We start from the raw sequence: 57,671 nt of genomic DNA on the forward strand, positions 1-57,671 counted from the left end.
GAACGTTGAAAAAGTTAGATTTAAATAACAATGGATTAACAAGTTTACCTAGTACAATAAATAATTTAACGAAATTAGAAAGTTTAGAGATACAATATAATGAGATAAATAGCGGTTTAGATTTAAGTAATCTTGAGCTTTTAAAAGTTTTAACAATACAGTATAATAATATTTATGAACTAAAATTAAATCTATCACCAACGGCATTTAGAGGAAGTAATAACAATTATAGTATACAACTAAGAAGAAATGCAATTGGTTGTATAGAAGTACCAAGTGATGAGTTAGTAGCTTGGCAGTTAGCAGAAATTAATGAAGAGAGAGGGTATATAGACAACGGAGTTATCTATTCAGACAATTGTAGTGCAGTAACAACTAACTCTATACCAGATATAGAAAGAGAGGCTTTAATAGCTATTTATAATAGTACTAAAGGTACAGATTGGAAAAACGATTTGTCATCTTCATATAACGGAGTACCTTGGGTAGCCGATGCAACTCAAAAAAGAAATGTAGGAGCTTGGTTTGGTGTTACTACAGCTATTATTAACGGACAAAAACATGTTACAAAAATTGAGTTAAATAGTAATTTACTAGAAGGTGCTTTGCCAGAAGAAATAAAAAATTTAACCGAATTAGTAAGTCTAAAAATTAATTCTAATGCTGTAAATGAATTAGCGAAAGAAATTGGAGAGTTGCCAAAGTTAGAAGTTTTAGAATTTAATAGTCAACGTAATTCATCAAATTCTGAGTACGTGTTAAAAGAAATTCCTTCAGAAATTAATAACATAACTACACTTAAACGTTTAGGATTAAATGGTAACCAATTAGAAGGAAATTTAGATTTTTCTAATTTAACAAATCTAACTTCTTTAGATGTTAATTCTAATCAAATAACTGGATTAAAAATTGGAGTTTCTCCAAATGTTTTTGATGGGCAAAGTAATGGTTCTTTAAATTTTTCTAATACGTTTAGCTTTTCTTCAAACCAATACCTGTATTGTATTGCAGTATCACAAAATACTATTGCAGATTGGGAAGGTAGTAGTTATGCGAGTTCTTATCCTAATATAGTTTGGGGGCAAGATTGTAGTGCTTATAATAATGTGCCTACTAATGAGATACAGGCCTTGGTAGATATGTATAATAATTTAGACGGTGCAAATTGGACAAATAACAGCAATTGGACAGGAGATTTAAGTAAAGCAACTATAAATTCACCATACAATGCTACAAAATGGCAAGGAGTTACTACAGAGATTATAAATGGAGGTAAACACATTACTCAATTAACATTGAATAGTAATAAGTTAAAAGGTGAGTTGCCAGAAAGTTTAGGAAACTTAACAAAAATAAAGTTATTGTACTTACAGAATAACGAGATTTCGGGGGTTATACCTACTAGTGTTGGTAATATGATAGAAATGGAAACAATGTATGTAAACAATAATGAGCTAACGGGAAGTTTACCAGAAGGAATAAAAAACTACACAAAACTGCAAACACTTATAGTAGAAAATAATAAACTTGAAGGAAATGTGCCAGATTTAACTGCTATTAATACGTTGTCATCATTAAATATTAGAAACAATAAATTCCAATTTGGAGACTTTGAAGATGAATTTGCAACTTATAAGAGTAATATAAATAGTTTTTCTTATTCGCCACAAGCAAAAATAGGAGAAGATACATCAGAAGACTTAACAAATGCAGATTATAGGTTAGATGCAGTGGTAAGTGGAGATCATAATGAATACCAATGGTATAAAGATAATTCACCAATACAAGGAGCTACAGAAGCTAGTTACGATATTTTAAGTCCAACATCAGCAGATGATGGAATATATTATTGTAGAATTACCAACACTGTAGTTACTAATTTAACAATAGAAACTGGTAAAATAACTTTAAAGTACGATACTTCTTTAAGTACAGAAGATGAAGAGTTAGAAAAAGCTGTAAAGTTGTATCCAAACCCTACAAAAGGATTATTAAACTTAAATATTAGTAACCAGTTTGAGCTCAAAAAAATTGAAATTTATACCGTTTTAGGTAAAAAGATTAGAGAAATTAAAGCAAATTCTGGCCTGAAAAATATTGATATATCTAACTTATCTAGTGGTATGTATTTAATTAATATAGTTACTGAAAAAGGTAGAGTTGTTAAAAGAGTTATGAGAGAGTAGAAAAGAAAGAGAAGTAGTTTTGATTTTTTTGATCAAAATAGTTTGTGTAATCGGAAAGTAATTTAATTACTTTCCGATTTTTTTATACATTACTTTTAATGTAAGTTTTTTAAAGTTAAATTTATATCGTTTTTTCGATTCACTCTCTTAAATGAAATTATAAAATATTTGAGGTGATACACAAATAATTATAAGAATTAGAATAAGACATAAAACCAAAGAATATATAAGCTGCTTTTTATAAGTTTTAAGCTTAATAAAAACAATTATTAGTTATTCTCTTCCTTTGGTGGAATAATTTTCATTGCTGGTTCTTTGAACACCTTTTTATTTGCTATTTTCTTTTCAAAAGTTAATAATAAAGAAGGTAGTAAGATTAGATTAGAAACCATTGCTAATAATAAGGTGATAGATACTAATCCTCCTAAGGCAATCGTCCCACCAAAGCTAGAAATTGTAAATACTAAGAAACCAAAAAATAATACAATTGAAGTATAAAACATACTAACTCCAGTTTCTCTTAAAGCGGCATAAACCGATTTTCTAACTTTCCAATTGTTAGCTAATAATTCTTGACGGTATTTTGCTAAAAAGTGAATGGTATCGTCTACCGAGATTCCAAAAGCAATACTAAATACTAATATAGTTGATGGTTTTATTGGGATATCGAAGAATCCCATTAATCCAGCAGTAATTAACAGCGGTAACATGTTTGGGATTAAGGATATTAAAATCATTTGAGGAGATCTAAACATCCACGCCATAAATATTGAAATTAATACGATGGCTAATGATAATGATATCACCAAGTTTTTAATTAAGTAGTTGGTTCCTTTTAAGAAAACCAACGCTTTTCCTGTCATAGAAACATCAAACTTTTCGTTAGGGAATTGCTTCTTAATTACTGCTCCTAAACGCTCTTGAATAATATCCATTTTATCGGTTCCAACATCTTTCATAAATGTAGTGATACGTGCGTATCTTCCTGTTGAATCAACAAAATTATTCAACATTCCTGCATTACTATTTGAGTTTTTAGTGTATGCGAAAATGTGAGCTTTTTCTTGAGAAGTTGGTAATTGATAGTATTTTGGTTTTCCTTTATAGTAAGCTTGTTTAGAATATTTAACAAGGTTTACTACTGAAACAGGTTTGCTCAATTCAGGGAACGTTTCAATAGCTTCATGAAGTTTATCCATCTTTTTAAGGGTAGATAATTTCATAACTCCTTTTTCTCTTTTAGTATCTACTAAAATTTCTAAAGGCATAATTCCGCCAAATTCTTTCTCAAAAAACTTAATGTCTTTGTAGAACTGCATTCCTTTCGGCATATCTTCAATCAAACTACCAGAAACTCTAATTTGGAATAAACCGATTAACCCTAAAATAATAACAATAACTGTAGTGATATAAATGCTAATACGTCGCTTTCTTACCATACGCTCCATCCAATCTACGACTTGCCCCATCCATTTTTTCTCAAGATGGTTTAAGTGTTTTTTCTTCGGAAGAGGCATAAAGCTGTATATAATCGGAATGATTAATAAAGCCAAAATGAAGATACTGATGATGTTTACGGAAGCTAAAATTCCGAATTCACGTAATAATTGACTTTTTACAAACACAAAAGTTGCAAAACCAGATGCAGTTGTAATATTTGTCATCAAAGTAGCATTACCAATTTTAGCAATTACACGTTGCAATGACTTTGCTTGATTACCGTGTTTCTTAACTTCTTGCTGATATTTATTAATTAAGAATACCGCGTTAGGTACTCCAATAACAATAATTAATGGAGGAATTAAAGCTGATAATACAGTAATTTCATAACGGAACCATCCTATAAATCCGAAAGCCCATGTAACACCAATGCTAACTACAAGTAGCGTAATAAAAGTTGCTCTAAAAGATCTAAAGAAGAAAAAGAATATGAGAGCAGTAATAAGTAATGCTCCAGCTACAAAAAACACCATTTCATCAATAATGTTCTGTGAGTTTACGGTACGTATGTATGGCATTCCAGAAATACGGACATCTACATTGTAATCTTTTTCAAATTTATCGATTCTTGGAATTAGAATTTCAGCAATGAAATTTCTACGCTCAATAGTATTTACAATGTCTTTATTAATGTAAATAGCGGTTTGTAAAACACCTTCTTTATTGTATAATAAGTTTTCGTAAAAAGGAAGTTTTTCAAATAGTTGTGTTTGAATTTTTTCAACTTCTTCTTTAGTCTTTGGTGCTTTTTCAAATAAAGGTTCTAAAATAAACTTACGTTTCTTTCTGTCAGCTTTTAACTGTTTTACATCAGAAATAGAAACGGTAAAATCTACTTGAGAAACTGTATCAAAAGATTTAGTAAGTTTGTTCCAAGCATTGAATTTTTCAGGAGAAAAAATAGTACTGTCTTTTATTCCAAGAATAACTAAGTTACCTTCTTCTCCAAATATTTTTAGGAACTGATTGTACTCTAAATTTGCTTGATGATCTTCGGGTAGCAAGTTAGCTTCGGTATATGAAAAACGCATATACTTCATTTGTGAAACCAAAAATGCTGTTATTGCTGCAATAAAAATAAGAACGATGTAACGGTTTCTTAATATAATTCCAGCGACTCTAGTCCAAAAGCTCATTCAAAAAAATTTTTGCAAAGTTATTAATTTCTACTGACGTAAGAGCATAAAAAAAGAGTGTTAAAAAACACTCTTTCAATATACTTAGAAAGGTTTGTTATACTGTCATAATTTCCTCTTCTTTAACAGAATACTTCTCGTCGATTTCTTTTACGAATTTGTCTGTTAATGTTTGCACATCAGCTTCTGCATTTTTCTTCATATCATCAGAAACATCTGTCTTTTTAATGTCGTTATTCGCTTCTTTACGAGCATTACGAATACCTACTTTTGCATGTTCAGCTTCAGCTTTAGCTTGTTTAGCTAAATCACGACGACGCTCTTCTGTTAATGGTGGTACATTAATAATAATGTTTTCGCCATTATTCATTGGGTTAAAACCTAAGTTTGCTATCATGATTGCTTTTTCAATTTCATGTAGCATGTTTTTTTCCCAAGGTTGAATAGAAATAGTACGAGCATCTGGTGTGTTTACATTGGCAACTTGACTTAATGGTGTTTGAGATCCATAATAATCAACTTGAACATTTGCTAACATTGCAGGAGAAGCTTTTCCAGCTCTAATACTACGTAATTCTTTTTCTAAATGTGCAATAGCATTGTTCATTGCTTCTTTTGCACTATCTAAAATAAAATCTATTTCTTCCATTTTAATTATAATTTAAAAACCGTAAAGGTAATTTTGGTTTATTGATTATCAACTATTGTTCCAATTTGTTCTCCTGATAGTAATTTCATTAAATTACCTTTCTTATTCATGTCGAAAACAATAATTGGAAGTTTATTCTCTTCACTTAATGTAAAAGCAGTCATGTCCATTACTTTTAAGCCTTTTTCTATAACGTCTTTAAAAGTAATGTTTTCATATTTAACAGCATCTTTATCTTTTTCTGGATCAGCAGTGTAAATTCCATCTACACGAGTTCCTTTTAAGATAGCATCTGCATTAATTTCGATAGCTCTTAAAACTGCTGCTGTATCTGTTGTGAAATACGGATTTCCAGTTCCTCCTCCAAAAATAACGACACGTCCTTTTTCTAAATGGCGGTTAGCACGGCGCTTAATATAAGGTTCTGCGATTTCTTTAATTTCGATAGCTGTTTGTAGTCTTGTATGAATGCCTTCGTCTTCTAAAGCACTTTGTAAAGCTAAACCATTAATACAAGTTGCTAGCATTCCCATATGATCTCCTTGAACGCGATCCATACCGTTACTGGCACCAGCTACTCCTCTAAAAATATTTCCTCCTCCTATAACAATGGCTACTTCAACACCTTTATCTACAACTAATTTTATTTCTTGAGCGTATTCTTTAAGTCTTTTAGGATCTATTCCGTATTGACGATTTCCCATTAAGGCTTCTCCACTCAGTTTTAAAAGAATTCTTTTGTATTGCATAATTTTATTGAAAGTTTTGCAAAACTACATATTTTTTTTGACTCCGATTTTTTATTGCACAAAAAAACCATCCGATTAAAGGATGGTTTTTAGTTTTATATTGATAAGATTAACCTAAAGTTACTCTTACGAAGTTTTTAACTTCTACATCTCCGAAAGTAGAAACGTATTCTGCAACAGTTTTCTTCTCATCTTTGATGAATTTTTGGTCTAATAAACACTGCTCTTGATCTAAAGTAGTGTTATCAGAGATAAATCTTTCCATTTTACCTGGTAAGATTTTGTCCCAAATTTGTTCTGGCTTACCTTCAGCTTTTAATTGCTCTTTAGCAGCTTCTTCAGCGTTTGCTAAAGCTTCGTCTGTTAATTGTAAACGAGATACGAATTGAGGTACGTTCTTTAAAGTTTTACCTAAACGAACTAACTCTTCGTTATCTTTAACGATAGCAGCGATTCTTGCTTCAGTTTCTGAAGCAACGTAAGCAGGATCGAAATCTTTGTAAGATAAAGAAGTAGCTCCCATAGAAGCAGCTTGCATAGCTAAATCTTTAGTTAAAGTAGCAGCATTGTCTACATCAGCAGTTAAACCTACCATTGCAGCAATTTTACCAACGTGTGTATATGCTCCTACGTATGGTGCTTCAATTCTTTCGAAAGAAGTAATATCGATTTTTTCACCGATAACTCCTGTTTGCTCGATTAATTTCTCAGCAACAGTCATTCCTCCGATGTTAGCAGCTAAAAACTCTTCTTTTGTTTTAGTAGTAAATGCTACGTCTACAAATTCTTGAGCTAAAGCTTTGAAAGAATCGTTTTTAGCAACGAAGTCAGTCTCACAAGCTAAAACGATAGCAACACCGTAAGTGTTATCATCGCTAATTTTAGTAATAGCTACACCTTCAGTAGACTCACGGTCTGCTCTTTTAGCAGCGATTTTTTGTCCTTTTTTACGTAAAATTTCAATTGCTTTATCAAAGTTTCCTTCTGCTTCTACTAATGCATTTTTACAATCCATCATACCAGCTCCAGTAAGCTCTCTTAATTTTTTTACGTCAGCAGCTTTAATTGCCATTTTATTTTTTGTTTTTTAAGTTGTGATTAAAATTAAAATAAAATAAAGGCTTCAATGTAATGAAACCTTTAAATTAAAATTATTTTGCTTCTTCAGCTTTAGCTTCTGTTTCTTTAGCAGCTTTAGCTTTTTCTTTGTCAGCTTTTCTATCAGCTAATCCTTCAGCAATCGATTCAGTTACATAAGATAATACTTTGTCGATTGATTTAGAAGCGTCATCGTTTGCAGGAATTACAAAATCAACTGGTCTAGGATCAGAGTTTGTATCAACCATTGCAAAGATTGGAATGTTTAATTTTTGAGCTTCAGCAATAGCAATGTGTTCTTTCTTTACATCTACTACGAATAAAGCTCCTGGTAAACGTGTCATATCAGAGATAGAACCTAAATTCTTTTCTAATTTTTCACGTTGACGGTTAATTTGTAACTTTTCTCTTTTAGATAAAGCATCGAAAGAACCATCTTGTTTCATTCTATCGATAGAAGCCATTTTCTTTACAGCTTTACGAATAGTAACGAAGTTAGTTAACATACCACCTGGCCATCTTTCAGTGATGTAAGGCATGTTTACATTTTTTGCTTTTTCTGCAACGATATCTTTAGCTTGCTTCTTAGTAGCAACGAATAAGATCTTACGTCCAGAGTTAGCTATTTTTTGTAACGCAGCAGAAGCTTCGTCAATTTTAGCTGAAGTCTTATACAAATCGATGATGTGAACACCGTTACGCTCTGTATAAATGTAAGGAGCCATGTTTGGGTTCCACTTTCTTGTTAAGTGACCAAAGTGTACTCCACTTTCTAATAATTCTTGAATGTTTGCCATTTTAATAAATGTGTTTACGTTCTGTTTTTTCAATATTTCAGTAGTTATTAAGTCTGAAATATTTAGATACTAAACTGTTAATAAATTTAATTTTATAAATAACAGTTCCAATAAACGATTAACGCTTAGAGAACTGGAATTTCTTACGAGCTTTCTTCTGACCGAATTTCTTACGCTCAACCATTCTTGGATCACGAGTTAATAATCCTTCTGGCTTTAATACTGCTTTGTGCTCTTCGTTAATAGCTACTAATGCTCTAGTAATTGCTAAACGGATAGCTTCAGCTTGACCAGTAACTCCACCTCCGTAAACATTTACTTTGATATCGTAAGACTCTAAGTTCTCTGTTAACATTAATGGTTGCTTTACTTTGTATTGTAAAGTTGGAGTTGTTAAATAGTTTGCTAACTCTCTTTTGTTGATAGTGATGTTTCCACTTCCTTGAGAAACATAAACACGAGCAACAGCTGTTTTTCTTCTACCTATTTTGTGTACAGTTTCCATGATTATTTAAGATCGTTAAGGTTAATAGCTTTAGGTTTTTGAGCTTCTTGTTGGTGCTCAGTTCCTGCGTATACATATAAATTTCTGAATAACGCACTACCTAATTTGTTTTTAGGTAACATACCTTTTACTGCTTTCTCGATGATTCTTGTAGGATCCTTCTCGAACATCTCAGTTGCAGTTAATGATCTTTGTCCTCCTGGGTAACCTGTGTGACGGATATATGACTTATTAGTCCACTTTTTACCAGTTAAATTGATTTTTTCAGCGTTGATTACTACAACGTTGTCTCCACAATCTACGTGAGGAGTGAAATTTGGCTTGTACTTACCTCTAATAAGTTTTGCAACTTTAGAAGCTAAACGACCTAAGTTTTGCCCGTCCGCATCAACAACAACCCACTCTTTGTTAACAGTGTTCTTGTTAGCCGATACTGTTTTGTAACTTAATGTGTTCATAATTACACGATTAGTTTTTGTCTTATTAATAATAAATTTTGTCCTTTAAAAAGGTGTGCAAATGTACAACTAATTATTTGATTAACAAACAAGCAGCTGCTTTTCTTTTTCTTTAAGAAGTAAGAAAGTTAAATTAACATATTCTTAAGATAAAACTATGCTACTTTTGATTTGCACTTTCAACTTTAAGAATGAAACTCAAACTAACACTATTTATTACTTCTTTATTTTGTTTTCAAATAACAAAAGCACAAGAAGGACAAAGCTTAACAAAAAAGGTTTATACCACTAAATTTATTAATGAAGCTCCAGAAATTGACGGAGAAATTAATGATGCCGTCTGGAAGGGTTTAGATTGGGGAGGAGATTTTACTCAAAAAGCTCCTACGGAAGGAATAGCGCCTACGTATCAAACAAAGTTTAAGATAGGGTATGATGATAAGTATTTATATATAGCTATAAGAGCTTTTGATGATGAGCCTGAAAAAATAGAGCGAAGACTTTCTAGAAGAGATGGTTTTGCAGGTGATAGAGTAAATGTGCTAATTGACAGTTATCACGATAAAAGAACGGCTTTTGTTTTTACAACTACGGCTGCTGGTGTTAAAGGAGAAGAAATTGTAACTAGAAACGGAAATAACTGGGATGCGAGTTGGAATCCGATTTGGTATACCAATGCTGTGATTGATGATAAAGGATGGACAGCTGAGATGAAAATTCCATTTAGCCAACTTCGGTTTGGAAAAGCAAAAGAACAAGTTTGGGGATTGAATATTATTCGCCAGTTTTTTAGAGAACAAGAACGATCTTTATGGCAGCGCATACCGAATAATGTAGCTGGTTTTGTTTCTGAAGCAGGAGAACTTCATGGATTGATAGATTTAAAATCTCAAAAACAATTGGAAATTCAACCATTTACAGTGTTACAGTATGATTCTTACGAAAAAGAAGGAAATAATCCTTTTAGAGATGGAAGTGATTTTAAAATAAATGGAGGATTAGATGCTAAAATAGGTGTAACTAATGATTTAACATTAGACTTAACCATTAATCCAGATTTTGGTCAAGTAGAAGCTGATCCTGGAGCAATAGCTTTAGATGGTTTTCAAATTTTCTTTAATGAACAAAGACCATTTTTTGTAGAGAATAAAAATATCTTCGATTTTCGATTTGCTAATGGACCAGATAATGTTTTTTATAGTAGAAGAATTGGTAGGAGTCCGCAAACAAATCCAGATAAAGCTGATGGAGAATATGCTGATGTACCTATTAATACCACAATAATAGGTGCAGCTAAATTCTCAGGAAAAACAAGAGATGGTTGGTCTATAGGTGTTTTAGAAAGTGTTACTTCAAGCGAATATGCCGAAATAGATAATAATGGAGCAAGAAGAAAAGAGCTTGTTGAACCTTTAACAAACTATTTTGTAGCTAGGGCTCAAAAAGATTTTAATGAAAGAAATTCTTATGTTGGGGGGATTTTTACAGCAACTAATAGAGATTTAAAAGGATTGAATAGTTTGCGAAAAGCAGCCTACACAGGAGGAGTTGATTTTAGACATGAATGGGATGATAGAAACTATTTTATTCAAGGTGATTTTGTAGCAAGTCATGTTGTAGGAAGTAAAGAATCGATAGAAGCTACTCAAAGATCTTTAACGCATTTGTTTCAGAGGGTAGATGCGAGTCATGTAGAAGTGGATCCGAATAGAACATCATTAACAGGAACTGGAGGAAGAGTTTTCGGTGGAAAAAGAGGTGGCGGAAATTGGCGTTACTGGGGAGGTTTAAATTGGAGGTCTCCTGAATTAGAGTTAAATGATATAGGTTTTTTAAGACAAGCAGATGAAATTAGACAATTTGCTAATGTTCGTTACTTATGGCAAAATCCAACAAAGATTTATAGAGAAGCAAATGTTAGAATGGGGGTTTCTACATCATTTGATTTTGAAGGAAATTATAATCGGATTCAATATACGTTAAGAGGAAATATTAACTGGATTAATAATTGGTGGACTGAACTTGAGTTTGGGCACAAGCCAAGGATATTTATTAATACATTCTTAAGAGGTGGACCACGTTGGCGTTATTCAGAAGAAAATTTTGCGGTATTGTTTTTTGGGTCAGATAGAAGTAAAAAACTTAGTTTCAGAGCAGGAACAGTGCAAAGTGTTACCAAGCAAGATAATTTTGCTTTTAGAAGATATGTGGTAGGATTAAATTATCAACCTTTTGATGCGTTGAGTGCTTCGTTAGAAACTACGTTTAATGAGAATCCTAATAAAACTCAATATGTAACTCAGGTAGATTATAATGGAGGGAAGAGGTATATTCTTGGAAATATCGATCAGCAAACGTGGGCAACAACATTACGATTAAACTATAGTATTAATCCGAATCTGTCTATTCAATACTACGGACAGCCATTTATTTCAAGAGGAAGATATTCTGATTTTAATTTTGTAAATAATTCTATTGCTGAAGATTTAAATGAGAGAGTAACTTGGTATAATAATAATCAAATAACAACTCAATTAGATTCTGATAATGCTGTAGAAAAGTATTTTATAGATGAAAATTTAGATAATGCAAACGATTATGAGTTTGAAAATCCAGATTTTTCTGTAGTTCAATTCAGATCGAATTTAGTTGTAAGATGGGAATATATACCAGGATCGGAGTTGTTCTTTGTTTGGTCGCAAGGAAGAGCAGCAGGAGCTGATCCAAGAGAATCGCTAAGTAGAGGTTTGCAAAATCAAATATTGAACGAACCGTTAGAGAATACATTCTTAATCAAAGCTACTTATAGATTCGTGAGATAAAAAAAATGATTATAAAATAAAAAAGCCAGTTATTTTATTAATAACTGGCTTTTTGTATGTTTTGAAACAAGGTTTATTCAACTTTTTGATCTAATAAATCAAAGAACTGATTTAATCTTGGTAAGATAATAATCTTAGTACGTCTGTTTTTTGCTTTGTTAGCAGGTGTGTCATTAGCAACTAATGGAGAAAAACTTCCTCTACCAGCAGCGATTAACCTGCTAGGAGCTACTTCGTATTTGTCTTGTAATTCGCGAACAATAGAAGTTGCACGTAAAACACTTAATCCCCAGTTGTCTTTTAAAGAAGAACCTGCTGCTATAGGAGTATTGTCTGTATGACCTTCAACCATAACATCCATTTCTGGTTGTCCGTTAACAACAGTTGCAACTTTAGCTAACACTTTCGATGCTTTGTCTGAAATAGTATAGCTTCCGCTTTTAAATAAAAGCTTATCAGAAATAGAAATAAAAACTACTGTTTTTTCAACATTTACTTCAATGTCTTGATCGTCTATTCCTTCTTGTAATTCCTTTTTTAAGTGAAAAGCAACTACTAAATTTAAAGAGTCTTTTTTAGAAGCAGCAGCTCTAATTTTATTAATGTACTTATCTTTTTTACTTAACTGACTTAAAGTTTCTTTAATATTATCGTTAGCTCCTTGAGTTAAAACTGTTAAGTTTTCTACTTGCTGTAGTGTGTTTTCTTTGTCTTTCTTTAAATCGTTAACAGTAGCTGTTAAAGTATTTGTCTTGTCTTGAAATCTTTCTTTTTCAACTAAACATTTTGTTAAGTTGTTCTTTACAGCAACTAACTCGTCTTTTGTTTGCTCGTGTTTAGCTTTTAAAGCTTCTAATTCTTTTGTAGCAGAACATGAGGTTAAAAGTGCTACAGTTACTAGTCCTAAAAATATTTTTTTCATTGTAATCTAAGTTTTTCTGATGTTTCTAGTTACAGTAAGCAAAGTTAACAAAATGGAGATACAAAAATTACAATTAACAATCTTTTATGAAGTACTAAAAATGTACTTTTGTGTTTATAAACTTCATAGCATGAAAAAACTATTTTTTCTTTTGATTTTAGTAGGCTTGTTAGCCTGCAAGAAAACTGAAACTGTAAAGCTTATTAAGCTAAAAGGCGGTGTATTTGGAACGACATACAATATAACTTATGTAGCTGATAAAAACCACCAACAGTCTATAGATAGTTTGTTTTATTTAGTTAATAAATCACTTTCTACATACATACCAACTTCAGATATATCAAAAATAAACAAAGGAGATAGTACAATTGTTGTTGATGAAATGTTCAAAGAAGTTTTTAAAAAATCGAAGAGAATATATGCTGAAACAAATGGTTTTTTCGATCCTACAGTTGGGAACTTGGTCAATGTATGGGGGTTTGGACCTAAGAAAGAGAAAAAAGATTTAGATAGTGTTCAGGTAGATAGCTTAATGAAGTATGTAGGCTTACCCAAAGTAAGTCTTGAAAAAGGAAAGATAAAAAAACAATTTCCTGAAATTTATTTAGACTTTAATTCAATAGCAAAAGGTTATGGGATTGATGTTGTTGGAAGGTTTTTAGAATCTAAAAAAATTAATAATTATTTAATTGAAATAGGAGGTGAAATAAGAGCAAGAGGTAAGAAACCAAATAATAAATTATGGGCTGTAGCGGTTGAAGATCCAAATCAAGATGGAACACAATCGTATGAAAAAGTCATTACTTTAGATAATATGTCTATGGCAACATCAGGGAATTATCGAAAGTATAGAATAGGAAAGAACGGACAAAAATATGTGCATACAGTAAATCCGATAACAGGTTTTGCTATTGAAAGTAATTTATTAAGTGCCTCAGTTATTGCTCCTGCAGATTGTGCTGATGTAGATGCGTATGCAACTGCTTTTATGGCAATGGGATTAGAAAAAACTTTAGAATTTACAAAAAAATATCCTCAAATAAAAGTGATTTTAATTTACTTGAACTCTGAAGGGGAAATATTAAATTATTCAAATTAAAATACCTATATTTAGGTATGGGTTTTTATGAAATGAACCTATAATTTTGCTTGAATTCTTAAAAAATAAAAGAAAAGAATGGGGATTAAAAGGGGATTTTCGTTTTTCGTTATGTTTTTTTTGGTTGTGAGTCAATATGCACAAACCAATGAGGAAATTGCTGGAGTTTATTTACGTAAGTCAGAAGAAAGTTATAATACATTAAAAGTTGATAAATCGTTAATGTATTTTGAAAAAGCACTTAAGCTTATAGATTCTGCTCGAACTGCTAAAACTGCTCGCTTAGGTTCTCTTATTCATTATGAGAAAAAAAATTATAAAGAAGCTAAAAGATATGCAAAAAAATATTTTTCGTTAGCTAAAAATAAATCTTCTGATAAATACATTGAATTGTTAGATTTATATGTAGATATGGAAGAGAAGATAGCTAAAGAAGAAGAGGAAGAGAGAATTAGAATAGAAGCTGAGAGAAAGAAAATGTTAGAGCTTAAAAGGATTGACTCTTTAAAAACTTTATGGAAAAAGCAAAAAGAAAGTTTAAATTTTTCTTTTGATACTTTGTATTCTTTTAATAAGTATGGACTTGCACTAGTTAAAAAGGATAATAAGTATGGAATTATAGATGATTTAGGGTATGTAAAAGTTACTCCTTCAGAGTATGAAAATGTTAAAAGTTTTGATGGATATTTTTTATTCCTAGATAAGAAAGAAAATCCAACAAAAATATTTTCATATAATTCTAAGACCAAAGAAGGGTATTTGTTACCAGAGATAGAAAGTTTAAGTTTATTGTCTACCAATTATGGTAAGGTTATGTTACCAAGAGGTAATTCACGTATTGTTTTTTATCCTGAAAATAGTCAACAAGCAATAGTGTTTGATTTAGATCAGAAAAAGAAAGTAGTTATTTCCGATATAAAAGAATTATTTAAAAGTTTGAAAAAAAACGATTTTATTGATCGTTATAAAGAGGACGATCTTGAAATAAAAATTCAAGGAGATTGGTACCGTTTTGGAGGGCATTTAGGCGGGAATGTTTATGCTCTTTTTGGTGAAGAAGATACAGTATTACAAGGTTATTTACTTAGCAATAAGCAAATTTTAAAAAGTACAGACTACCTTTATTTAGGATGTGCGTATAAAGGGAAATTAGAGGCTGAAAAGAACGGAGAAATATATTGGATTGACAATAAAGGCGAAGAGGTAAGCTCTCCAAAAGATATGGTAATAGGATATGGAGGGGAAACAAAAGTTGAAAGTGTAGCGCCTGGAGTTTATCAATTTTATAAGTTAATAAAAGCAAAAAAATACTTTATAAATAAAGATGATAAATTAGAAACTCTTAAAGAATTTTTAAGGAAAAATAAATAAAAATATTTCGAAGAACAATTGAAAATAGGATTGTGGTATTCTTTACTGCAATCCTATTTTTTATGCAATAAATTAGGCTTGATTTATAATTCATAACAGGTATTTAATTACTAGCAAATTCTATTGAATAGAAAGGTGATTTTTCCCCTATTTTTAAAATAATATAGATTTTACTACTTGTTTTTTATAAATTGTATGGAACTAACTTAGACACGTTTTTTGTAGCCAGTATAAGGGGACAAGCGTTACATAAAAACATATACAATGAAAATAAAACTACTATTGCTATGCAGCAGTATGCTGTCTTTTTTTTCGTACGCGCAAACAAATCGAGAAGTAGCTAGTACGTATTTACATAAATCAAGACAAAATTATAATAAACCCAAGATAAGCAAGCTTCAACAAGCCAAATCGCTTGAGTTTATAGATACATTGACTAATGCAGAAGTGGCTCGGTCAGGGAGTTTAATGCATTTAGAGCTTGAAAATTATGAGAAAGCAAAAAAGTTTGCTGATAGGTATTTTTTATTAGAAAAAAATAAGAGCTCGAGAAAATATCAAGATTTTTTAACAACGTATAGTACTATTGAAGATGTTCTTCGGTTAAAAAATATGTTGAGAAAATCTAGAGAAGAAAAAATAGCTTTAGAGAAAAAGCGGAAAGATTCTTTAAAAAGTTTTTGGTTTAAAACTTATAATAAGTTTAAGATAACGGCTGATTTTATTCAAAATTTCGATACAAATGGTTTTGCGCTTTACAAAGAGAATGAAAAGTACGGAATAATCAACGATAAAGGATTTGTAATAGTAAAACCAAATGAATATGAAAAAGGAACTCAATTTGATGGTTATTTTTTACTTCAAAATAAAGCGATAAATCCAACAAAAATATTTTGCTTTAACTCATTTAAAAACAAAGGTTTTATTTTGTCTGATTTAGCAGATGTTAGCCCAAAATCAACTCATTACAGAACAATTATGTTACCAAGAGCTAATGCTCGTTTGGTTGTGTACCCTAATAGTTTGGACAAGGTTCTGATTTTCGATATGGAAAAAGAAAAATTAGTAAAGCAAAACATTAGTACTACCTTGAAAAAGTTAAAGGAAAAGAAAATAATCACTAAATATAAAAGTAATAATCAAATAAAAGTTAAAGGAGAGTGGTATTCCTATGGAGGAAGTTTAGGAGATACACATATTCTGTACTTGCCTAAAACAAATATAATTTATGGGTATTTAGTTGAGAGAGGAGGGAGAATACTTAAGAAATCTGAATATCCGTACATGGGATTTTCTTACAAAGATAGAAGTCAGGTGATAAAGAATAAAAAAACTTTTTGGATTGATAGTTTTGGAGATAAAGTAAGAAGGCCAATTAATGAATCGGGAATTTATGGAGGAAAGACCAGAGTAGTAAGAACGAATGATGGAAAATTTCATTTTATTCAAACGATTAATGGTGAAAGATATTTGGTGAATAATAATGAAAAGCTAGAAGATTTAGCTAGCTTTTTAAAAAAGCATCTAAAGAAAGATTAAAGAAATTATTTATAACAAACAGGAAGAATTTCTCCTTTCATTAAAGCATATCGCTCTAGTTTTTCTGGGGCGATTTTTTTTGTGTAATCAATTTCATCAACCTTAAAACCTATTGAACGAAGCTTATCAAAATAATCACGACCATAAACGCGTACATGGTCATATTGACCAAAAATTTCAGCACGTTCTTTAGGGTCGGTAATAGAATCGTCTTCAAAAGTAATTTCTCTACTTAAGTCTTGCGGAATTTGAAAAATACCAAATCCACCAGGTTTCATTACTCTATGTAATTCTTGCATTGCTTTGGTGTCATCAGGTATATGTTCTAAAACATGATTGCAAAAAACAATATCAAAAGAATTATCATCAAAAGGTAAATCGCAAATATCAGCTTTTACATCAGCAATAGGCGATTCTAAATCTGAAGTGAGATAATCTAAGTTTTTCTGTTTTCTAAAAATATCTAAAAAGCACTGCTCAGGAGCAATATGTAAAACTTTTAGTTGTTGTTTCGAAGTGAAAAAATCGGTTTCATCTTTTAAGAAAAGCCACATTAAACGATGTCTCTCTAATGATAGCGTAGAAGGAGAAAGTGCATTCTCTCTTTGAATGCCATAACCATAAGGAAGAAATTTACGAAACGATTTTCCATCAATAGGATCGGTAAAATTATCGCCTTTTAACCACCAAGCAATTATAGGACGCACCCAATAACTTACTTTTATTAAAATAGGTCTTGGTATAGTGTTTAATATGGTCTTAAATAAAGACACGTATTTATAAAACTAAAGGTTGCTGTCTAAACTCATCTTCTTCTTTACTTTCAATTCCTAAAGCATTATAGATGTATTTAAAAGTTGAAAGCAACTCTGGTTTCCCGTTAATAATAGCAACATCGTGTTCGAAGTGAGCAGAAGGTTTGTTGTCTAAAGTTGTAATAGTCCATCCGTCACTGTGTTGGCGAATTTTATGAGTTCCTAAGTTAATCATAGGTTCAATAGCAACTACCATACCTTCAATAAACTTTTTACCACGTCCTCTTTTTCCGTAGTTAGGCATTTCAGGATCCTCATGCATTGTTTTACCAATACCATGACCTACCAATTCTCTTACAACACCATAACCTCTATCTTCGGTATATTTTTGTATTGCATAACCAACGTCACCTACTCGGTTACCAACTTTTAATTGACGGATTCCTTCGTATAAACTTTCTTTAGTTGTATTTAAAAGTTTTTGTGTTTCAGGAGCTATTTCACCAACGGCAAAAGTATAAGCGTGATCACCGTAAAATTCGTTTTTAATAGCACCGCAATCTATTGAGATAATATCACCTTCTTGCAATGGTGTTTTATTTGGAATACCATGTACTACTTGAGAATTAGGACTCATACAAAGTGTATTTGGGAAATCGTATAAGCCTAAAAAACCAGGAATAGCACCTTGCTCACGAATGAATTCTTCGGCAAGCTTGTCTAAGTATAGCGTAGTTACTCCAGGTTTTACTTCTTTTGCAAGCATTCCTAAAGTTTTAGAAACTACCAAAGCACTCTCGCGCATTAATTCTATTTCTTCTCTCGTTTTTTGTGGTATCATCTTAAAAAAATTGAAGCGCAAATTTACAGTTATTTTTGATATGGATGTTTGTAATCTTGACCAGAAACGATTTTTAAGAAATCTTTTTCAATAGTGCTTCCGTCAACAGCATGCTCTACGAAACGACCTATTTCTTTTCCGTCTTTATAAAAAATAAAAGTTGGGACTCTAATAATGTTTAGTCCTTCTTCTAAATCTTTTGCTTTTTTCGATCTATTAACAGCTATTAATTCTATGTTCTTAGAATTAAATCCAGCTTCATCTAATAGCTTATAAAAGTTCGGGATTTCTCTTTTACTGTCTCCACACCAAGTTCCCATAAAACCTTTGATTTTTACATCTTTTAATAAAGGTTTAAGTTTATTGATAACTTCTTTATCAGTTTCATAATATTCGTAAAAATCATTAAACCAATCGCTACCATAAGGTTCTACTTTAAAGCTCTCTTTAGTTACATGCCCCACCAAATCTCCTTTAGTATTTTTTACTGCTGGAATTTTCTTTGTGCTTGAACATGAAACAAGAAAAACGATTGCTATAAGGCTGAATATTTTTTTCATACATTTTTATTTAAACAAGTGAATGTTGTGTCATCTCTTTAGGTTGCTCTACGCCCATTAGTCGTAAAACGGTAGGTGCAATATCACCCAAGATACCACTTTTTATTGATTTTAATTCGTTGTCAATTAAAATCATAGGAACTGGATTAGTGGTGTGTGCTGTATGTGGACTACCATCAGGATTTATCATAGTTTCACAGTTTCCATGATCAGCAATTAAAATGGTAGTGTAATCGTTTTCTAAAGCTGTTGTAATTACGTCTTTTACACAGTTGTCTACAGCTTCACAAGCTTTTACTGCAGCTTCGAAAACTCCTGTATGCCCAACCATATCTCCGTTGGCAAAATTCAAGCAGACAAAATCTACCTCACCTTCTTGTAATTCAGGAACTATAGCATCACGAATTTCGTAGGCACTCATTTCTGGTTTTAAATCATATGTAGCTACTTTAGGTGATGGGCATAATAGACGTTTTTCTCCGTTGAATTCTTTTTCTCTTCCACCAGAAAAGAAAAATGTTACGTGTGGGTATTTTTCGGTTTCTGCAATTCGTATTTGTGTTTTTCCTGCCGATTCTAAAACCTCACCCAAGGTGTTTTCAATATTTTTAGTATCGTAAATAACATGAATGTTATTAAAAGTAGCATCATAATTAGTCATGGTAACAAAGTACAACGGTATTTTTTTCATGTTGAATTCAGGAAAGTCTTTTTGACTTAAAGCTTCTGTTAATTGTCGACCTCTGTCGGTTCTAAAATTGAAGAAAATAACAACATCGTCTTCTTTTATAACTGCTTTTGGTTGGTTGTTTTCATCAACCATCACAATCGGTTTAATGAATTCATCGGTTACATTTTCGCCATAACTTTGTTGAATACTTTCTGTAGCGTTAGTTGAAAAACTACCTTTGCCATGAACCAATGCATCGTAAGCTAGTTGAACACGTTCCCAACGATTATCACGATCCATTGCGTAGTAACGACCAGTAACTGTTGCTAATTTCCCAGTGGTTTTTTGCATATGTTCCTCAATATCATTAATGAAGAATTTCCCAGATTTTGGGTCGCAATCTCTTCCGTCAGTAAAAGCATGTAGAAATACATTCTTTAATTCGTGCTTGCTTGCTGCTGCTAGCAGCCCTTTTAAATGATTGATGTGAGAATGAATTCCACCGTTAGAAACCAATCCTAAAAAATGAATGTTTTTATTGTTGTTTTTTGCGTATTCAAAAGCATTTAATAATTCATTTTCTTTGGCTAAAGAACCATCTTTTATAGCGTTGTTTATTTTAGCTAAGTTTTGATAAACGATTCTACCAGCACCTAAATTCATATGTCCTACTTCAGAATTTCCCATTTGTCCTTCTGGTAAACCAACATGTTCACCATCGGTACGTAATTCGGCATGTGGAAATTTGTCGTATAACGAATTTATAAAAGGTGTTTTTGCATTATATATGGCAGATACTTTTGGGTCTTGTGTAATTCCCCAACCATCTAAAATCATTAAAATTACTTTCTTGTTCATTTCTGTAGAATTGAATGGTAAAAGTAAGAAAGATTTCGGTGGGATTTTTAAAAATTAACGAAACCGATTAAGAAGAAAATAAGCAATAAAAGAATAGTTGTGAAAATTACCAAAAGTGTTAGAGTAGTACAATAAGTCGTTTAAATTTTAGAAAGGCTTGAGCTAGAGAATATGTAAAAACCTAGAAGACTTAAAAGAATTCCAAACCTTAAGTGTTGCCCACTAAAAGAATTTGAAAATATTTTAGATATAGCACCTAATTCGAATAAAAAACCAAATAAAGATGTTATAAAAAGTATTACTATTAATGTTTTGTTGTTAGCTTTTTTCCAAAAGACAAGAGAAAATATTATTAGAAAGATATATCCAACAATAGCAGATGTAATATAATTTTCATTGCTAGAAATACCTGCAAAATTTACTAACGAAAAAGAAAATTTAGCGTTTATAAATTCTAAAGTATTAGCAGAAAAAGATAATAATACAATTGATGATATTAAACTAAGTGTTAATAATATTTTCTCTTTCATTATTATTTTCTGTATTTACGAATAGCTTCTTTAATTTTTTGTATTCTGTTTTCAGGATCTGGGTGAGTGCTCTGAAATTCAGGAACTCTATTTGGTCCTGCGGCAGCTTTTAAAATTTCCATTACACCAATTAAACTTTCTGGGTTGTAGCCTGCATCAATCATTAGTTTTACTCCTAATTCATCACTTTCTAATTCGTCACCACGACCATTCTTCAATAAAGTTTGTTGCCCGATACTATTGGCTAATTGCCCTAAGTCGGCACCTACAGAAGCTCCCATAGTTAGTAATTTCCAAAAGTTAGCATCGGTAATTCTTTCGTTAGAATGTTTTCCTAAAACATGACCAATTTCATGCCCTAAAACACCTGCTAATTGATCTTCATTTTTCAGTTTAGAAAATAAAGCATAGGTGATAAATATTTGTCCGCCAGGTAATGCAAAAGCATTTATGGCTCTATCGTCTCTAAGTAAGTGAAATTCGTATTTGTACCCCGATTGTTTTGCAATAGTATTGTTAACTAATTTAGCGCCGACTCTGTCTACTAAAGCTTGTGCATTATCGTTAGGAAATAACCCTCCATGTTGTTGTGCCATTCTTGGCGCTTGCTGTAATCCAATAGCAATTTCTTGCTGAGGAGATAAGCTAATAGCTTGCTTTTTTCCTGTGTATGGATTCACTTCTTGCTGGCTACATTTACGTAAATAAGCAAAAGCTACAATAGCTATACCTATTAGTAATCGAGTTTTAAAACCACCTCTTCTCATGTAATATTTTTTGATTTTTTGTTATTCTCGTAAAGATACGAAATAATGATATTTAACAAATATCAATTTTTTGTATTCCTCAAAAGACGTAAATTTACGCAGCAAACAACTAACATGATATATGAAGACTCATTTTGAACTAAATGAGGTAACTAAAAAATTACCCAAACACTTACATAAATTTGTAGTTAAACAACCTTACGATGAATATACAGCGCAAAACCAGGCCGTTTGGCGTTATGTAATGCGTATGAATGTTGATTATTTAAGTAGAGTAGCACATGAATCGTATGTAGATGGACTGCAAAAAACAGGAATTTCGGTTGAAAGTATTCCGCATATGGAAGGAATGAATCGAATTTTAAAAGAGATTGGTTGGGCAGCTGTTTCGGTAGATGGTTTTATTCCGCCGAATGCGTTTATGGAATTCCAAGCTTATAATGTATTGGTAATAGCTTCTGATATGAGAACGATAGATCATATTGAATATACACCAGCACCAGATATTATTCACGAAGCAGCAGGCCATGCACCTATAATAGCCAACCCTGAATATGCTGAGTATTTACGCCGATTTGGAGAAATAGGAAGTAAAGCTATTTCATCGGCTAAAGACTACGAAATGTATGAAGCTATTCGTTTGCTTTCTATTTTAAAGGAGAATCCTAATTCATCTCAAAAGGAGATTAACGAAGCTCAAGAAAAAGTTGAGTGGTTACAAAATAATATGGGAGAGCTTTCTGAAATGGCTCAAATACGAAATTTACACTGGTGGACGGTTGAATACGGTTTAATTGGTACACTTGATGATCCTAAGATTTATGGAGCGGGATTATTATCATCAATAGGTGAGAGTAAGTGGTGTATGAAAGATGAGGTAAAAAAAATACCGTATACGTTAGATGCTGCAAACGTAAGCTTTGATATAACAAAACCACAGCCTCAGTTGTTCGTTACTCCAAACTTTGCTCATTTAAGTTTGGTGTTAGAGCAATATGCTAACACGATGGGAATTAGAACTGGAGGGTTGAAGGGCGTTCAAAAATTAATTGATTCTAAGAATCTTGGAACAATTGAATTAAGTACAGGAATTCAGGTTTCGGGAATATTTACGAATGTAATTCAAGATGAAAAAAACAGACCGATTTATATTCAAACTACAGGGCCAACTGCTTTAGCAAACAGAGATAAAGAATTGATTGGCCATGGAATTGAATATCATGCTGAAGGATTTGGAAGCCCGATAGGAAAGTTGAAAGGAATTAATATTCCGATTGAGCATATGAGTCCGAGAGATTTAGAAGCTTACGGAATTTATGAAGGAAAACAAGTTAGTTTAGAATTTGAAGGAGGAGTAAAAGTAGCAGGAGAAGTAATAACAGGAACTAGAGATTTACGAGGAAGAATTCAATTAGTATCGTTTAAAAATTGTACGGTAACTCATGGAGATAAGATGTTATTCCATCCTGATTGGGGAATTTATGATATGGCTGTTGGAGTAGAAATTAAAGCAGCTTATTCTGGACCTGCAGATGTTAACTCTTTTGAAGATTTAGGTAAGGTTTCTGAAACAAAAACACACAAAATAAATTATTCTGATTCAGAAAGAGAATTGTACAAGTTGTATACTGAGGTAAGAGAAATGCGTGAGAGTAATTCAACTTCTGAAGAAAAAATCTCTGCTGTATTTCAACAATTACAAACTAAATTTTCTAACGATTGGTTATTGCCATTAGAGCTTTTAGAACTGGCTGTTGAAAAAGAATATGAAATAAAAAATGAATTAAAGGCATATTTAGAAAACTTGAAAAGTAACCAAAGTTACACGACATTAATAGAAAACGGATTACATTTGTTGCCACAATTACAAGCGTAATAAAATGAACCTATTTAATTTATTTAGAAAGAAAGATATGAGTAACGAAATACAATCGTATTTAGATAAAGGAGCAGTAATTTTAGATGTAAGAACACTACCAGAGTGGAATGATGGTCATACTGATGGAGCAACACACATTGTATTAAATACAATCCCAGAAAATGTTGAAGAAATTAAGTCGTGGAACAAGCCAGTAATTGCAGTTTGTAAAAGTGGAGGAAGAAGTGGACAAGCTACTGACTTTTTACAACAATACGGAATTGATATTATTAACGGAGGTCCTTGGCAAAACGTAGATCAATACGTTAAATAAGTTTTTGATTTTTAGCCTTTAATACGGCTTCCATCTTATTGTGAACTTGTAATTTTTTATACGTGTTCTCAATATGTTTACGAACAGTAGAAGGAGATATTATCAAATTATCGGCAATCTCATTATAGTTTAACCCTTTACTAAGTTGAACTAATATTTGAGTTTCCCGCTTCGATAATTTAATATCTTCTTTTTTGTTTTCTTCAACAGTAGCTTCTGGGTTTCGTAATAATTGTAGTGTTTTAAGAGCAATACTTGGTGTCATAGGAGCGCCGCCATTTACAACTTCTAAAATGCTATTGTGTAACTTTTCTGGATTGATTTCTTTGAGTAAATATCCACTAGCTCCTGCTTTTATAGATTTAAAAATACAATCGTCATCATCTACCACAGTTAGCATTATAATTTTAATCTGCGGATATTTGTTTTTTACAATTTCAGTAGCTTTTATACCATCCATTTCTGGCATTTGAATATCCATTAAAATTACATCTACAATATGGTCTTCAGCTAGTTTACCAATAAGTTCAGCTCCATTTTTAGCAATAAATTTCACTGTAATATCTTCAAAAAAAGATAGTTTTTCTTGAATAGATTTTGCTAAAAAATAATTGTCTTCTGCAATACAAATTTTTAGTTTCACATTATTGGTTTTAGTTAGTTGTTATAAATCTACAGATATAAAGAGAACTATACTATACGTCATTTGTCGTATTGTTAATTTGTAAAGTAATGGTTGTTCCTTTACCATTTTCAGAAGTAATAAAAACTGAACCATTAATACTACTCATGCGTTTTTCCATGTTGCTGAGTCCGCTTCCTAAGGTTACATTATTTATGTCGAAACCTTTTCCATTGTCTTGAATGGTTAATTGTAGCTTGTTATCTTTTTGAGTAGCGTTGAGTTCAATTAAATCACCTTCTGAATATTTTACGGCATTATTAATTGCTTCTTGAGTGACTCTAAATAAATTCATTCCTTCGATAGAAGTGAAATTGATATGCGATGGAATATTGTTTTTGTATTTAAAGGTTATAGAAGGTACTGCTTCTTTAGCTTTTTCAATAAAAGAGAGTAGGCGTGTAGAGAAGTCGTCGATAGAAATCTCGTTTTTGTTCATTGCCCAAATGGTATCTCTTAGTTGGTGAATGGTATCGGAAGTAAAGTCGCTAATATTAGTTAATTTACTTTTTAAAACATCATTTAAGTCTTTAGAAATGTACTTTAAATTATCTATTGAAGAAATAATAAATGTAAGTTGAGAGCCAATATTATCATGTAAATCTCTTGAAATACGTAAACGTTGTTCTTGTAAACGGTTTTGGGTTTTAATCTTAGAAAGAGCATCTTTTAACTCAATTTCTTTTTCTAATTGTTTGCGTTTAAAACTGCTGCGATGATAGTATCCAATAGATAGAATTCCTACAATCAACAATGCTCCGCCTAATAGAGTTGCGTATAAATTCCTATTCTTAATTTTTAACTCGTTTTCTAAGATTTCTTCTTTTTGAAGTGCAATTTCTTTTTCTTTTTTCGCAGTATTATATTTTTCTTGAACTTCGGCAATTTCTTTTGTTATTCTAGAGTTTAGAATTGAATCTTGCATTGTGTTTACTAATTTTTGATATATCAATACACTATCAGTATGTTTTTTGTGTGCATGATATTGGAGCAAAAAATTGTAACCATTCAGTATTTTGTCATTAGCGTTAATTTCTTTAAAAAGCTTGACTCCGTTTGAAAGTTTTTTTCTTGCTTCTGAAAGTTTACCTAGTCTTAATTTTAATTCACCTAAGTTTAATTTTACAGAGGCTATTCCGTATTTACTATTTATGTTTTCTCTTATATTAAGGGCTTTAGTTAATAGAATTTCAGCTTTTTTATATTGACCTAAATCTTTGTGAATTGTGCCCAAATTATTGTACAAAGTACCTAACTCTTTTTTATAATTATTTTTTTTTGCAATAGAGATTCCAAGGTTATAAAAGTTAATGCTTTTAATAGTATCTTTTAAAAAAAGATATGAGTTTCCGATATTTGTATAGGAGTATACTAGTCCAAAATCATCGTTGATTTTTTTTCTGATATCTGCTATGATTAAATGTTCTTTAAGAGCTTTTTTGTGAAGTTTTAACCCACTATAAACGTTAGCAATATTATTTCTTACAATAGCAGAATATTTAATGATGTTTTTATATTCATAAATTTCTAATGCTTTTGTATTGTATTGTAAAGCAGAATCCATTTTAAAAATTCGTTGGTAGGCAATTCCAAGTTTATTGTAAAGACTAGCAATACCTAAAGTATCTCTAATCTTATTTCTTATAACCAAAGATTTTTTATAATAACTTACAGCTTTATTAAAATTAGAAGTTTTGTATTGTAAAATACCTAAATCATTATAAGCTTGAGCTTGACCTTTCAAATTATTAGTTTTTTGAGATAAGCTAAGAGCTAAATTTCCGTAGTAACTAGCTGAATCTTTATTTAGACTACCATAATACCAGCATAAATCACTATAAAGTTTGATCTTTAAACTATCTGTTGTGTTTGGGTTAGATAAATTGTTTTTTATTTGAATTATTTTCTCATTTAGGCTTTGTGAATGTGAAAAATAAGAATGAAGAAATAATAGTAATAGTAGTTGTTTAAAATATTTCACGTAATTGAAATTAAGTTAGTGTCAGTATTGATTGGTACTTAAAGATACTAAAAGTTGTTTTAATTATTTGTTTTTTAATAGTTTGATGATTTCTTGAAGTGAAAATTTAATAGAAAGTAAGTTGGTTTTTACGATACGTAATTGTCTGTCAACTTTTTTGGTATGATTTGGTATGTTTTTGGTTTTTAATAATAAAGATTTCTCTTTTTCTAATTCAGAATAAATCATTGCCAGCTTTTGCGCTTCCCCTGATTTTAATTGCATATAACCCCTTATATTATATAATAACGCAATAGTTGCAAAAACCAGCAATGATATGTAAATATTATTTAGAAAATTGTCCATGCCAACCCTGTCCTAAAGGCTCGATATTAATTTCATTAAATGTTCCATTGTTATTTGGCGAAACATTATAACCAATATTATCTCTACAATTGTCTTTAAATTTAAAGTTATTAGTCCCTAATAAAACAGGATTTTTAAGTGTTATACAATCTTTTCCTTCAACTTTTACAGTAAGTACATTGTTAGAAATTGTAAAAGTAGCTTTAGTGCCATTGCTAAAAGGTGAGCCGTTTTGAGCAGAATGATAGGTTAATTCATAAGTTCCATCTAAAGAACTTGGAACTGTTCCTGCATTTTCCCCAGAAGCTAAAGTATATGAGCATTCGGTACTACAATTTGCTGCGTTTTGTTGAGGTGTCTCATCGTCGGAACAATTCCACAATAATGAAGTAAAAGCTACAAAAATGATTAATTTTATTGATTTCATGTTTGGTTATTTTTTAGGTGCATTAAAAGTTCCTTCAGTAATTTTTTTAGTGGTTTTGTCTCCAGCTTCATAACCATCAAAAGAAAAAGTTCCTTTTATATGTGTGCTTGTATCTTCTGTAATAGTAACAGTACCAGTACCAAAATTAAAAGTAGTAGCCCAAGCTTTTATAGGTGTAACGGTTCCGTACATCATTAGATTTGTATTAGAAAGAGCATCTCCTGCTTTGTAAGTTCCTTTACCATTGTAAGATGAAATATTAATACGAATGTATTTTCCAGAAGAGTCTGAGCCTTGTACAGCAAGTACTCCTGAGTTTACTACAGCACCAACTGTAGCTTCTAAAGATGTAAAACCGGTTCCATCTACTTTTGCAGTTAATGTAGCTCCTCCATTTGTTCCTTCTGTTGGGTCGTCATCACTACAAGCCATAAAGAAAATGAACATAAAACTTAATAACGATAATTTGTAAAACGTTTTCATAATAATAGATTTTTAGATTAGTATAGATTTTTTAAATTTTTGAAAAATATTTGTTTGTAGATTCTCCTAAGTAATAATTAACTCCCTCTAAGACTCCGTTAAAATATTTAGTACTGTCGAATTTTATAGTTTGTATAACTTTAGCTTCTCGTGTAGGAACATTAAAAACTTTATAGCCATTACCAATATGATCTCCTTGCATATCTACTTTACCAGTTTTTACAGCTTTATATTTTTTATTAGGTAATACTCCAGCAACAGGAATTCCTTTTTTAGGTAAGGTTGAAGTAAACCAAGCTTGATATTTTAGGTTCTTTTTAAAACCAAAATCAAAAGAACTCATGATTAGTGTGCTTTTATTAAAACCTAATTTACTTTTCGATTGAATTGAAGCAGATTTAGCAAGACGTAAGTTTGGTTTAGCAACTACTTTAGCAATACCACCAATAAGTTTACCGAAGGCTCTACTTCCTTGAGATTCTCCATCTTCAGCAAAAGGAACTAAAATGTTAACTCTTGCTACAATGACACCACCTAGGCTTTTTGAAGTTTTTAGAGTGGTATTAAACATTCCGTAGTTTTTTCCTATAAAAGTTATGTTAGTAGGATTTGTGGTTATAAAACCTTTATATTGTTGAGATGGTGTTCCTCCTATATAGGTTTCTGATTTTTTATAGTATTCATGGTCTTTAAAATCTTTTCCAGTTAAAATTTCATAACCTTTGTTTTTTAGTTGTGTTATAAAGCCTTCATACGCTTTATCTGTCAACTCTTGAAGTTTACTAGGTTCAATATCACCTAAGCCAAGAAATAGAGCAGCTTTAGCGTCACCTATGTAACTTTCTCCACCAAGTTGTCTTCCTCCTTTTTTAACTTTAGATTTAGCATAGATGTATTGATAGTTAATAGAAAACTGTTCAATGAAAATTTTCTTTTCAGCTTCTTTGAACTTTTTTTGTCCATAACCGCCATACTTTAACTTGGCTTTTTTAACGGTTTGGGCATTAATAACATTAAAGCTAAAAGCAAATGTTAGAATACAACTTAGAAATATAATTTTTGATTTCATGATGATAGAATTTTATGATGTTTCAAAATTCCAAAATCAATGAAAGCTGTTCAATACGTCATTTGACGTATTTTTAATTATGGTGTTGTAACTTAAAAAGTTATGTTCGGGTGGTTACTTCTTGTTTTAGCAATTTTCTTGTTCAATTTTTTTAAAAAAGTTTGATGAGCTTCAGAATTAGGATTAAAAGGACGGTGTGTTAATCCTTTTTGAATGGTATCTACTTCTTTCATGGTTTGAAAACTTTCTTCGGAAAACCATGTTTGTATAAATTTTTCCCAGATATAATTTATAGCAGTTGAGTTTGGATGAATCATGTCTTCGTTATAAAAACGATAATCACGAAGTTCATCCATCATAATTTCATATGAAGGAAAATAATGGATGTTTTTTCTAGGTTCTACAACACTATGAATAGAAGCGAGTATGTGTGATTTACTTTGCTTGTTTTCAATAAAACCATCTTTGATATGACGAACAGGAGAAACTGTATAAATAATTGAAGCTTTCGGATTGATCGCTCTAATTAAAGTGTTAATAGCATCAAGAGTTTCTGTGATTTCTTGCACAGATAATAGTTCTTTTAAAAAATTTTTCTGCGGAATTTTATGACAGTTAGCAACAATAGTGTCTGATGCTATTTCTCTATAGATCCAAGAAGTACCAAGCGTAATAATGATATGAGAAACATTTTTTAACGATTTATAAGTCTGTTGAATAACTGAATTTAAGCTATTCAACAATTCATCTTTATCAGAAGAACTTAAACTTGAATGTGCATCAAAACAATGCCAGCGTTCATTGTGAAAAAAAATGTCTTTTTCGGTATAGGTTTCTTGATTGATAACTTTGGTAATTAACCTTTCAATAGCTTTAGGATGAAATAAAATTCCAAACGGATTTTGATTTGACTGAAATTTAAAATACGAAAGCTTATTACCAATGTTTTCTGAAAAACATGAACCTAATAATAGTATTTTAGATTGATAGTCTATTAGATTCTTAGATTGTTTTTGTATTGGTATTTCTGTTTGAAATTTCATTTAAAACTATATATAAAAGAAAAGCTCAAAGTTAAACCTTGAGCTTTTTATATTAAACTACATATTCTTTAGCTTTTTCTAATACTTTTGGTAACCCTCCTGGGTTTTTACCTCCTGCAGTAGCAAAGAAGTTTTGTCCACCTCCACCACCGTGAATATATTTACCTAATTCTCTTACTACTTTACCTGCATCGTAACCACGTTCATTTGCTAAATCTTTAGAAATATAACAAGTTAACATTGCTTTTTCTGGTGATGCTGAGGTAGCCATTAATATAAATAGATTATTAACTTCTCCACCTAATTCAAACATTAGGTTTTTAATACTATTTTGGTCTAAATCTACTTTAGTAGCCAAAAACTGAACTCCGTTTACTTCTTGTAACTGATTTTTCAGTTCACCTTTCATATTCTTAGCTTTATCTTTTAATAATTGCTCTATTTGTTTCTTTAAAGCTGAATTCTCATCTTGTAAACTGCTTACAGATTTTGCAATATCTTTTGGATTCTTTAATAATTGTTTTACAGAATTAAAGTTACGTTCTACGTCTTCAAAGTATTCTCCAACAGCGACATTAGTAATTGCTTCAATACGACGAATACCAGCAGCTACAGCACCTTCAGATTTAATTTTGAAATACCAAATATCTCCTGTTTGTTGTACGTGAGTTCCACCACATAATTCCATAGACTGTCCAAAACGAATTGCACGAACGCTGTCTCCATATTTTTCGCCAAATAAAGCTAAAGCACCTTCGTCAATAGCTTGTTGCATTGGAATATTTCTTTTCTCTTCTAAAGGAAGGTTTTCACGAATACGAGCATTTACAAACTCCTCAATTTCTTTTAACTGATCTTTGTCTACTTTTGAAAAGTGAGAGAAATCAAAACGTAAGTAGTCAGGACTTACTAAAGATCCTTTTTGTTCTACGTGATCACCTAAAACAGTACGTAACGCTTGGTGTAACAAGTGCGTTGCTGAGTGATTACTAGCAGACAAACGTCTAAACTCATCGTTTACTACCGCCTTAAATGTTTCGTTTAAGTTCTTTGGTAAATTCTTTGTAAAGTGAATGATTACATTGTTTTCTTTCTTTGTATCAATCACGTAAATAACATCACCGTTTGGAGCTTCAATAAAACCTTTATCACCAACTTGCCCACCACCTTCAGGGTAGAAAGGAGTCATATTAAATACTAATTGGTATTGATCTCCGTCTTTCTTAGTAGTTACTTTTCTATAACGCGTAAGCTTTACATCAACACTTAAGGTATCATATCCAACAAACTCTTCCACTTCATCTTCTACTAAAACAACCCAGTCACCAGTTTCACTTGCAGAAGCTGCACGAGAACGGTCTTTTTGAGCTTTCATTCCAGCATTAAACTCTTCTTCATTTACATCATACCCTTTTTCACGAGCAATCAACTGCGTTAAATCTAAAGGGAATCCGTAGGTATCATATAATTCAAAAGCTTTTTTACCAGAAACCGTAGTTCCTTGAGTAGTTTCAATTACACGATCTAATAATAATAATCCTTGTTCTAAGGTACGTAAGAAAGAAGCTTCTTCCTCCTTAATTACATTATGAACTAAAGTGTCTTGTTTTCTAATTTCTGGGAAAGCATCTCCCATTTGATGTGCTAAGGTTTCCGCTAACTTATAAATAAAAGGTTCTTTTTTATTTAAGAAGGTAAATCCGTAACGAATAGCTCTACGTAAGATTCTACGAATAACATATCCTGCACCATTATTACTTGGTAACTGTCCATCTGCAATAGCAAAGGCAACTGCACGAACGTGATCTGCGATTACACGAATAGCAATATCAACTTTTTCATCCTTACCATACCCAACACCCGTAATCGTTTCAATTTCTCTAATTAACGGTGTAAATACATCTGTATCGTAATTAGATTGAACGTTTTGTAATACCATACATAAACGCTCAAATCCCATTCCAGTATCAATGTGCTTTGCAGGTAAATCTTCTAATGAACCATTCGCTTTACGATTGAATTGCATGAAAACTAAGTTCCATATTTCAACAACTTGTGGATGATCTTCGTTTACTAACGATTTTCCGTCAACCTTTGCTTTTTCTTCCGTAGAACGAATATCTACATGAATCTCAGAACATGGTCCACAAGGTCCTTGTTCTCCCATTTCCCAGAAGTTGTCTTTTTTATTACCCATTAAGATACGATCTTCAGAAATGTATTGTTTCCAAATATCATAGGCTTCTTGATCCATTTTTGTTCCGTCTTTCTCATCACCTTCAAAAACGGTTATATATAAAATGTTTTTAGGAATCTTGTATACTTCAGTCAATAACTCCCAAGCCCAAGCAATAGATTCTTTTTTAAAGTAATCACCAAAACTCCAGTTTCCTAACATTTCAAACATGGTATGGTGATAGGTATCGTAACCTACTTCTTCCAAGTCGTTGTGTTTACCAGAAACACGTAAACATTTTTGAGAATCTGAAATTCTATTGTTTTTTGGAGTGGCATTTCCTAAGAAAAATTCTTTGAATGGTGCCATACCAGAGTTGGTAAACATTAATGTTGGATCGTTCTTTAACACCATTGGTGCAGACGGAACTATATCATGTTGTTTTGATTTGAAAAATTCTAAAAACTTAGCTCTAATATCTTGAGATTTCATACAACTCTAGTATCTTGATTTTTGTTAATTTTTAACTAAAAAATTACTTTAACAAAGTAATTTTGAAACATTTTGTAAATTTGTGAGTTACCAAACTAGTACATCCGCAAGGATGCTTCGTTTAATGAGCACAAAAATAGTACATTTAGCATTATGGCGAAAGTAAAATATTACTACGATCCAGAGACGTTATCTTATCGGAAAATAGAACCTAAAAAAAGCGAAACAGTTAAGAAAAGTATTTTATGGATCTTAGGAGCTATGTTAATAGCTTTCTTTGGTTTTATAGGGTTTAGTCAATTTTTAATGTCTCCAAAAGAGCGAACACAAAAAAGGGAGCTCGAAAATTTAAAGTTGCATTACGAATTACTTTCTAAGAGAATGGAAGAGAGTTCGGAAGTATTAACAGCACTTCAAGAGCGAGACAACAATATTTATAGAACTTATTTTGAGGCGAATCCAATTCCTGAAGAACAGCGTAAAGCAGGTTTTGGAGGTGTAAATAGATACAAGCATTTAGATGGTTTTAACAATTCTGAAATGATTAAAGATGTGACCAAAAAGATAGATGTGTTGTCTAAACAAATGGTAGTACAATCGAAATCGTTAGACGAAATAGTAAATTTAGCAAGAGAGAAGCATAAAATGCTAGCTGCAATACCAGCAATTTTACCAGTTAAAAATCAAGATTTAACTCGTACAGCTTCTGGTTATGGTATGCGTATGCATCCGATATTAAAAGTATGGAAAATGCATAACGGTATGGATTTTACTGCACCAACAGGAACTCCGATTTTCGCTTCTGGTAATGGTAAGGTTGTCAAAGCACATAGAAGTTCTACTTTTGGTAAAGTAATTTATATAGATCACGGTTATGGCTATACAACTATTTATGCTCACATGAGTAAAATGGTAGCTAGAAAAGGTCAAAAGGTAAAACGTGGAGATTTGATTGGGTATGTAGGTAATACAGGTCGTTCTGCAGCACCACATTTACACTACGAAGTTCATAAAAATGGTAGACCCGTAAATCCGATTTACTATTATTATGGAGATTTAACTCCTGAAGAGTTTATTGCAATGCAAAAAGCTTCGCAACAAAAAGGACAATCGTATGATTAATAGTCAATAGTAGGTAAAGTATGCATATAGATTTACCAGAAAAAAGATATTATAAAATTGGAGAAGTAGCTAAGGCCTTTGGTGTTAATACTTCTCTAATTCGTTTTTGGGATAATGAGTTTGATATTATTAAACCCAAAAAAAATGCAAAGGGAAACCGATTGTTTACTAAAGAAGATGTTGATAATTTCAAAATCATTTATAATTTAGTAAAAGAGAGAGGTTTTACTTTAGATGGAGCCAGACAGAAGCTAAAGAGAAATCCTGATAAAGTTGTGAGTAATCATGAAATTATTAGTAGATTAGAAGCTGTTAAAGCTGAGTTGAAAAACATTAAAAATCAATTATAAACACAAAAAATCAAAAATTATGAAAAAATGGTTAGTACCTTTAATTGTTATTGCAGTAATAGGTTTTGGACTATATAACTGGGCAGTTGGATTTAATAATACAGCGGTTGAGTATCAAGAAAATGCAAAAACAGCATGGTCTAAAGTAGAGAGTTCTTACCAAAGAAGAAATGATCTTATTGGTAACTTAGTAAAAACTGTTCAAGGAGCTGCAGACTTTGAAAAGAGTACGTTAACAGAAGTAATTAATGCTAGAGCTAAAGCTACTCAAACTACTTTAAATGCATCAGATTTAACACCAGAAAACATCGCTAAATTTCAACAAGCACAAGCTGGTTTAAGTGGAGCATTATCTAGATTATTAGTTTCTGTAGAACGTTATCCTGATTTAAAAGCGAATAGAAACTTCTTAGAATTACAAAGTCAGTTAGAAGGAACTGAAAATAGAATTAACGTTGCTAGAGACCGTTTTAATGAGAGTGTAAATATTTACAATAAACACATTAAAAAATTCCCAGGTTCGATTTTAGCAGGGATTTTCAATTTCTCTGAAATGGCACGTTATAAAGCAGATCCAGGTTCAGAAAAAGCACCTGATGTAGATTTTAACTTTAAATAAGATACATGTCTAAAGTAGAAGATTTTCTATCTGTTGAAGAAGAACAGGAAATCGTTTTAGCTATTAGGCAAGCTGAGCGAAATACTTCTGGCGAAATAAGAGTTCATATTGAAAATTCTAGTAAGATTTCTCATTATAACCGAGCGTTAGAAGTATTTCGAATGCTTAAAATGTTCAATACCAAAGAGCAAAACGCAGTATTAATTTATGTTGCTGTAGACGATAAAAAGTTTGTTGTTTATGGTGACAAAGGTATTGATGAGGTGGTTCCTGAAAACTTTTGGGAAAGCACAAAAAATGCTATGCAAGAACAATTTGTATTAGGTAATTTTAAACAAGGAATTATAAACGGAGTTTTAAAAGCTGGTGAAGAATTAAAAGTCCATTTTCCTTGGCAAATAGATGATGAGGACGAATTATCTAATGAAATATCAAAAGGTTAAATGAAAAAGTTTCTTCAGTATATATTCATATTAGGATTATTATTTACGTGTCAAGTTTCTATTGCACAGTTTAAAATTCCTGAAAAACCTAAATTTCAAACCAGTGTCTACGATTATATAGGTTTATTATCTGCTTCAGAAAAAGCAAATTTAGAGAACAAGCTTATAAAGTATTCAGACACAACTTCAACCCAAATTGTGGTAGCAATTATTAAATCTACAGAAGGAGAAAATATTGCTTATTTAGGAGCTCAATGGTTGACTAAATGGGGAATTGGTCAAAAAGGAAAAGATAATGGTGTTTTAATAACGTTAGCAAAAGAAGATAGAAAGATAAATATAAATACAGGTTACGGTGTAGAGCATTTGTTAACCGATTTTATGTCCAGAAGAATAATAGAAAGAGATATTATTCCTCATTTTAAGCAAGGTAATTTTTATGCAGGTTTAAATAGTGGAGCAGATGCTGTATTTAAAACACTACAAGGAGAGTATAAAGGAACAAGGAAAGAAGATAAAAGTTTCGATCCTAGTTTTATAATATTCATAATAATACTCATAATTTTCTTTTTAATTATTTCTCGTGGAGGAAGAGGAAATGGAGGAAGACGTAATTATCGTCGTTCAGATTCTAGAGATATTTTAGAAACCATTATTTTAAGTAATGCTGGTCGAGGTGGCTTTGGAAGCGGAGGCTTCGGAGGAGGTTTTGGTGGCTCCTCAGGAGGTTTCGGAAGTGGAGGTTTCGGTGGCGGCTTCGGAGGAGGTTTCGGTGGCGGTGGCGGAGCTACTGGTGGTTGGTAATTTAAGATCTCATGAAAAAATATAGTTTTGTTTTTTTAGTATCTCTGTTGGTTGGTTGTCAAAATTTTGGGCAACTACAACTTATTACTGATTTACCTTCAACATTAAAAGAAGTTTCAGGAATTACTACTGTACAAGATTCAGACTTATTATGGATGCATAACGATAGCGGAAATAAAGCTATTGTATATGGAGTATCTTTAAAAGGGAAAATAAAAGAAGAAATTTCTATTGATTTAAAAAACAAAGATTGGGAAGATATTACTTCTGATGGTAAAGGAAATCTTTATATAGCCGATTTTGGAAATAACGGAAACAAGCGTAAAAATTTATTGATTTATAAATTCAATGTAATGGAAGCGCAAGAGAATAATGAGGCTTCTGCTCAAAAAATAAAGTTTCATTATCCAGAACAAACAAAATTTCCACCTAAAAAGAAACATCGTTTTTTTGATGCGGAATCTGTTTTGTTTTTTAAGAATTACTTATACATTTTTACAAAAAGTAGAGTGAAGAATAAGTTTGGTAAAACCCGATTGTATAAAATACCAGCAAAAGCAGGAAATTATATTGCTGAATTTATTGCTGAATTCAACAATTGTAATGATATGGAATGTTGGATAACTTCTGCAGCAATGTCACCAGATAAAAAACAAGTAGCTTTGCTTACGCATAACGAAGTGTTAGTGTTTTCGGATTATAAAAGCGATGATTTTTTTGCAGGCAAACTAACGAGATTCGGTTTAAAACATAACTCTCAAAAAGAAGGGATTTCATTTAAAGACAACAATACTCTTTACATTACTGATGAGCGCTCTCACGGAAAAGGAGGAAAGCTCTATGAATTTTCTTTAAATTAAAGAACCTCAACCAATAATAACGCCCAACCAATTATTAATAACAATCCACCTAATGGAGTAATTGGACCTAAGAAACGTAGTTTTTTACCTCGAGAATCAGAAAGTATTAATCCGTAGATACTGAAGGAGAAAAGGAAAATTCCTATAATAAAACTCCATCCTAAAAAGTTACTAGCATTCTGAATATTAAATCCAACTAGTAATAACACAATAGCGTGATACATTTGATATTTTATCCCAGTTTCAAAAGATTTAAGTTGATCGTTATTCAATACTTTCTTTAAAGCATGTGCGCCAAAAGCACCAAAAATAACAGCTAACATTCCGTAGATAGCTCCGAAAATTAAAATCGTTTGGTTCATAATATTTAATAAAAAAGACTTTGCAAATATAACTATGCAAAGTCTTTATAGTTATTCATTAAGCCAATTAATAATGGATTTATGTTGGTACTCTATATCGTTATTATCTAAAAACTTTTTTAACTTTTTTAGATCTTGATTTTTCAATTCAATAGTTTCTTTAAAAAGAGGAATAGCTTCTATCTGATAATGATTATTCTGCTCTTTTTTTATTTTAATCAATTTGATATTTGAATGAAGAAATTCAGTTTGAATATCTTTTTTATTTAGCATAATTTTTTCAGAGTTAAACTCAATGTTTCCAATTCGAGTAAAGAGAAAAGAATTTAATATAAAAGCAATAAAATATAAAGCTATAATACTAAAAGCTATAATACTTAAGGTCTTGTTTTTATTCATTATTTCTTTGTCAACGACTCTTAATAAACTTATAAAAACAGCTAGGAGAACAATAAATTTATAATAAGGAGAAAAGAATTTATGACTTCTTAAAAAGTCAGGTTTTATAATATCAAACTTCATATCTAAACAATAATTCTTAAAAAGCAAAACCAATTCCGAAAGCAAATCTATTTTCGTTAGAATTTCCTTGGAAATAAGAAATGTTTGCTGTGAACATATCAATACCGCTTAACCAAACAGAACCACCATAACTAGTGTGCCATGTAGTTGAGTTAGGTGAAGCAGGTGACCATACACGACCATAATCGAATCCTGCAGAAACTCCTATTTTCATAGGTAAGACACTTGTCTTTAGTCTACCAAAACGTAAACGTAAATCACTAGAATGGTAAAAACTTTCGGTACCTGTAAAGCGCTGACGGTTAAATCCACGCAAACTTCTATCACCTCCTAAAGTTGCCCCTTGATAGAACTCGAAACGATTACCAATATTAATATGGGTTCCGATTTCCGAAGCAAAAACTAATGATCGATTTTGAACTAAATTCTGATAAAAAGCTAAAGAACTTTTAATATAACCGTAACGTCTATCAAAATCATCAGATTTGGCTTTAGCTCCAACTGAGGCCTCAAAATTCATTCCTTTTGTGGGAAAACTAGCATTGTCTACTCGGTTGTGTGTAAAGCTTACTTCACCTCCTAAGAAATAATTTGTTTTAAAAATATTGATAGGACTTTGATTGTAGTTTGTAATAAATCTGTTAGGTGTATTTTGTACTTCGATGCCTTCTACAGAGGCAGATACTTTTACAATACTTCCTCCACGTAATCTTCTTAATAGGGAAGGAGAGAAGCTTAGTTCGCCTCTTTTTACTCTATAAAAGTCTAAATCATCCTCGTCGTTTCCAGTTAACATTCTGAATTGAGTATCGTTACCCAATCCGAAGAAGTTAATAGAATAATTATCACTCGTAATTTTAGCACGTAAATGTAAACTCCACTGCCCAATGAATTCTGTAAATTCACCGTTGTATTCAATATCATAACCACTGGTTGATGAATAGTAGTTTGCAGCTAAAGTATGTTGGCTTCCGAAAGGACGTTTTTTAAATCCTTGTTGGGTATAGGTTAAAGAAGCTCCGAAGAAAAAACCATCATCTGGGTTGCTCCCTAAACTAGGAAAAACTACAGTAGTGTTGTTATTAATATCTCTATGGTCATAGGTGTTTTTAATATACCTGTCTGAACGTAAATCGGCAGTTTCAGAACTTGGGTTTACGGTGTTCTTTTTTGATTTATAATCGTAGATTTTTGTTTTCTTACTCCATCCAGCTACTTTAGATTTATCGGTATATACATCGTGATCTTGACCTCCAATAATTCTAAGTAATATACCATCATTTACATCTCCAGAAATTAAAAATTCATCGTCTCCATTCAATCCGTATAATTGAACTTCTTTGGTTTCATCAGTTTTAAAAGTACGGTTGTATATTTCGATATCTTTTCTAAGTACAGTAACGTTAGTTTCATCATCATTTAGTCTTTTAATAATAAACTTGTCGTCTTTGTCTGTACCAACTACGTATACAATTTTAGCTTGCTTTTCGTAATAACGCTTCGCTATGTCTTTTAACTTATTTCTTCTCGATTTAATTTTTTCAATGGTTTCTTTTCCATCTAAATCATAAATAGCCTTTGGTAATTGTTTAATAGCTTTTTCAATTACTTCATCGGTTAGATGTTTTTGAATATAATCTGCTTGTTTATACCAATCTTCTAAGGTTAATTTATTTAAGAATTCGGCATCAAAGAAACGAGGATAGTTATTGTACCATTTCATGTCTTTAATGTCATGGTCAAAAGTTTGCATGTTTTTTACTAGTGGAGCAAATTGTTTGAATAGCGGAATCATAACTCCATCGAATTTAGAGAAAGGTTGATCTCTATCTCTAGGAATTGGGCGGTAAAACGTTTTACCATCATCGGTTTTAAAAGATGCCCAACGCCATTGGTCTTCGTGTCTGTCCCAATCTCCAATGACCATGTCAAACAAACGAGAACGCATTGCCCATTCTTGATCTACAGAGTGTTTTCCGTTTTTTCGAATCTTTTCTAAGACATCAAAGGTATTGATGATTTTTTTAGAGTTTCCGAAATTGTCTAACTCACTTCTGTCTCCTGCCGGACGTTCTTCTAATAAATATAATCCGCCACCAAAAATATCATTGTATTGACCCAAAGCTGGTTGTTTAGGCATGTAATATAGTTTAGGATTGGTGTGATAAATGTTTGCAGCTTCAGCCATTTCAGGAATTACAAAAGCGGCATAAGGATGCGACATGGTAAAGATATCTTGTACCACATCAATTAAAATAGTTCCGTTTAAAATACCACCCATAATACGGCTTCCGTCTTTTACCATTGAACGTAGTACATATTGCTTTCCATCAGCATTTTCTAAACGTAAAGAATTGGTTTGGTTACCACCTCCTCGTTGAATTGGTTTTAAGCCACCAAACACATTTTCTAATTCTAATACAGGTACTTTTATTTTCTTACCATATTTTTCTCTGTGTAAATCACCCCACATAAATTTATGGAATCCGCTTACATCGGTAGCTTTAGGATCATAAATAGATGTTTCTACAAACTCTTTGTGAGCATCGTATTCTGGGAAGCTATTCTGGATTTTAGTCTTTTTAGGTTCAATAATTTGTTTGCTGAATAATAGCTTATTTCCATCTTTTTCATTGGCTGAATAAAATTCTACAATAGCAGAACCGTCTTTATAGTAGTTTAAGATAGCATACCCGTGATTACCATACGTAAATTGAGCACCATATTTCGCTAAGGCAGCTGATTGTTTTGATCCAGCTCCACTAATAATTTGTTTGTATTTACCGTACTGTAGGTTGTTTTCAGTTTCAGGATTTTTTTCAATGTATTGTAAGTTATGTTCGTGCCCAGAAACAAAAACAATATTTTGTCTAAAATCTCCAGCAACAGCTTGTAAACTATTAATGAAGTCGGTATAGTTTTTATTGAAAATATCTGTTGGAATTCCTACATGAGTACGTAATCCGTTTTTTAAAGTACCTAAGATAGGTAGAGGACTCATATGATCTTTAAATGAATAACTTCCTCCGTGAGGACCATTAGAGAACATAGGATGATGCATAGCAACTACCACATTTTTATAACGGTTCTTTTTAAATAATCCCCAAACCTCGTCTATAAAACGTTCACGAGTTTTAATATCACAGTTTTCGTTAATAGTTGGGTGATCATCCCAATTGGTAATAAACCAACGACTATCAATAATAATTAACGTTAAGTCATCATTGATTTCTACTTTTTTAAGGCCGCATCCATTTTCAGGTAAAAAGGCACCTTTTCCTAAGGCTTTTTCTACTATTTTTTCTTGTCTTTTTAATCCTTTAACACCGTTGTACCAATCATGATTTCCAGGAATAAAAATAGGTTTTCCTTTAAAACCATTTACAGCGTCAATTTGAGTTTGTATACGATGCTCAGATAATGCACGTTCTTCACTATCTTTTGGTGGTACTCCATAAGGATACACATTGTCTCCTAGGAATAATGCAGTAGCATTTTTATCAGATTTTTCTAAGGCTTTTTGAAAAAAGGTTAAAGAAGGAATTGTTTTTCCCATTTCTGCATTACCCGCATCTCCAATTAAATAAAATGAGTGTACTAACTCTTTATCAGAGGTAACCGTTTTTGGCGCAGTATTATCTGCATATTTGGCGTTATAAGAAGCACAAGCAGATAGTAAGATAATGGCTATGAGGTATATAAAAGACTTTAAAGAATTCATGAGTCTGGTTTTTTATTAATGTAAAATTACTTCTTTTTTAGGAATTTGTTAATGCCTATTTTAATGAAAAAATATGTTGATTTCTGTTGTTGGTATAAGTGATGATCATAGTTTTTATAGTTGATTTGTTAGTTGTTGATATTCTTCAGGAGTGTCAATATCAATTAAATTGATAGTTTTTATTTTTATTACTTCTGAAAGGTGTTTCTCCAAAAATAATTTAGCTCCTTTATCTCCTTTTAGGTCTGTTAAATCTTGAAAATAGCTTTTAGGGAAAATTGCAGGAACTCCAATATTTTTTCCATAGTTAGAAACGATAATATTATGTGGATTTTCTTTTGAAGTTTTAAGTAATGTGTTTAAATAAGTAGTATTTACATAAGGTTGATCTGCTAACATAATTAGAATTGCATCAAAAGATTTGTCTATTATGTGGTTGATTCCAGTTGCAATACTTGAACTCAGCCCATTTTTATACTTTGTGTTTAGAATTGTTTCGATTGATAATGAATCAATTTCTCTTTTTATAGTTTCGGCATTTGCTCCTAATACACAAAATACTTCATTTGTTTTTGTTTCTAATGCATTTTTAATTGCCCAACCCAATAAGGTAGTATTTTTATAAGGAAGTAGTTGTTTGATAGCTCCCATTCGCGAAGCACTTCCTGCTGCTAATATGATAATTGCAGTATTTTGCATCTGTGTAAAGTCTTCTCAATGGGAGGAGGATGAGAATCGTTATTTTATGTTAAAATTTAACTATGTATTCGCCCAGTTATTTTCTTTAATGAAAATACTTCTTTTTTACGAATTACCGATAATATTTCAGCTAAAATAGATAAAGCTATTTCCTCTGGAGTTTCCGCTCCAATATTTAAACCAGCAGGAGTGTGAATTTTTTCTAAGAATTCATCAGTAACTTCTGGAGTAAAATCAAACAATTCATTGAGTAGTTTTTCTCGGCGTTTGGCAGCTCCTAAAATTCCAATGTAAATTGGGTTTTGTTCTTGTAGTTTTACCAACCAACGTAAATCATAAGTGAAATTATGATTCATAATTACCACTGCAGTATGTTCATTAACATCAGATAACTCAATCATTTCAGGAGTTTGTGCTATAACCGATTTCGCATTTGGAAAGTCTGACAATTGTTTCGGGTCTTTTACAGAAGTTACTATATCAACCTCCCAACCTAATTGAGTAGCTTGAGTAGACAATTTTACAGCATCATGCTCTCCGCCAATAATTAATAACTTAAATAACGGATTTAATTTTTGAGAAAAAACGGAATTGTTTTTGTCAATTTTATTTTCAGAAAAAGTAGATGTTTTTCCGTTTTTAAACTGAATTACCGAACCAAAATTCCCAAAACACTCACCTTTTTTTTGGTAATAAGAATCTATTTTAAATGCTTCTCTTTTTTCTAAACTATTAGAAAATGTAATAATAAAGTCTTCGGAAACTACAAACGGTTCTAACAAAATGTACAGAATTCCTTCACAACCCAAACGATAACGACCATCGTAGGTAATTATTTTTGATTTTCCATCTTTAAAAACCGATTGTGCTCTACGCAGTACTTCTTTTTCAACACATCCACCGCTTACTGCACCAACCATTTTTCCGTCAGAAGAAAGTAACATTCTCACTCCAGGTTTTCTATATGAAGAGCCATCTAAATCAACAACAGTAGCTAATACATTTTGTATTCCGTGTTGCTGATTTAAGACGGCTCTCTGTATAATTTCTTTAAACTCGTGCGTCATAGAACCACTAATTTACAAAAAGAAATTATAAATCTTTCCACCAATTTTGATATACCTGTGTCGAATCATTAACAATAATCGGTTCACCAATTTTAGGAGCTATTAAAGGAAGATTTAATTCTTTAGCTTTTTTACTTACTCTGGTGATAGGGTCTGTCCAAGAATGCATAGCAAGTTTAAATCCAGCCCAATGAATTGGCATTATTTTCTTTGCTTGTAAATCTACTCCTGCTTGTGCGGTTTCTTCAGGCATCATGTGAATATCGGACCACATTTCGTTGTATTGCCCGCATTCTAACATAGCAAAATCAAAAGGACCGTATTTTTCCCCAATAACTTTAAAATGTTTTTCATATCCACTATCTCCGCTAAAATAAAGATTGTTGGTTTTAGATTTAATTACCCAAGAACTCCATAAAGTACTTTGACGATTATTCATTTTTCTTCCTGAAAAGTGCTGTGAAGGAGTACACACAAATTGAATATCTTTATAAGTAGTTTCTTGCCACCAATCGAGTTCAGTAATTTTATTATCTGGAATTCCCCAAGCTTTTAAGTGTACACTTACTCCTAGCGGAACAAAATAATGCTCGACTTTGGATTTTAGTTTTTTGATTGATTCATAATCTAAATGATCGTAATGATCGTGTGAAATAACTACAGCATCAATTTGAGGTAATTTTTCAATTTCTAAAGGCATTTGTTTATTAAAGCGTTTTTCTCCTAAAAATGATAAAGGAGCAGCTACTTGTCCAAACATAGGGTCTAATAAAATGTTTTTACCATCAGTTTGAAGCAAAAAAGAAGAATGGCCATACCAAATTAAACGAGTTTCATCTTTATAATCAGCTACATTCGCTGAATCTATTTTTTGAATATTTAAATCATTTTTAGGTCTTCCGTTTTTTACTTTTTCGAAGAAAAACTTTCTAGATATTTTTAATATTTCAGAAAAACTAGGGTCTTTGGGAACCCCTGTTTTATTAGCAAACTTTCCATCTTTAAAATTTACCGAAGTACTATATTGTTGTTGTAATTCTTTAGTTACATCACCTCCAAAACTTGGATAAAAGTTAACAACTAGAAGATAAGAGATGATTAAAATTCCGATTAAGGATATAATTGTTAAACTCATTTTTTTGAGTATTTTTTTCATTTTTATAAATTAAATATTCTAATTCTGCAATCTGTATTTTGCTGGACTTATTCCTGTTTGTTTTTTAAATAGTTTACTAAAGTGTTGTGGATATTCAAAACCTAAGTCATAAGCGATTTCACTTACTGAGTTTGTAGTGCCTAATAGTTTGTTTTTTGCCTTGTTCACTACAAAAGCATAAATATGATCTTTAGCACTTTTACCCGTTTCTTTTTTTAATAAATCACTTAAGTAATTCGGAGACATGTTGAGTTGTTCACCACAATATTTTACTGAAGGTAAGCCTAAAGTTGAAGGCTTTTCAGAAGTGAAATAAGTACGTAATAAATTTTCAAATTCTGTTACGTGGTCTTGGTGTAAGTTGGTACGTACATAAAACTGACGATCGTAATAACGATTGCAATAGTCTAAGATTAACTCAAGGGTAGAATTGATTAATTTTTGACTGTGTTTATCAATGTTTTGATTGATTTCCAATTCAATTTTTTTTACCAAATCCGTTAAAGTTGCTTTTTCATCTTCTGATAAATGCAAGGCTTCATGAACTTCATAATCGAAAAAAGAGTAGGTATTGATATTCTTACCTAATTCTGATTTACGAATTAAATCGGGATGAAAAATGATAGACCAGCCTTTTGCATCTTCAGCAACTGTTTTTTCCTCAATAGATAATACTTGATTCGGTTTTGAAAAGATCATAGTACCATCTTCAAAATCGTAATTGTTACGTCCATATCCTAAAACTCCTTCAATACCATCTTTTAAAGAAATACTGAATAAATCGGAATTGTATTTGACACCATAATACTGACTAAAATCAGGGAAGTCCTTTGCCCACATAACCGTTATTAGTGGATGTTTCGGCGCAGGCAATCCGAAGGTTTTATTTATTTCAGTAATTGATTTTATATGTATGATTTCTTTCATAATTAATTAGCTGTTTGCATTTGCTTAATTTGCTTTAGCATTACTTTTTTAGGAGTAAAAGGTATGGCTTTCATCATTAGTTTTTGAGAAAAAGTCAATCCTGATACTACATCTAATTTTCCAGATAACATTCCATTATAACCATCTTCTGCTACCGAACGTGCGCTAACTGCTTTTTCAAATAAACCTGTACGCTCCATATCGGCAGTTTTTGCAAATTCTGTTTCAGTTGCTCCAGGCATTAAGTTGGTAATAGTAATATTCGTGTCACTTAATTCTTCCGCTATAGCATTACTTAAGTAAGTTACGTAAACTTTACTTGCAAAATAAATAGCTTGTAAAGGCCCAGGCATAAATGATGCTGTAGATGAGGTATTTAATATTTTACCACTATTGCGTTGTACCATCTGAGGTAAAAATAAATACATCAACTCGGTTAAAGATACCATATTTAAGTTGATCATTTGTTGTTGGCGTTCCCAAGGTAATTTGTGGAATTTCCCACGTAATCCGAACCCAGCATTGTTGATTAGATATTCAACTTCAAGATTCATGGCCACAACTTCGTTAAATAACTCTTTAGCGGCATTAGGTTTGCTTAAGTCTTTAATGATAATTACTACGTTAACGTCGTATTTTATTTCTAAGGTTGCTTTTAGCGCTTCTAATTTATCTTGTCTTCTAGCGACAATAATTAAGTCATTTCCTTTTTCAGCGTGAATATGTGCTAATTCTTCTCCAATTCCGCTACTTGCTCCTGTGATTAATGCTAAATTTTTCATGATATATGCTTTTATATTGTTTATGAATTGTTTGTGGTGTAAAATTACTGTGAATGAGAAGGTTGTGTGTATATATATTACAGAATGATGTATACATTTTACAGAAAGAGAAAGCCGTTACTCTTAGAAAAGAAATAACAGCTTTCAGAACTAATCAAACCTAATCATTCTTTTTAGTTTATATTTTTGAAGCTCCTGTTAGTAATCGGTTAGCAATTTCTGCGGGTCCTTTTGGAAACCATCCTTTTAATAACCATTTAGGTACTGAACCTACTGGCATGAAATCAGCAGTAATTGTCAATTTAGTAGAAGTATCGTTCAATCTTTCAAAATTATACGTGATGTTGTATGCCTGCATACGTTTTACATCTGTGGCTTTGTAAGCTTCAGGAGATGAGTTTCCTATAAAAGTCAATTGATTTTCTGTTTTTTCTACTTTAAAATTTAAAACAGCATCACTGTTAGGCATAGGCCAAGGGGCATCAAAATAATAATAGGTTACCCATTCGTTATCTGATATTTTTTTGACTTTTTTACTTTCTGTAGTGTTTTCAAGAAAGGATTTGTGGTTTTCTGAATTTGAAAAATAAGTTTCTATGGCATCTAAAGAAATATCTTTCTGGGTTTCTACGATATAGTAAATATGGGTGTTGCTATCGTTTTTTATAATGTCATATTGTACGGTGGTTTTTCCGTCTTTAGAAGTTTTTGTGGTCCAATTTCTATTTTGAGCAATTCCGTTGAATGTACTTATTAAAAGTAGTAAAGCTATGAGTTTTTTCATCGTATTTAATTTTAATTATCAATTATTTACGATACAAAACTATGGTGCTTTTAAAGCCTAGATGTATACATTTTACTGAAGCTTGTATATATTTTACTGATATATGTTTAAGAACTACAGCTTAACATAGAACAACCTACTTTATGACGTGCCCATTCTGGTCGTTTTGTAAACCATTGTTGATATTTAGGTTGCTCTTCATATGGTTTTTTAAGTAACTGGTACAACTCATTAATTAAGCTATAATCTCCTTTATCAGCTTTATCAATAGCTAGTTGAGCCATGTAATTTCTCAATACATATTTTGGATTGACTGAATCCATTTGTTGTTTTCTATCTAGGTCTGAAAGAGATTCTTTTTGTAATCTGCTTAAATATCTATCGAACCAATCTTGCCAATGCGTTTTTATTTCCCCTTCAATTTCATTGATCGAATAAAAAGCATCCTTAATTTTATCAAAAGCAGTATTAAAATTATCTTCCGAAGAAATGGTCGACAAATTTCTATAAAAAATGGTCATGTCTGTTTCGGACAATTGTAAGGTTTCCTCTAATCTATCTATTAGTTCTTTATCTCCTTCGTCAAGGGTTGTCAATCCTAATTTAAATTTCTTCATTTCAAGATACCTTTCTTCATACATAGTATTGTACTCGTTTAAAATTTCTTGTAAAGTATCAGCGTCTTCAATTAATGGATACAATGCGTTGGCTAACTGAAACAAATTCCAAAGACCAATATAGCCTTGATTTCCGTATCGATATCTTTTAAATTGAGCATCGGTGGTATTAGGAGTCCAACCTAAGTCATAACCTTCTAACCACCCGTATGGACCATAATCGATAGTTTGTCCGAGTATAGACATGTTATCGGTATTCATAACTCCATGGACAAAACCTACACGTTGCCAATGAATAATCATGTCTATAGTTCTATTGCGAACTTCTGTAAAGAAGTCTAGGTATTTTTCTTTTCCTTCTGAAGTTATTTCAGCATAAAAATGCTGAATGGTATAATCGGCAAGCTGTTTTAAAATTAAATGTTGTTTGCGAGCTGCTAGGATTTCAAAATTTCCAAATCGTATAAAACTTTGGGAAGCTCTACATACAATAGCCCCTTTTTCATAGGCTGGATTTCCATTATACATCACATCTCTTAAAACTTCATCACCCGATAAGGAAAGCGATAAGGCTCGTGTAGTTGGCACACCTACATGATACATAGCTTCACTACATAAGTATTCTCTAATTGAGGAACGTAATACCGCTAATCCGTCTGCTGTTCTTGAGTAAGGAGTTTCTCCAGTTCCTTTTAATTGCAGCGCCCAACGTTGTTTATTATGCACTATTTCTGTTAAATTGATAGCTCTTCCATCGCCTAATTGTCCAGCCCAATTTCCAAATTGATGACCACCATAACACATGGCATATGGATGGGTGTTTTCTAAAATTAAATTTCCAGTGATTACTTTTAAAAAGTCTTCTGATTGTGCTTCTTTTGAAGGTATTCCAATTGCAGCAAGCATTTCTTCGGAAACATGTATCAGTTGCGGATTACTTGTCTTTTTAGGTATTACATATGAAAAACAAGCATCTAAAACTTGTCTGCGTGAGTTTTCTAAAATTTTATCAGCAGGTAGTTCTTTGTTAAAAGTATCTTGAATGTTTAGTTTCATTATTTAAGTTTGCTGTATACTTCTAAATCTACATAATTATTATTAGAGAGTAATTCTGCTTTTTTTTCAGTTCCTTCAAAGGTAAAGTTAAGGTGCTGGGGAATTTTTTTACTCGGAATATTTCCTACCGCACATTTAATTAATATTTTATTTAGTTTCAGTTCTTCAAAAGCAAATTTAGTAAGAGCGTTTACAGATTTAGTAATAATTCCTTTTTTCTGAAATTTGCTAGATAACCAGTATCCAATTTCTGTTTCACTAAGTTTACGACTAGTATTTTTAAAAGAAATCAATCCAACGAAGGTGTTGTTATATTGAATAGTAAAAACATATTCAAATTTGTTTTTAGGAGCATCAACAATTGAGTTTACAAAATTCTGAGTATCTGCAATTTTTTTTGTGTATTGAACAAAAGGAAGCCATTTTCCTAAATAGCTTCTTTGAGAGTTTATAGTAGCGTAAATATCTGTAGCATCACTTTTCTCTAACTGCTTTAAAACAATACTATCATCTATTTTTAGTGAAATCATTTTGCAAATTTATTAACATTTAGGTTTGCTAAACCTATTATATTAATTATTTATAACTTGTTTTACAAGTTTCACATAGTAAGATATCTACTTTTAGTGTGATCTTATCTAGTTTAGAAGCTATTTCATGTACAAAACTATTGTAAGTATTATGTTCTGGAGTGATATTGTTGGCTTTAATTTTCTTGTAGTATTCGCCTTCCCATTCTTGTTTACCCCAGCAATTCGGACATATTCCTTCAGGAACTTCCATTGTAGTATCTCCTTGTTCTTTTGCACTGAAATAATTTTTGATACTTTCTATTATATTCATAATTCTGGTTTTAAATGTTAAACATTATTAGGGAAATATCGCTGTATCCAGGTTCCTATAATATTACCTGTGTAGATACTGTCTTTAGGGTTGGTTAGTAAATGATCTGCATTATCTAAGCTAATAAAGCTTTTGGGATGATGTGCGTTTATAAAGAGCTCTTGAGCATTATTTATACTAACTATAGTATCAATTGGGGAATGAAATATAAGAATGGGTTTTCGGAGTTTTTTTGTGATTTCAGCCAAATCGGTTTTGTCAAAATCAGCAACAAATTCGTTGTTAATTCGAAAGGGTCTTCCTCCAATATTAATTTCTACTTCTCCCTTTTGTTTTACTTCTTCAATACCATGAGAAAAAAGATGTTTCACATGACTCACATCTGCAGGAGCACCAATAGTTGCTACTGCTTTTATGTTTGAAAGTTGAGAAGCAGCAACAATAACAGCTGCACCTCCTAAAGAATGCCCAATTAATAAGCTAGGTGATTTGTAATGTTGTGTAATGTATTCATTTACTGAAATTAAATCATCCACATTAGCAGAGAAATAACTTTCTGAAAAATTTCCTTCGCTTCTTCCTAATCCAGTAAAATCAAATCGAACAACTCCAAAACCGTATTTTGTTAAGGCTCGACTAATGTTTCTAACAGCATTTAACGTACTACTACAGGTAAAGCAATGTGCGAAAATTGCATAGTGCTCTGGAGGTTCATTTTCGGGAAGTTCTATATGTGCTTGTAATTTATATCCTTTGTTGTTTATGATGCTTAGCCGTGAACTTCTCATTAAATAGTATGTTTATGGTTGTATTAGTTTTTCTAACCATTTGATTAGTTCTTTATCTGTCGGATTTCTTAGCTTTTTCTTACCAATGGTAATTGTAGGAAAGTTGAGTTTGTTATTTTCATATAAACTACGGAGCTCCTGAGCAAAATGCTCATTTTTTTCAACGTCTAAAAAATCAAAATTGAAGTTTCGATTTTTTAAAAATTGCATATAATATTGCGTTTTATGGCAACGCTCGGCTCCGTAAAGTTTAATTTTTTGAAGCATTTATTTTAGTTTATCGGCGTACATTTTTCTAAACTTGGCTAGTTTTGGAGTAATCACAAAATTGCAATAGTTCTGTTCTTTATTCTGATTGTAATAATCTTGATGATACTCTTCTGCAGGATAAAAAATAGTGAGTTCTTCCAAGGTAGTTACAATAGGGTTCTCAAAATAAGGTTGTAATGTTTCAATAACCTTTACAGCAATTTCTTTTTGCTGTTTATTATTGTAAAAAATTGAAGAACGGTATTGTGTACCTACATCGGCACCTTGCTTGTTTAAGGTAGTTGGGTCGTGCGTTGTAACAAAAATGGTAAGAATTTCTTCATAAGAAATAATATCAGAATCAAAAGTTATTTGAATAACCTCGGCATGTCCTGTTAATCCAGAACATACTTCCCTATATGTTGGTTTACCAGGAGCATTACCTCCTGTATACCCTGATACTACTTTTTCTACTCCCTGTACTTCTTGGAAAATAGCTTCTGTACACCAAAAGCAACCACCACCTACTGTAGCTATTTTTTTAGGCATTGTTTTCTAATTTTATAGATAATGAATTTACACAAAAACGAAGCCCGCTAGGTTCTGGACCATCTGGAAAAACATGCCCTAAATGCGCATCACAAGTGTTACATAAAATTTCTACTCTTACCATTCCGTGGGTAGTATCTTTTATATATTGAACAGCATTTTCTTTAATGGGTTGCGTAAAACTAGGCCAACCAGAACTTGATTCGAATTTAATACTAGAATCAAATAGGGGAGTGTTGCAACAAGTACAATTATATTTTCCTGAAGAGAATGAAGAACAATGCTCTCCACTAAAAGGTCTTTCAGTTCCTTTTAATCGAGTGATTTGAAATTCTTCTGAAGTAAGGATTTCTTTCCATTCTTGTTCTGTTTTTTCGACTCTTTTGTCAGGTTTAGGATTGCCGTTTACAGCAAAATATATGATGTCTTTCCAGGTTAACATTATTCAGTTTTTTAAAATAAATTTATGTATAATTATTGGCTAATTGCTACGTTATAATAGTCGGTTTAAGATACATCAATTTACAGTTAGTATTGATATTGGCTATTAAAAATTATTTATAATTTAGCGAAAAACATTTTTATGGAACAGTTATTGGCAGAAGTTGAAGAATTTGTGATTCATCATTTAAATGAAAATTTAGATCCTAAGTTTGTTTATCACAATATTGCTCATACGCAAAGAGTTGTTGAAAAAACGAAGGAGTTAATTGAAGGAGCAAAAATAGAAGGCGAAGATGCTGAAAACTTAGTGTTGGCAGCATGGTTTCATGATACAGGTTATACGATGAGTATGGAAAATCATGAGGATTTTGGTATTCGTATAGCTGAAGATTTTTTCAAGTCTAAAAAACTTTCGGAAGAGCGAATCGCAAAAATTTCTCAGTTGATTAATGCTACTAAAATGGGAGAAGTTCCTGTTACTGAAGTTGAAAAAATTATAAAAGATGCCGATTGTTCTCATATAGGAAGTAAGAGTTTTTCTGAACAAACCGAACTTCTTAGAAAAGAGTGGGAGCTAACCAAAGATAGAGTGCTAACGGAGAATGAATGGTTAGATGAAAATATTGGTTTTTTAACTAACCATCATCGATTTTATTCAGATTTTGCATCTAAAAATTGGGATAAGACTAAAGGAAAAAATTTAGCTCAATTATTGAAACAACAAAAAAAGTTGAATCAAGAAAATGTAAAGTTAAAGCAGAAAAAAGAAGAGTTAGCTTTTAAAAAGAATAAGGTTGAGTTACCTGAAAGAGGGATTGAAACCATGTTTCGTGTTGCTTTAAGAAATCACATTACGTTAAGTGATATTGCCGATACAAAAGCCAATATTTTACTTTCGGTAAATGCAATTATTGTGTCTTTAGCGTTGTCTAATTTATTGCCTAAACTAGACAATCCGTCGAATCATTATTTAGTGATTCCATCGTTGATATTTATCGCTTTTACAGTAGCTTCAATTGTACTTTCAGTACTATCTACAAGACCTAATGTAACACAAGGAAAGTTTACAAAAGAAGATGTAGCTAATAAAAAAGTAAATTTATTATTCTTTGGAAATTTTCATCAAATGAAATTGCCAGATTTTGAATGGGCAATGGACGAAATGATGAAAGATCGTGATTATTTATACGGTTCTTTAACCAAAGACTTATACTTTTTAGGATTAGTATTAAATAGAAAGTATAAATTACTACGAATTACGTATACCGTATTTATGATCGGTATTATAGTAAGTGTAATTGCTTTTGGAATAGCATTTAGAATACAAGATGTAGCTGCAAATGCAGTTTAATTAATAAAAGAAAAAAGCGGCTTTGTAGCCGCTTTTTTATGATTTAAATTCTTCCATTAACTCGTCAATAGTAATGGTTTTTTTGTCGTCAAAATCTTTTTGGTAGATTACTTCGGCGCGTAAAGCTTTTAAGCCAGAGACACCTTGTAGGTCTTCAAGTTCTAAAGTTTCTACTTTACCTAATAAGTTTTTAGATTGTAGGTATTTTATATATTTTAAATATTCACGAGCATCTTTGTCTTGAGAATAAACGATAGCAATTTTACCAGGAACAGTTAAACGTTCTTCAGTTCCTTTTATATGGGCTTTATCGATACGTTTTTTTATGATTTCATATCGAATATTATAAGCACCATCTACATCAAATTGCTTTTCATCCATCCTAAATTTAATAGCTAACGGATTACTGTGTACTAAAATTAATGAAGCTACTTGTAAATCATGTTCCATAGATTTTCTAGCAGTATTTGCTACGTTTTCCATTTCGCACATTACTTGTAGTTGCCATAGTCTTAAGTTGTATAAATATAAATCGTCATACTTTTTTTCATTAGTTAACGACTGTCCAATATACATGTTGTATTCTACACCATCTGTTTTATAACGTTCGAAATAGTGGGGAAACATAGCTTGAGCTTCTTCTTGCTTACAGTCTATAAACTTGGCTAATTTGCTGTTTAATAAAGTAACGCTATGTTCATACGCTTTTCTTTTTTCATATACTACATGTAAATTAGGGTCTAACCTATCCATGTAAGTAGCTACTAAAGCTTTTAAATCAGTATTTATTTCTTTAATATGATTAAAGACTGGATAAATATCACGTTTTAGAAAATCTAAAATACCTATTTCGTCACCAGCTTTTAAACCGCCTTTAACTTCGCTTAAATAATTGGCAACTCTAAACATTAACTCATTGTAAATAGGAAGTTTTTCATCTTTACAAGCTGCTTTTAATACAGAAATAGCTAATGTTAATTGAGTAATTAAATCTTCTTTAATGGCATTGTTTCTAGCTGTCGAAGATCCTTTAATATCTGATTGACCATATAAAGGATGTACATCGTCAAAAACAATTTCATCAATTTTTATGTCTTCTACTTTATTGTAAACATCAGTTTGATACTTCTCTGCGGCATCATAAAAACGCCATTTAACTGAAGGGTGAATTGATGTGTAATGTTCTTGTATTGTTGCTTCTAAAATATTTTGATATTCGTCTGCAGAACGCTCAACAGCTGCTTCAAAAACTGGAATTAAATCTTTTAATTTTTGTTGATTTACTGTATTTAAATCGTAAGCTCTTGGTGAAGCAATTTCTATTAACGCTAAATCGTTGTTAGAAGTAGCTTTAAGAGGAATTAAAATAAGGCTTCCAATATTTTTCTCTTTTAATCTTTTATAGAAAGGATTCTGATTGGATTGTTTTCCATATTTTTCAACATCAGATATGGTAACATTTTCTACTTGACGAAATACTTTTTCTATAATATGGCTACAGAAAAACTGATCACATTTAATAGTGTTTTCATCATTTAAAATAAGGCTTTCAGATTTTTTTATACGAGTCGATTCTAAAGCTTTTTTTGAAGTATCGAATACAGAAAAACCAGTTGTTAAATCTTTAATATTAAAAAACTCACGTAAGTCTTTTTGAAGCTTTTCATTAATACCATCATTGTGTTTTTCTAACAAGGTGTTTCTAACTGAAGAAATAGTTTCGTCTGCAGTAACATCAAACAAATTCATTAAACCAAATCCTTTAAAAATATAAGAGTTTGGTGGGAATTTTTCTTTCCAAACATCAATGTTGTAAAAATTATCTAACAACATTTCAATGTCTTCTTGGGTAATCTTTGGAGCATTTTCTGTTGGATGAATTTCCATGAAGTCACCATTAAAAGCTACTCTATAATGTTTGGTTGTGTCTAAATTTTTATCAGGAATATCAAAGAAGAAAGGTCTTTTTAAGTCTACTGCTTGTTGATACACCATGTTTAAAATTAATATACAAGAGTGTATATACATTAAATCTTCTTCGAAATTACGAACCTTTAATTCATAATTGTCACCTGCGTTTTTTATAATGTTTTCAAAACGATTGGTAAATTTAAAAGAAGTAAAGGTAAAGGGAATAGTAGCTGCTTTTATTTCATTATTAGTTAAAGCAATAGGAAACAAACCTTCTAATAGAAGATCAATAATCTCTTGATGTTTTTCTAATAATGAAAAATCAGAAAAACCATTAATTAGCTCAGGATATTTTTCTACTTCTTTTACTAAGATATTTGCTGAGGCATGAAAAGGGTGCTCTTTTTGCACTTCACTAGCATATCCACGTAACATGTCATACACTTTTTCAAAACTAATGTTTAAGTGTAATGGTAACTCAATATTTTGTAAGCTTTTAGGTTGTCTTATTTCCATATTCTCTATTCCTTTCTAACTGCAAATTTACAAAATTGCTTGTAGATAGTCGTTTTTCTATGTTTTTCCTTTCAAAATCAACAAAAAATCCATTGCTTGCAAACAATGGATTTTATAAGGAGATTAAAAATGAAAATCGTATTCTCGAATTTTTCCTTTTTTTCCTAAACTGTTAAATTTCCAACTAAAACCGAGCATGAAATATTGTTGAAGCACTGTACTTTCTGAGTCTTCTATGTAGTTATTTGTGGCTCTTCGTTGTGCATTATTATTTTGATTTAATAAATCATAAGCTTTTAAGGTAATACTTGCTTTGTCATTTAGTATTGAATATGCTAAGGTTGAGTTCCAAAACCAAGCAGATTTATTAAAGCCTATTACATCAGGATTGTAAGTGTATTTAATATTGTTTCTCCATTCTAATTTCTTAGGGAAATTAGTTCTAGTTCTAATATCAAAAGTGTGTCTTGTAAAGTTTTGATTTTCGAAATTATCAATATCAAAAGAAGTTCTTGAAAAACGAACCGCATATTCTGTATTGATTCGTATAATTTTATTCCAGTCTAAACGAAGACCAACGACTGGAGTTACCCCTGTAGTAACAGCGCTGTATTTAACATCGTTAAAAAAGTTGATGCTTTTTTGAGAGTTTAATCGACCATCTATTTTAAACCTAAGATTTGTAATAGAGTCTAGCTTTATTTTTTTACTGTAACTACCTCCAGCCCAAATATCGTAAGCTCCATTTACATTTTCGTAAGTTGTGGTTCTAACTAAGTCGTCATTTACGGTGCTTTTTGAAACGATTTGATTGTTGTTTAAACCACCACTTACATAAAACCACATACCTGTTCCTTTTTGCCAATTGTACTTGTGGAAGTTGATATAACCTCTGTGACGTTCTGTAGGTCTTAAATTAGGATTACCAGTAACAATGTTTAATGGATTAGAAATATCTGTAAATGGTTGGATTTGATTTAAACTTGGAGCATTGTTTTCTAAAGAATAATCAAAGTAAATAGATGCTTTAGATTCGAAAGTATATCGGAAACCTGCATCTAAATTAATATTGTTAAAATCTCTATTTAAACTAAGTTGAGGTCTGAGTTTGTCATTATTTTCTAAGGTTCTGTTAACAAAACCAGTCTCGAAGTTAAAACGCCACTTTTTTGATTTATAAACTAATTCTACAGAAGGTGTTTTAGTAATATCATTATACGTAAAGTTTGAACTTAAATCAGTGTTAAAAAGATCGTATTGATTGGTAACAGAATTAAAGTCCATTGTGTTTTCAACGTTTTCTCTTTCATCTCTTCGATAGCGATAATTAAAGTCTAAGAAGAACTTTTTCGAAATAAGTGGATAGCGATAAGAAATACGAGTGTTAATAGTATTTAAGTCGTTAGAAACATCACTAAATTGATTTCTGTTTTCTACCGAAGGAACTTTAAAAGTTTCTCTGTTTAAAAGCGCATATTCTTCTGAAGTTGATTTGTCTATTTGATTGGTAATCGAAGCTTTTATAAAAGAACCTTTGCTATTTAGTTTTTTAGTGATTTCTAGGCTGTTTTTAAAGTTTTTAGCGGTAGAAGAATTGTTAATTGTACTTGTAGATCTGTTAGTTAGTACATTGTCATTATCTAAAGATTCTTCTTTTCGTTTATAGTTTCCATCTCGTTTATTAAAAACAAAAGAAGGTCTAATGTTGATTAATAGAGTTGAGTCTATTTCAATATCAATTTCGGCATCAATAGCGTGGTTGTCATTTTCATCTAATGAATTAGAGTTTGAGTTTGAAAAAAAGCGTTGATTATCTGGTAAAATATTTTCTCTGTTACTTTTGGCATCATTTTCAGAAGAGCTACCTGAGTAAAAATAATTTACATTAACATCTAATCCTTTTTTATAAGTGTCAGCATAAGTTGCTCCTACTGTACTTGATTTAATAACACCTTGTCCGCCACCAAATCTACGACCATTAATACTGAAACTACCATTGCTATTAAACCAAATACTACCTCCACCACCAAACATTTTTTGAATTTCTCCAAAACTAAACCCAGGTGAGTTAATGTTGTTCGTGCTTGCTAATATGCTAAATCGTTGATCGTTATCAAAGCGATTTATCATTGTGGCTCCTTCATAACGTTTTTCGGTTCCTGTACCTGCAGAAACTCTACCAAACCATCCTTTATTGTTTTCTTTTTTTATAGTAAGGTTTATAGTTTTATTATTTGCGTCTCCTTTTTCTCCAGTAAAGGCTTCAGATTTTGTTTTGGTATCTGTAATTTGAACTTTTTCAATAATTTCTTTTGATAAGTTTTTAGTCGTAATCGTTGGGTCGTTACCAAAGAAAGGTTTTCCGTTTACTAAGATTTTATTTACAGGTTTTCCGTTTACGGTAATTTTTCCTTCAGCATCAACTTC

At 31.4% G+C, this 57,671-nt stretch carries 54 protein-coding genes (1 of these 54 running past the window's edge); 14 read left to right on the forward strand and 40 right to left on the reverse strand.

The window, feature by feature from the left end:
- Positions 1-2,186: T9SS type A sorting domain-containing protein (locus tag WH52_RS14005; protein ID WP_086031594.1), on the forward strand; the 2,186-nt coding region annotated here is incomplete at its 5' end.
- A gap of 269 nt (positions 2,187-2,455) precedes the next feature.
- Here WH52_RS14005 and WH52_RS14010 read toward each other — a convergent pair.
- The 7 genes from WH52_RS14010 to rplM all read right to left on the reverse strand — a co-directional run bounded on the left by WH52_RS14010 (position 2,456) and on the right by rplM (position 9,078).
- On the reverse strand, positions 2,456-4,822 hold the full coding sequence (locus tag WH52_RS14010) for an efflux RND transporter permease subunit (RefSeq protein ID WP_086031595.1): 2,367 nt from the start codon (positions 4,820-4,822) through the stop codon (positions 2,456-2,458).
- A 97-nt stretch (positions 4,823-4,919) separates the two neighbouring features.
- Positions 4,920-5,471, reverse strand: coding sequence for a ribosome recycling factor (gene frr, locus WH52_RS14015; RefSeq protein WP_086031596.1), 552 nt, complete (start codon positions 5,469-5,471; stop codon positions 4,920-4,922).
- Between the two features lie 38 nt (positions 5,472-5,509).
- Positions 5,510-6,220, reverse strand: coding sequence for a UMP kinase (pyrH, locus tag WH52_RS14020; RefSeq protein WP_086031597.1), 711 nt, complete (start codon positions 6,218-6,220; stop codon positions 5,510-5,512).
- Between the two features lie 109 nt (positions 6,221-6,329).
- A complete protein-coding gene (tsf, locus tag WH52_RS14025) occupies positions 6,330-7,292 on the reverse strand; it encodes a translation elongation factor Ts (RefSeq protein ID WP_086031598.1) in 963 nt (320 codons plus the stop codon).
- Positions 7,293-7,371: 79 nt separating this feature from the next.
- Complete coding sequence (rpsB, locus tag WH52_RS14030) at positions 7,372-8,115, reverse strand: 30S ribosomal protein S2 (RefSeq protein WP_086031599.1); 744 nt, start codon at positions 8,113-8,115, stop codon at positions 7,372-7,374.
- A 118-nt stretch (positions 8,116-8,233) separates the two neighbouring features.
- Positions 8,234-8,620 (reverse strand): 30S ribosomal protein S9, encoded by a 387-nt coding sequence (rpsI, locus tag WH52_RS14035; RefSeq protein WP_086031600.1) that lies wholly within the window; start codon positions 8,618-8,620, stop codon positions 8,234-8,236.
- A 2-nt stretch (positions 8,621-8,622) separates the two neighbouring features.
- On the reverse strand, positions 8,623-9,078 hold the full coding sequence (gene rplM / locus WH52_RS14040) for a 50S ribosomal protein L13 (RefSeq protein ID WP_086031601.1): 456 nt from the start codon (positions 9,076-9,078) through the stop codon (positions 8,623-8,625).
- Between the two features lie 191 nt (positions 9,079-9,269).
- Here rplM and WH52_RS14045 point away from each other — a divergent pair, with 191 nt between their 5' ends.
- Entirely contained in the window at positions 9,270-11,900 is a 2,631-nt protein-coding gene (locus tag WH52_RS14045; protein WP_086031602.1) for a DUF5916 domain-containing protein, read from the forward strand.
- Between the two features lie 73 nt (positions 11,901-11,973).
- On the opposite strand, the gene WH52_RS14050 is transcribed toward WH52_RS14045, so the two are convergent.
- Complete coding sequence (locus WH52_RS14050; protein ID WP_086031603.1) at positions 11,974-12,822, reverse strand: OmpA/MotB family protein; 849 nt, start codon at positions 12,820-12,822, stop codon at positions 11,974-11,976.
- Positions 12,823-12,952: 130 nt separating this feature from the next.
- Here WH52_RS14050 and WH52_RS14055 point away from each other — a divergent pair, with 130 nt between their 5' ends.
- The 3 genes from WH52_RS14055 (at position 12,953) to WH52_RS14065 (ending at position 16,831) form a co-directional block, all read left to right on the forward strand.
- Positions 12,953-13,921 (forward strand): FAD:protein FMN transferase, encoded by a 969-nt coding sequence (locus WH52_RS14055; protein ID WP_086031604.1) that lies wholly within the window; start codon positions 12,953-12,955, stop codon positions 13,919-13,921.
- 111 nt (positions 13,922-14,032) lie between these two features.
- Positions 14,033-15,292 carry a WG repeat-containing protein gene (locus WH52_RS14060; protein WP_233131575.1) on the forward strand — a complete coding sequence of 420 codons (1,260 nt, stop codon included), beginning with the start codon at positions 14,033-14,035 and terminating at the stop codon, positions 15,290-15,292.
- 264 nt (positions 15,293-15,556) lie between these two features.
- Positions 15,557-16,831 (forward strand): hypothetical protein, encoded by a 1,275-nt coding sequence (locus WH52_RS14065; RefSeq protein WP_143592189.1) that lies wholly within the window; start codon positions 15,557-15,559, stop codon positions 16,829-16,831.
- Between the two features lie 5 nt (positions 16,832-16,836).
- On the opposite strand, the gene WH52_RS14070 is transcribed toward WH52_RS14065, so the two are convergent.
- The 6 genes from WH52_RS14070 to WH52_RS14095 form a co-directional block, all read right to left on the reverse strand.
- Positions 16,837-17,604, reverse strand: a complete 768-nt coding sequence (locus tag WH52_RS14070) for a class I SAM-dependent methyltransferase (protein ID WP_086031607.1) — start codon at positions 17,602-17,604, stop codon at positions 16,837-16,839.
- A gap of 4 nt (positions 17,605-17,608) precedes the next feature.
- Entirely contained in the window at positions 17,609-18,427 is an 819-nt protein-coding gene (gene map, locus WH52_RS14075; RefSeq protein ID WP_086031608.1) for a type I methionyl aminopeptidase, read from the reverse strand.
- Positions 18,428-18,456: 29 nt separating this feature from the next.
- Positions 18,457-18,987: a thioredoxin family protein gene (locus tag WH52_RS14080; protein WP_086031609.1), complete on the reverse strand. Its 531-nt coding sequence runs from the start codon at positions 18,985-18,987 to the stop codon at positions 18,457-18,459.
- A gap of 10 nt (positions 18,988-18,997) precedes the next feature.
- Positions 18,998-20,515: a 2,3-bisphosphoglycerate-independent phosphoglycerate mutase gene (gene gpmI, locus WH52_RS14085; protein ID WP_086031610.1), complete on the reverse strand. Its 1,518-nt coding sequence runs from the start codon at positions 20,513-20,515 to the stop codon at positions 18,998-19,000.
- A gap of 140 nt (positions 20,516-20,655) precedes the next feature.
- The gene (locus WH52_RS14090) at positions 20,656-21,045 is read right to left on the reverse strand and encodes a hypothetical protein (RefSeq protein WP_086031611.1); all 390 of its coding nucleotides are present in this window, start codon (positions 21,043-21,045) and stop codon (positions 20,656-20,658) included.
- A 2-nt stretch (positions 21,046-21,047) separates the two neighbouring features.
- Positions 21,048-21,812: a M48 family metalloprotease gene (locus WH52_RS14095; protein WP_086031612.1), complete on the reverse strand. Its 765-nt coding sequence runs from the start codon at positions 21,810-21,812 to the stop codon at positions 21,048-21,050.
- 121 nt (positions 21,813-21,933) lie between these two features.
- Here WH52_RS14095 and WH52_RS14100 point away from each other — a divergent pair, with 121 nt between their 5' ends.
- On the forward strand, positions 21,934-23,688 hold the full coding sequence (locus tag WH52_RS14100; protein ID WP_086031613.1) for an aromatic amino acid hydroxylase: 1,755 nt from the start codon (positions 21,934-21,936) through the stop codon (positions 23,686-23,688).
- A gap of 37 nt (positions 23,689-23,725) precedes the next feature.
- Positions 23,726-24,004, forward strand: coding sequence for a rhodanese-like domain-containing protein (locus WH52_RS14105; protein WP_086031648.1), 279 nt, complete (start codon positions 23,726-23,728; stop codon positions 24,002-24,004).
- Here WH52_RS14105 and WH52_RS14110 read toward each other — a convergent pair.
- The 8 genes from WH52_RS14110 to alaS all read right to left on the reverse strand — a co-directional run bounded on the left by WH52_RS14110 (position 23,997) and on the right by alaS (position 32,702).
- Complete coding sequence (locus WH52_RS14110) at positions 23,997-24,647, reverse strand: response regulator transcription factor (protein ID WP_086031614.1); 651 nt, start codon at positions 24,645-24,647, stop codon at positions 23,997-23,999. The genes WH52_RS14105 and WH52_RS14110 overlap by 8 nt on opposite strands.
- A 52-nt stretch (positions 24,648-24,699) precedes the next feature.
- Positions 24,700-26,667 (reverse strand): ATP-binding protein, encoded by a 1,968-nt coding sequence (locus WH52_RS14115; RefSeq protein WP_086031615.1) that lies wholly within the window; start codon positions 26,665-26,667, stop codon positions 24,700-24,702.
- Between the two features lie 63 nt (positions 26,668-26,730).
- Entirely contained in the window at positions 26,731-26,931 is a 201-nt protein-coding gene (locus WH52_RS14120) for a hypothetical protein (RefSeq protein WP_086031616.1), read from the reverse strand.
- 61 nt (positions 26,932-26,992) lie between these two features.
- The gene (locus tag WH52_RS14125; protein WP_086031617.1) at positions 26,993-27,439 is read right to left on the reverse strand and encodes a hypothetical protein; all 447 of its coding nucleotides are present in this window, start codon (positions 27,437-27,439) and stop codon (positions 26,993-26,995) included.
- 6 nt (positions 27,440-27,445) lie between these two features.
- Positions 27,446-27,922 (reverse strand): DUF6252 family protein, encoded by a 477-nt coding sequence (locus tag WH52_RS14130; RefSeq protein WP_143592191.1) that lies wholly within the window; start codon positions 27,920-27,922, stop codon positions 27,446-27,448.
- A gap of 31 nt (positions 27,923-27,953) precedes the next feature.
- Entirely contained in the window at positions 27,954-28,991 is a 1,038-nt protein-coding gene (locus tag WH52_RS14135) for a hypothetical protein (RefSeq protein WP_086031619.1), read from the reverse strand.
- 92 nt (positions 28,992-29,083) lie between these two features.
- Positions 29,084-30,034, reverse strand: a complete 951-nt coding sequence (locus tag WH52_RS14140) for a GSCFA domain-containing protein (RefSeq protein WP_086031620.1) — start codon at positions 30,032-30,034, stop codon at positions 29,084-29,086.
- 52 nt (positions 30,035-30,086) lie between these two features.
- A complete protein-coding gene (gene alaS / locus WH52_RS14145) occupies positions 30,087-32,702 on the reverse strand; it encodes an alanine--tRNA ligase (protein ID WP_086031621.1) in 2,616 nt (871 codons plus the stop codon).
- 153 nt (positions 32,703-32,855) lie between these two features.
- Here alaS and WH52_RS14150 point away from each other — a divergent pair, with 153 nt between their 5' ends.
- The 6 genes from WH52_RS14150 to WH52_RS14175 are packed head-to-tail and all read left to right on the forward strand — an operon-like array spanning position 32,856 to position 36,900.
- Entirely contained in the window at positions 32,856-33,824 is a 969-nt protein-coding gene (locus WH52_RS14150) for a M23 family metallopeptidase (protein WP_086031622.1), read from the forward strand.
- Positions 33,825-33,844: 20 nt separating this feature from the next.
- On the forward strand, positions 33,845-34,174 hold the full coding sequence (locus WH52_RS14155) for a MerR family transcriptional regulator (protein ID WP_086031623.1): 330 nt from the start codon (positions 33,845-33,847) through the stop codon (positions 34,172-34,174).
- 19 nt (positions 34,175-34,193) lie between these two features.
- Positions 34,194-34,793: a LemA family protein gene (locus tag WH52_RS14160; RefSeq protein ID WP_086031624.1), complete on the forward strand. Its 600-nt coding sequence runs from the start codon at positions 34,194-34,196 to the stop codon at positions 34,791-34,793.
- 5 nt (positions 34,794-34,798) lie between these two features.
- Positions 34,799-35,236, forward strand: coding sequence for a TPM domain-containing protein (locus WH52_RS14165; protein ID WP_086031625.1), 438 nt, complete (start codon positions 34,799-34,801; stop codon positions 35,234-35,236).
- A complete protein-coding gene (locus WH52_RS14170; protein ID WP_086031626.1) occupies positions 35,237-36,040 on the forward strand; it encodes a TPM domain-containing protein in 804 nt (267 codons plus the stop codon).
- Between the two features lie 11 nt (positions 36,041-36,051).
- A complete protein-coding gene (locus tag WH52_RS14175; protein ID WP_233131576.1) occupies positions 36,052-36,900 on the forward strand; it encodes a hypothetical protein in 849 nt (282 codons plus the stop codon).
- Here WH52_RS14175 and WH52_RS14180 read toward each other — a convergent pair.
- The 16 genes from WH52_RS14180 to msrB all read right to left on the reverse strand — a co-directional run bounded on the left by WH52_RS14180 (position 36,897) and on the right by msrB (position 51,464).
- Positions 36,897-37,262: a DUF423 domain-containing protein gene (locus WH52_RS14180; protein ID WP_086031627.1), complete on the reverse strand. Its 366-nt coding sequence runs from the start codon at positions 37,260-37,262 to the stop codon at positions 36,897-36,899. The genes WH52_RS14175 and WH52_RS14180 overlap by 4 nt on opposite strands.
- Positions 37,263-37,313: 51 nt before the next feature.
- Positions 37,314-37,784, reverse strand: coding sequence for a hypothetical protein (locus WH52_RS14185; protein ID WP_143592193.1), 471 nt, complete (start codon positions 37,782-37,784; stop codon positions 37,314-37,316).
- 16 nt (positions 37,785-37,800) lie between these two features.
- On the reverse strand, positions 37,801-41,505 hold the full coding sequence (locus WH52_RS14190; protein ID WP_086031629.1) for a ShlB/FhaC/HecB family hemolysin secretion/activation protein: 3,705 nt from the start codon (positions 41,503-41,505) through the stop codon (positions 37,801-37,803).
- 114 nt (positions 41,506-41,619) lie between these two features.
- The gene (locus WH52_RS14195) at positions 41,620-42,204 is read right to left on the reverse strand and encodes a nucleotidyltransferase family protein (protein ID WP_086031630.1); all 585 of its coding nucleotides are present in this window, start codon (positions 42,202-42,204) and stop codon (positions 41,620-41,622) included.
- 56 nt (positions 42,205-42,260) lie between these two features.
- Positions 42,261-43,271: an XdhC family protein gene (locus WH52_RS14200; protein ID WP_086031631.1), complete on the reverse strand. Its 1,011-nt coding sequence runs from the start codon at positions 43,269-43,271 to the stop codon at positions 42,261-42,263.
- A 25-nt stretch (positions 43,272-43,296) separates the two neighbouring features.
- Complete coding sequence (locus tag WH52_RS14205) at positions 43,297-44,406, reverse strand: MBL fold metallo-hydrolase (protein WP_086031650.1); 1,110 nt, start codon at positions 44,404-44,406, stop codon at positions 43,297-43,299.
- Between the two features lie 39 nt (positions 44,407-44,445).
- On the reverse strand, positions 44,446-45,354 hold the full coding sequence (locus tag WH52_RS14210; RefSeq protein ID WP_086031632.1) for a helix-turn-helix domain-containing protein: 909 nt from the start codon (positions 45,352-45,354) through the stop codon (positions 44,446-44,448).
- 2 nt (positions 45,355-45,356) lie between these two features.
- Complete coding sequence (locus WH52_RS14215; protein WP_086031633.1) at positions 45,357-46,136, reverse strand: SDR family NAD(P)-dependent oxidoreductase; 780 nt, start codon at positions 46,134-46,136, stop codon at positions 45,357-45,359.
- A gap of 178 nt (positions 46,137-46,314) precedes the next feature.
- Positions 46,315-46,920, reverse strand: coding sequence for an SRPBCC family protein (locus WH52_RS14220; protein ID WP_086031634.1), 606 nt, complete (start codon positions 46,918-46,920; stop codon positions 46,315-46,317).
- 107 nt (positions 46,921-47,027) lie between these two features.
- On the reverse strand, positions 47,028-48,593 hold the full coding sequence (locus WH52_RS14225; RefSeq protein ID WP_086031635.1) for a protein adenylyltransferase SelO: 1,566 nt from the start codon (positions 48,591-48,593) through the stop codon (positions 47,028-47,030).
- Positions 48,593-49,123, reverse strand: a complete 531-nt coding sequence (locus tag WH52_RS14230; protein WP_086031636.1) for a GNAT family N-acetyltransferase — start codon at positions 49,121-49,123, stop codon at positions 48,593-48,595. The genes WH52_RS14225 and WH52_RS14230 overlap by 1 nt, the downstream gene beginning before the upstream one ends.
- Before the next feature lie 46 nt (positions 49,124-49,169).
- Entirely contained in the window at positions 49,170-49,436 is a 267-nt protein-coding gene (locus WH52_RS14235) for a hypothetical protein (RefSeq protein WP_086031637.1), read from the reverse strand.
- A gap of 17 nt (positions 49,437-49,453) precedes the next feature.
- Positions 49,454-50,224, reverse strand: coding sequence for an alpha/beta hydrolase family protein (locus WH52_RS14240; RefSeq protein WP_086031638.1), 771 nt, complete (start codon positions 50,222-50,224; stop codon positions 49,454-49,456).
- A gap of 12 nt (positions 50,225-50,236) precedes the next feature.
- The gene (locus tag WH52_RS14245; RefSeq protein ID WP_086031639.1) at positions 50,237-50,491 is read right to left on the reverse strand and encodes a glutaredoxin family protein; all 255 of its coding nucleotides are present in this window, start codon (positions 50,489-50,491) and stop codon (positions 50,237-50,239) included.
- Positions 50,492-51,022 carry a peptide-methionine (S)-S-oxide reductase MsrA gene (gene msrA / locus WH52_RS14250; RefSeq protein ID WP_086031640.1) on the reverse strand — a complete coding sequence of 177 codons (531 nt, stop codon included), beginning with the start codon at positions 51,020-51,022 and terminating at the stop codon, positions 50,492-50,494.
- Entirely contained in the window at positions 51,015-51,464 is a 450-nt protein-coding gene (gene msrB, locus WH52_RS14255; protein ID WP_086031641.1) for a peptide-methionine (R)-S-oxide reductase MsrB, read from the reverse strand. Before msrB ends, msrA begins: the two co-directional genes overlap by 8 nt.
- Positions 51,465-51,605: 141 nt before the next feature.
- On the opposite strand from msrB, the gene WH52_RS14260 reads away from it, so the two are divergent.
- A complete protein-coding gene (locus tag WH52_RS14260; protein WP_086031642.1) occupies positions 51,606-52,817 on the forward strand; it encodes a Pycsar system effector family protein in 1,212 nt (403 codons plus the stop codon).
- A 36-nt stretch (positions 52,818-52,853) separates the two neighbouring features.
- Here the strand turns inward: WH52_RS14260 and WH52_RS14265 are convergent, their stop codons facing one another.
- The gene (locus WH52_RS14265) at positions 52,854-55,244 is read right to left on the reverse strand and encodes a GAF domain-containing protein (RefSeq protein WP_086031643.1); all 2,391 of its coding nucleotides are present in this window, start codon (positions 55,242-55,244) and stop codon (positions 52,854-52,856) included.
- 123 nt (positions 55,245-55,367) lie between these two features.
- On the reverse strand, positions 55,368-57,671 hold the 3' portion of the coding sequence (locus tag WH52_RS14270) for an outer membrane beta-barrel protein (RefSeq protein ID WP_086031644.1). 468 nt of this gene lie beyond the right edge of the window; only the last 2,304 of its 2,772 coding nucleotides appear in the window; its start codon lies off the right edge, out of view; it ends in the stop codon at positions 55,368-55,370.

The sequence above is a fragment of the Tenacibaculum holothuriorum genome, from assembly GCF_002120225.1.
Taxonomy (GTDB): domain Bacteria; phylum Bacteroidota; class Bacteroidia; order Flavobacteriales; family Flavobacteriaceae; genus Polaribacter; species Polaribacter holothuriorum.

Coding starts and splice junctions, on each gene's coding strand:
- WH52_RS14105 (WP_086031648.1), top strand. CDS start 23,726: ATGAGTAACGAAATACAATCGTATTTAGATAAAGGAGCAGTAATTTTA.
- pyrH (WP_086031597.1), bottom strand. CDS start 6,220: ATGCAATACAAAAGAATTCTTTTAAAACTGAGTGGAGAAGCCTTAATG.
- WH52_RS14055 (WP_086031604.1), top strand. CDS start 12,953: ATGAAAAAACTATTTTTTCTTTTGATTTTAGTAGGCTTGTTAGCCTGC.
- WH52_RS14190 (WP_086031629.1), bottom strand. CDS start 41,505: ATGAATTCTTTAAAGTCTTTTATATACCTCATAGCCATTATCTTACTA.
- WH52_RS14090 (WP_086031611.1), bottom strand. CDS start 21,045: ATGAAAGAGAAAATATTATTAACACTTAGTTTAATATCATCAATTGTA.
- WH52_RS14220 (WP_086031634.1), bottom strand. CDS start 46,920: ATGAAAAAACTCATAGCTTTACTACTTTTAATAAGTACATTCAACGGA.
- WH52_RS14080 (WP_086031609.1), bottom strand. CDS start 18,987: ATGAAAAAAATATTCAGCCTTATAGCAATCGTTTTTCTTGTTTCATGT.
- WH52_RS14155 (WP_086031623.1), top strand. CDS start 33,845: ATGCATATAGATTTACCAGAAAAAAGATATTATAAAATTGGAGAAGTA.
- WH52_RS14140 (WP_086031620.1), bottom strand. CDS start 30,034: ATGAAATTTCAAACAGAAATACCAATACAAAAACAATCTAAGAATCTA.
- rpsI (WP_086031600.1), bottom strand. CDS start 8,620: ATGGAAACTGTACACAAAATAGGTAGAAGAAAAACAGCTGTTGCTCGT.
- WH52_RS14130 (WP_143592191.1), bottom strand. CDS start 27,922: ATGAAAACGTTTTACAAATTATCGTTATTAAGTTTTATGTTCATTTTC.
- alaS (WP_086031621.1), bottom strand. CDS start 32,702: ATGAAATCTCAAGATATTAGAGCTAAGTTTTTAGAATTTTTCAAATCA.
- rpsB (WP_086031599.1), bottom strand. CDS start 8,115: ATGGCAAACATTCAAGAATTATTAGAAAGTGGAGTACACTTTGGTCAC.
- WH52_RS14095 (WP_086031612.1), bottom strand. CDS start 21,812: ATGAGAAGAGGTGGTTTTAAAACTCGATTACTAATAGGTATAGCTATT.
- WH52_RS14010 (WP_086031595.1), bottom strand. CDS start 4,822: ATGAGCTTTTGGACTAGAGTCGCTGGAATTATATTAAGAAACCGTTAC.
- msrB (WP_086031641.1), bottom strand. CDS start 51,464: ATGTTAACCTGGAAAGACATCATATATTTTGCTGTAAACGGCAATCCT.
- msrA (WP_086031640.1), bottom strand. CDS start 51,022: ATGCCTAAAAAAATAGCTACAGTAGGTGGTGGTTGCTTTTGGTGTACA.
- WH52_RS14120 (WP_086031616.1), bottom strand. CDS start 26,931: ATGCAATTAAAATCAGGGGAAGCGCAAAAGCTGGCAATGATTTATTCT.
- WH52_RS14060 (WP_233131575.1), top strand. CDS start 14,033: ATGTTTTTTTTGGTTGTGAGTCAATATGCACAAACCAATGAGGAAATT.
- frr (WP_086031596.1), bottom strand. CDS start 5,471: ATGGAAGAAATAGATTTTATTTTAGATAGTGCAAAAGAAGCAATGAAC.
- WH52_RS14200 (WP_086031631.1), bottom strand. CDS start 43,271: ATGACGCACGAGTTTAAAGAAATTATACAGAGAGCCGTCTTAAATCAG.
- WH52_RS14215 (WP_086031633.1), bottom strand. CDS start 46,136: ATGAAAAATTTAGCATTAATCACAGGAGCAAGTAGCGGAATTGGAGAA.
- WH52_RS14150 (WP_086031622.1), top strand. CDS start 32,856: ATGGCGAAAGTAAAATATTACTACGATCCAGAGACGTTATCTTATCGG.
- WH52_RS14240 (WP_086031638.1), bottom strand. CDS start 50,224: ATGAGAAGTTCACGGCTAAGCATCATAAACAACAAAGGATATAAATTA.
- WH52_RS14265 (WP_086031643.1), bottom strand. CDS start 55,244: ATGGAAATAAGACAACCTAAAAGCTTACAAAATATTGAGTTACCATTA.
- WH52_RS14260 (WP_086031642.1), top strand. CDS start 51,606: ATGGAACAGTTATTGGCAGAAGTTGAAGAATTTGTGATTCATCATTTA.
- WH52_RS14050 (WP_086031603.1), bottom strand. CDS start 12,822: ATGAAAAAAATATTTTTAGGACTAGTAACTGTAGCACTTTTAACCTCA.
- WH52_RS14065 (WP_143592189.1), top strand. CDS start 15,557: ATGAAAATAAAACTACTATTGCTATGCAGCAGTATGCTGTCTTTTTTT.
- WH52_RS14100 (WP_086031613.1), top strand. CDS start 21,934: ATGAAGACTCATTTTGAACTAAATGAGGTAACTAAAAAATTACCCAAA.
- WH52_RS14230 (WP_086031636.1), bottom strand. CDS start 49,123: ATGATTTCACTAAAAATAGATGATAGTATTGTTTTAAAGCAGTTAGAG.
- tsf (WP_086031598.1), bottom strand. CDS start 7,292: ATGGCAATTAAAGCTGCTGACGTAAAAAAATTAAGAGAGCTTACTGGA.
- WH52_RS14045 (WP_086031602.1), top strand. CDS start 9,270: ATGAAACTCAAACTAACACTATTTATTACTTCTTTATTTTGTTTTCAA.
- WH52_RS14165 (WP_086031625.1), top strand. CDS start 34,799: ATGTCTAAAGTAGAAGATTTTCTATCTGTTGAAGAAGAACAGGAAATC.
- WH52_RS14195 (WP_086031630.1), bottom strand. CDS start 42,204: ATGCAAAATACTGCAATTATCATATTAGCAGCAGGAAGTGCTTCGCGA.
- WH52_RS14180 (WP_086031627.1), bottom strand. CDS start 37,262: ATGAACCAAACGATTTTAATTTTCGGAGCTATCTACGGAATGTTAGCT.
- map (WP_086031608.1), bottom strand. CDS start 18,427: ATGATACCACAAAAAACGAGAGAAGAAATAGAATTAATGCGCGAGAGT.
- WH52_RS14135 (WP_086031619.1), bottom strand. CDS start 28,991: ATGAAATCAAAAATTATATTTCTAAGTTGTATTCTAACATTTGCTTTT.
- WH52_RS14160 (WP_086031624.1), top strand. CDS start 34,194: ATGAAAAAATGGTTAGTACCTTTAATTGTTATTGCAGTAATAGGTTTT.
- WH52_RS14225 (WP_086031635.1), bottom strand. CDS start 48,593: ATGAAACTAAACATTCAAGATACTTTTAACAAAGAACTACCTGCTGAT.
- WH52_RS14175 (WP_233131576.1), top strand. CDS start 36,052: ATGAAAAAATATAGTTTTGTTTTTTTAGTATCTCTGTTGGTTGGTTGT.
- WH52_RS14185 (WP_143592193.1), bottom strand. CDS start 37,784: ATGAAGTTTGATATTATAAAACCTGACTTTTTAAGAAGTCATAAATTC.
- WH52_RS14245 (WP_086031639.1), bottom strand. CDS start 50,491: ATGCTTCAAAAAATTAAACTTTACGGAGCCGAGCGTTGCCATAAAACG.
- WH52_RS14210 (WP_086031632.1), bottom strand. CDS start 45,354: ATGAAAGAAATCATACATATAAAATCAATTACTGAAATAAATAAAACC.
- WH52_RS14170 (WP_086031626.1), top strand. CDS start 35,237: ATGAAAAAGTTTCTTCAGTATATATTCATATTAGGATTATTATTTACG.
- WH52_RS14205 (WP_086031650.1), bottom strand. CDS start 44,406: ATGAGTTTAACAATTATATCCTTAATCGGAATTTTAATCATCTCTTAT.
- WH52_RS14125 (WP_086031617.1), bottom strand. CDS start 27,439: ATGAAATCAATAAAATTAATCATTTTTGTAGCTTTTACTTCATTATTG.
- WH52_RS14235 (WP_086031637.1), bottom strand. CDS start 49,436: ATGAATATAATAGAAAGTATCAAAAATTATTTCAGTGCAAAAGAACAA.
- rplM (WP_086031601.1), bottom strand. CDS start 9,078: ATGAACACATTAAGTTACAAAACAGTATCGGCTAACAAGAACACTGTT.
- gpmI (WP_086031610.1), bottom strand. CDS start 20,515: ATGAACAAGAAAGTAATTTTAATGATTTTAGATGGTTGGGGAATTACA.